This is a genomic window from Cohaesibacter celericrescens (assembly GCF_002866925.1).
Classification (GTDB): domain Bacteria; phylum Pseudomonadota; class Alphaproteobacteria; order Rhizobiales; family Cohaesibacteraceae; genus Cohaesibacter; species Cohaesibacter celericrescens.
Map to the genome: position 1 here is coordinate 57,672 of NZ_PKUQ01000008.1, position 57,671 is coordinate 115,342.

Consider the following 57,671-nt stretch of genomic DNA (forward strand, 5'->3'; position numbering starts at 1 on the left):
CCCCGCCTATTTCATCACGCGCGATGAGAGCGGATTTGCCACATCGAGCAGTTCAGCGTTTGATGCATTGATGGCGGCAAAATAACCCAAGGCCCCGTTTGGGCAGAATGAAGGATACGATTGATGCAAACTTTTGTTTTCGCATTTGGCTTCTTTTTGTTGGTTGTTGCCGGCATGTCAGTTGGCGTTATGTTCAAACGCAAACCCATCGCAGGTTCTTGCGGCGGCTTGAATGCGATCTCGGATGCGGATCACTGCATTGTTTGTGGCACCCAAGTGGACCCCAACACACCCCTGAAAGAACGTCTAAACGGTGAATGCCCGCGTAAAAAAGCCGCGCGCGAAAAAGCAGAGCGTGAAGCTTTGGCCAATTCAAAAGCGTAATATGTGGCCTTTTAGCAATGCCAAGCTTTGTTACTGAGGGACTGTGCCGACGTTGCGAGCAATCCTGACACGGATGATCGCGGATGGTACGCCTGTGACTGGACGTCTTCACCTTTGGAGATGAGCCCAATTTGCCGTTTTAATCGATGAATGAGGCTGGTTGCTCGCGCCTTTGTCCTGCGGGCTGTCACTGCCCCTGCACAAATGGTACGAACGCCAAAAATCCGAAGCAAGCACTGGCAACCAGACCTGCCATCCAGCAATTGCGTTGCCAATGGTGCCCCTTGAGTTTCCAATTATCGCGGAAAACCTTACCGGCGATAACGAAAATCATCAAAAGGGCAATGCCCAGATAGGGCGCGGAATTGGTAAACAGGGACACGGTGCTTGCCTTTACAATTGGCATCGCAGAGATGCACTTGATACTTCTGGCGATTGGCTTTTTTGGCAAGATAGCCTAATGTTCGATCAACGCAAGCAACCTGCTACAAAAAGCAATTCCGGCGCGCTATAAATCGCTCGAGTTGCAGCAAATTAGTGAAGCAAAGCGTTACCCTGCCCCCTTGGCCAGCCAAGTATACAGAGAAACGATGTTGAAAAGACTTTTGCCCTCGTGAATGCCTCCCCCACTCATAGTGAATTTTTTGATCGTGGCACGCCATCCATTTTGCGGCTGGCGGGGTTCTTGTCGTTGTCGGGGCTGTTTGCCACCTCAGCTATTTTGATTGATGCCAATATGGTGGCACCGATTGGTGACGAGACGCTTGCTGGACTTGGCTTGTCGGCAGGGCTTTATGGTTTGTTTATGGCTGTTCTGTTTGGTTTGGGGTCTGCCGCCCAGATCCTGCTGACGCGAGCGTTCGGCACCGGCGAAATGGGGCTATTTTATCGCCGCCAGTGGCGCTTTTTGGCTTTAGGGTTGGGTTTGAGCCTCTTGCTGGTGCTACTGTTTCGTTTCAACATTCATTTTCTCGTTGATTTATTAGCCACAACATCCGGCGTTGGTTTTGCTGCCAAGCGCTATTTGGAGCTGATGGTCTATGGCTTGCCGATCAGCTATGCCGCCTATTTATTGTCGCTGTCGTTTGATGTGCGGCGACAGGCCTCGCGCGAATTGCGCGGTTTTGTCATCGAAGTGCCACTCAATCTGGTCCTGAATGCCCTGTTGATTTATGGCTGGTTCGGCGCACCAGAATTGGGCATCAAGGGTGCGGCGATTGCGACACTTATCAGTCAGGGTGCCCGGTTGGTCTATCTCATAGGACTGACGATTGCTGATTATCTTGCCGGTTCAGACAAACAAAAGACCGCATCGGAAGCGGACATGCCGCGCTCGGTTCTCATACCAGTGACGCTGAATGTCGCGGCGCTGATTGTTGGAGCGCAGGCTTATCAGCTGCTGTTTTCCCAATTGTCCTATCTTGACTTTGCGGCTTTGGCTCTGATGGTGCCTTGGCTGTCTATTTCCAATGTGCTCGGCAGGGCCATCGCCCTCTCCGCGACCATTTCATGCGCTGACCTTGAAAAGGGCAGTGATGCAATGAAGCAGACCATTGGATCAATCTTGGCGGCCTTGCGGCTTTTAGCACCGCGGTTGGCGCTGACGTTTGTTGGCATTACCTTGTTGGTTGGCGGCCTGTCCTGGCATATTTCCGGCGCGGTGCGGATCAATTTTTTGATGCTTATTCCGCTCGCTGGTCTTTTGGTGCTGATCAGGACTGCTTCGGTCACCATCGGCGCAATTCTGCGTGCCACGGACCGCCCCAAATGGGTGTTCTGGGTGCAAGTGGGGTTACTGTGGGGCTTTGGCGTGCCACTTCTTATGCTTTTAACCTATCTTTTTGACCTGCCGCTCTATGCCGCTTTTTGTGTCCTGATTTGTGAAGAAATGTTCCGGCTCGGCATAATGGCGGGGCGATTGCACAAGATTTTTGCGCCGTCACCCTCTTGTTTCCAAACAGTCCATAAGTAGAAGTCCCTTCCCTGCTGGTTTAAAGTATGCGAATGGTTGGACCCCAAATCTTGTGTACTCTTTCTCCATGCAGGTCCCGATGAAGAACAACACGCTCATTGCCTATGCTTTGTTGGCCACCGCAACCTTGTCCTGGAGTGGCAATATTGTCATTGGCCGCGCCATTCGTAATGATCTGCCGCCGCTTGGCATGTCCTTTTGGCGCTGGTTTTTATGTTGCCTTGTGTTGCTCCTGTTCACAGCACCCAAATTCAAGCGCAGTTTGCCTGTTCTAAAGAGAGAGTGGAAGCTGCTGCTTGTCATGGCTTCGCTCGGTATAGCGGCCTTCAATCCTTTGCAGTATGTGTCTTTGCACACCACCACCGCAATCAATGTGACGCTGATACTGGCGACATGTCCGGCGTTTATGGCTTTGTTTTCGGTGATTTTTCTCAAGGATCGCTTGGGTTGGGCACAGGTCGCAGGCATTTTGGTATCATTTATCGGGGTGGCGATTGTCATCACCAATGGGGATTTACTCAGCCTGTTGAATGTCACCTTCACAGTGGGTGATATATGGATGCTGTTGGCAGCAGTCGTCTGGGCGTTCTATTCGATCACCCTCAAACTACGCCCCGCCGATCTGGATCCTATGGTGATGTTGACGACGATCACAGGCATTGGCGCAACAATTCTGCTGCCGATTTATATCTGGGAGAGCATGACAATCCAGACCATGCCCGTAACAGCAACCTCTTTTTTGACCATTGGCTACATCACCTTCATAGCCTCCCTTTTGGCTTATGTTTGCTACAACAAGGGCGTCAGCTTGATCGGCCCTGCAAAGGCTGGTGTTGCCATCCATCTTATGCCCGGATGGGTGGCGCTTTTAGCCTTTGTTTTTCTGGGAGAACGGTTGGAAAGCCACCATATCGTGGGCATTGCCTTTATCGGACTGGGTATTTTGCTCAACAGCCGCCGGGTAAAAACCAGTCTTTAAACATTAGCCAAACCGTTTTTACCGGGCCATGCATCACACAGTATATGTGGCAAACACAGGGTTATTCAGCATAAAAATGCAACAAGCATGACTGATTTGATCCATATCTATAGCCTTTGTTGTGGTTGGTCTGTAAAGTTGCTCCAACTTGGATCTGGAGGCTATTAAATGAATATTGAAACCATCTCCTGTGAACCCATTGCTGGCCAGAAGCCCGGAACATCGGGGCTTCGCAAGAAGACCCGTGTTTTCATGGAAACGGGCTATCTGGAACAGTTTATTCAATCCGTTTTTAACGCAATCGGCGGTGCCGAAGGCAAGTCGTTTGTGGTTGGCGGCGATGGCCGATTTTTCAACCGCAAGGCCATTCAGATTATTTTGAAGATGGCTGCAGGGAATGGCGCATCAAAGGTGATTGTCGGCCAAAACGGCCTGCTGTCAACGCCTGCGGCCTCTCACCTCATTCGTCTCAATAAGACCGACGGTGGCTTGATTTTATCCGCCAGTCACAATCCCGGTGGTATCGACGAAGATTTTGGCGTCAAATATAACGTTGCCAACGGAGGTCCTGCACCCGAGGGTGTTACCGAATCCATGTATGAACAAACCTGTTCGCTTCGGTCCTACAAAATTGCCGACGCTGACGTGGTCGATCTGGCTTCCATTGGCGAAAGCAAAATGGGCGACATGGTGATCCAAGTGGTTGACCCCGTTGCTGATTACAAAGAGCTGATGGCGTCCCTGTTTGATTTCGTCGCGATCCGCAATCTGTTTGCGGGCGGCTTCTCGATGGTCTTCGACGCCATGCACGCGGTTACCGGACCCTATGCAAAAGCAATCCTTGAAGGGGCTTTGGGCGCTCCTGCGGGGACCGTGATACATGCTATTCCAAGCGAAGATTTTGGCGGAGGGCACCCTGACCCCAATCCGGTCTGGGCCAAAAGCCTGATGGATCTGATGATGTCAGAAAAAGCACCTTGTTTGGGAGCTGCATCAGACGGAGATGGTGATCGTAATATGATTGTTGGACGCGGCGCCTATGTCACGCCCTCTGATAGCCTTGCTCTATTGGCTGCCAATGCCCATTTGGCGCCTGCCTATCGCGAAGGACTTGCCGGTATCGCCCGTTCGATGCCAACCAGTGCCGCCTGTGATCGGGTTGCCGCCGGTTTAGGCATTGAATGCTATGAAACACCAACCGGCTGGAAGTTTTTCGGCAATCTACTGGACGCTGGTAAAGTGACCATCTGCGGCGAAGAAAGCGCGGGCACCGGCTCTGACCATGTGCGCGAAAAAGACGGCCTGTGGGCGGTTCTTTTGTGGCTGAATATTCTGGCAGAGCGCAATCAACCTGTGAAGACGATCCTTGCAGAACATTGGGCACATTATGGTCGGGATTATTATTCCCGATTTGACTACGAGGCCGTTCCAAGCGACGCGGCTAACGCGCTGTTTGAAACGCTCCAAGGGCAATTGGCAACGCTGCCGGGGCAGGTTTTTGCCGGTCTCACCGTTAACAAAGCGGATGAGTTTTCGTATCATGACCCAATCGATGGCTCAGTCAGCACCGGACAAGGCTTGCGTGTTTGGTTTGACGGAGGCGCTCGGGTTGTATTCCGTCTGTCGGGTACAGGTACGGAAGGCGCTACCTTGCGCGTTTATCTGGAGCAATATGTCGACTCACATGGCGACCATGCCCTTGACCCGCAAGTGGCATTAAAACCCGTCGTGTCAGCCATGTTGACCATGACACAACTGGAAGAACGCCTCGGTCGCACAGCGCCCAATGTAATCACTTGATAGAGCTCAAAGCATTTTGCAGATGAAAAACGGCGGCCCTGTTTTGGACCGCCGTTTTTGTTCCTCATGAGAGGCGAGGTTGAATTTCATGCCATCCATTTCCTTTGATAGAAGCTTTATGCCAAATTACGGCCAGGCTGTGGTTCTAGCCCCCGGAGTGCGGCGCGTAACCTGCAACAATCCCGGCCCTTTTACCTTTCATGGCACCAACAGTTACATCATCGGGGAAGGCAAGGTTGCCATTCTCGACCCCGGGCCGGCAGATAAGGCACATATCGAAGCGCTATTGCAGGCCACAAAAGGGGAAACGATCAGTCATATATTGATCAGCCACACCCATTCTGATCATTCACCCGGTGCAGAACTCCTGCAACAGCGCTGTGGTGCTGCAATCTATGCAGAAGGCCATCACCGACCGGCCCGAACGCTGCATTTGGGCGAGATCAATCCCCTTGACGCTTCAGCTGACTCCAAGCTGGAAATCGACCATTTTCTCAAAAACGGCGAGCGCATTGAAGGTGAAGGCTGGGCATTGGATGTTCTGCATACACCGGGGCACACCGCCAACCATCTGTCTTTTGCTTTGCCGGATGGATCCGGACTGTTCTCGGCCGATCATGTCATGGCTTGGTCCACATCCATCGTTGCCCCTCCGGATGGATCAATGGCCGACTATATGGCAAGCCTTAAGGCGCTTATGAAACGCAAGGATGCCGTTTATTGGCCCGGTCATGGCGGCATTGTGAAAGAGCCAGAGTCATTTTTGCTGGGATTGCGAGCGCACAGGGAGATGCGAGAAGCTGCGCTCATCGACCGATTAGATGCTGGGGACGAAACCATCGCTCAAATGGTGGCCATCGTCTATAAAGATGTCGACCGGTCGCTGCATGGTGCTGCAAGCTTGTCGATGTTCGCGCAAATCGAATATCTGGTCGCACGGGGCTTTGTGGTGTGCCAAGAAGCCATTCCATCGCTGAGTGCACACTATCGCCTTATCCGTTGATCGAACAAAGCCCATGATTGTAAGGCACCTGCCCTATCAGGGATTTAGGGGCTTGGCGCGGGGTATCGGGCCTCTTTCCAGACGGCGCTGACGCTCTTCTTCTTCGATTTGAAGCTCGAAATGCTTTATGCCGCCTTCCAGTCGGTTGTCAACCGATGCCATAAAATTCATGATCCGTGCTGCGTTTATTCCGAAATCATGAGGCCCCCACAATGAAGCAGATCTCATATCCAAAATGCTTGCTTCTTCCCCGTCCGGTCGCAAACGAACAGACATTGCGTAGCGCAAGCCAGTGATGACAGAACGGGTCGTCGCCTCAAAGTCGCTGCCATCAACGCTGTCTCTATAATCGCTGATGCGCAGCAATTCCCAATTTTGTTTTTTCAACTCGTCAAGCACCAGCAAATGCACGAGCTCAATAGGTTGCTCAATCTTTTTACTATTCAAGCTCGGATAGGCGAGCGCTTGCTTTTCTCGCTCAGCCAAACTGGCACTTTCCAAGCTGTTATCATTGTCACCGCGCAGTTTCCATGCCTCGACAAATTCTGGCGGGTCTATCGGATTTGTCGATAGGTCAGAAAAAGCAGGTCTGGAAAAATAAAAATATGCAAAAGCCAGCGCCGGCAAAAGCACAAACAGGCTGCGCAAGAAAGTCCCCCACAAGCGCATGCCTCCAATTTGCCCATCAAACCAAATGGTTGGAAACGCGGCAAGGCTCACAAGGATCGATAAAAGGGCCAGCGCAACGGATGCAGCAAAACAATAAATAGCCAATGACGGGTGGAGCCCGCCAAAGCGCATCAATAAAAAGCTTAAAATGGCGACTGGAATGCTCAGGCGGGCCAACAACAAGGCCCACAGGGCGAGCCGGGAGGTTTTGAACTTGTATATCCCAGGCATAAAAATTGCTCTTGCTGTCGGTTACCGTTGGTGTCGCGCATAATCGTACGATGCGAACACATGATCGGCGATCAGCTTAGAGAGAATTGTCCACAATCTCAATTGCTTCGGTGCATCCCGCACATAAAAAAGCAGCTGACGAACCGCCAGCTGCTCTTCATTTCATCTTCCGGTGTCGTCTATCAGGCGGCAGATGCCCAACGACGCGTGCTTTGAGCAATGCGCGAGCCAAAAGCTTCGGCTGTGCGGTGATCGGTCGCTGGAGGAGCGACATCGGGGCTTTGATCGCCATTGGCCTGCGCCATCAATCCAATATAGGACCCCAAACGATTGATGTCTTCAACGCTACCCTCGGATGTATTGTTGCCCGGAGCCATCCCTGTGGACACCCAATTCATACCATGCTGGCCAGCAAACACGGCCATTTGAATCAGGGTATTGAGCTTGTCACCAGATTGAGAGGCAGACACGGTGAACCCTGCCGCAATTTTATCTTTCCAGCCTTGTGTGAACCATACCTTGGAACTCTCATCCATAAAACCTTTAAACGGAGCCGAGACAGAGCCCATATAAGTTGGGCTACCAAAAACGATTGCATCGGCCTTAGCCAGCACATCCCAGTCTTTGTTCTCGTCATCGGCTTTGATCAGGGTGATTGTGGTTCCTTCGACAGCTTGGGCTCCCTTGGCCACCGATTTGGCAAGGGCTTCTGTGTGACCATAGCCACTATGATAAACAATAACGACCGATGTTTGGTGCGAATTTGACATTTTATTTCCTTTATTGCCCGTCTCTAGCGGACATTTCGATCTTAACTCTCGGGCATCCAGACTGTCTGTCGCCACGTTCTGATCTCAAAATAGGGATTGATCGCATGAAGACAAATGCATTATAATCATGATTATGATGAAAAATATCGATCACTTATCCCTAGACGGCCGGTCTCTGTATATGCTCAAGCAGATTTATGAGCATCGCTCGGTAACAGAAACGGCGCGGATGTTGGGCGTTACACAATCATCGGTGAGCCACTCTTTGGACCGCTTGCGTGGCCTGTTAGGTGATCCGCTGTTTCTCAAAGTCGGACGCGCGATGGTGCCAACCGAGCGGGTGGAATCGATGATGGGTGAAATTGATCAGGTGTTGGAGGGTATAGAGGCTCTGTACCACCAGTCAGACTTTGATCCGCTCAATTCCACTGACCGCTTTTCGATTATCTGCAACGATTTTGAGCATGATTTGCTCGTCCCTGCCATTTTTTCAAGGCTTAATCAGGAGGCACCCAATTGTACGCTGCGTACTCATCAGCAGTTAATCATGGGCAATGTGTGTTTAAAAAAGGGTGTCGCGGATCTAGAGCTTTGCCCCTACCCGCCAAAGGATTCATCTGACCTGGTGATTTCGAAATTATGTTCTGATCGTCAGATCACCTATTATGATCCTGATGTGCGGGATGCCCCGCGCGATTTGGAGGATTTCGTAGCATCGGATCATGCCATCCTGTCGCTGGGAACCAACGAAGCAACTGCCATTGATACACAACTATCCAGTATGAGTAGAAAAAGACGCGTTTCTTATATTGGTCCAAACTTTACTTCTGCTGCGATGGTGGTGCGCGGAACCAATATGTTGGCAACAGCCCCGTCCCGCTTGGCCGGATCTATTTTTCGTGATCTCGCATGGGTGGAAACACCGGTAGAGTTAGAGCCCGTTGATTTTTACATGGTCTGGCACGTGCGCCATCGGCATTCCCCTCGCCATAAATGGTTCAGGGATCTCATCAAAACGGTTGCAAGCGATCTGCCCGAGACCAGTCAGGTATGCAAAGAAACCATCGCGCGTCGCACGGTGGCCAACGATGCCAAAGGGCCAAAAAGAAAACATGCCGTGATAACAGATAAGGCTGCGATCGTGCGGGATTGAGTTTCCGAAATGCTCCAGCACATTAGAGCGATTTGAGGATACAGAGTGCCCGGCATGATACAATACCAAATCCGGACGGCGATCCGGTCAGATTTCCCAGCCATTGCTCAATTGCAAGCAAACAGCTGGCGGCATGCCTATCGCAACCATCTTCCTGCCAGTTATTTGGCTGAGCGGGTTGACGCTGATGTGTCAGACATCTGGAGTCGCTACAAGATTAAACCACAGGATGTTGTGCTGGTCGCCCGCGAAACAGGCACCCAGTCTTTATTGGGCTTTGTTTCCGTTTGGTGCCGCCCCAATGCGTTTATCGACAATTTGCATTGTGACCCGGCCAAAACGTCGAACGGCATAGGAACGGCCCTCATGCAAATGGTCTTCAACCGCCTCCGTGATCAAGGCCATCATAGGGCCTGGCTGAGCGTTCTGGTGGGTAATAGCGGTGCTGTGCGTTTTTACACGCGCTTGGGTGCGCGGCCGGGCATGGTTCGGCGAGAGGATCTATGTGGTTTTCCAGTAGAGGCGCAAATCATGCAATGGGAACATTTGCCTTTATCCGAGTAGAAGGAAGAGGGATAAAAGCCAAATGGCACCGTCGAGTAATAATACGTATTTTAGAGTTTAGAACCAATTCAAATACCATCGAATTTAGCTCTTTTGCCAAATACTTATCCATTGTTCAGTTATTCAATACTATCTAATTAAGGCAATGTTTACAGGTTGTGTCTATTAGTCAATACCATCTGCAGAGCTGTGGCACACCCAATTTGCACTTGTGTCTGGTGTTCGGTTAGATCAAATACACGAGCAATAAACATATGGTGCGCATGTTTGAAAATTAGGCAAGATCAACCAAGGGTCGATCTACAAACTGAGATCAGGCGTATGCCAAATCAGGGCAAAAAAAGAAAAAAAGAAATATTTAGCCCATCCGATGTGATGACGCTCTCCGTTCCGTTGTGGGTCTTTGATGTTGACCATTCAAAGATTGTTTGGGCCAATGATTCAGCGCGCGATCTTTGGCATGCAGAAACGTTTGAAGAGCTTTTTGCCAGAGAGATGGCCTCAGATATGAGCGATTCCATTTCGGCGCGCCTTAAACAATATCAAAGTTCCTTCTCACTCAACGACAAGGCCTTTCACGAGGTCTGGACGCTTTACCCAAATAATCTACCTGTGACTTATAATGTCCGCATGAGTAGACACAATCTACCCGATGGCCGAATTGGCATGCTTTGCGAAGCCAAAGCACAGGAACATAGAACACCACATCGCCTGCGCAGTGCAGAAGCCCTTAATCATATTCCCGTTTGCATCTCGTTGTTCTCCATGGCTGGAGATCTGCTTTATATGAACACCGAGGCTAATAAAAAATATGGCGTTGAGGCGGCCGTACTGCAAGACCGGTTTGATGATCAAAGTGACTATCAAACCATCACCAGTGACTTGAGAAACAACAAAAGCGCTTCATTAATTTGCCGTGTGGTTTGCGGCGAAAACTTACGCTGGCACGAGTTATCTGCAACCGCCTGCCATGATCCAACAACAGGCGAAGAAACAATCTTATTATCGGAATTCGATGTCACGGGATTAAAAGAACAGGAACAAAAGGTCCGCTTTCTGGCACATCATGATCTTTTGACAGGGTTGTATAGTCGCAACTATGTCAACCAAATATTCCCAATACAACTTTCGGACGCTTTAAAGGCCCAGACACCTCTTGCCATGCTATTGATCGACCTTGATAATTTTAAGGCAATCAATGACACGCTGGGGCATGTCGTGGGAGATCGATTGCTTATCTATGTGGCAGCCTTACTTGAATCTATTGTGGGAAGCCACGGCCAAATAGCGCGATTGGGTGGCGACGAGTTTGTTATTCTCATGCCCTATCAATATGTGACAGAGCTGGAAACAATTTGCCATCGCATCCTTGTTGACATGTCTTCCGATTGCACTTTCGACGACCATATTGTGAATAGCAAAGCAAGCATTGGTGTCAGTTTGTTCCCGGAGCATGGTCGGGACCTGTCATCCTTGATGCAGCATGCTGATCTGGCATTGTATGAAGCAAAAGATGCCGGGCGTAATACGCATCGCTACTTCCGACCAGAGCTCCAGAAGGCCGCACTGGTCAAACGCACGCTTGAGAAGGAACTCACTCTTGCCATTGAGCGCAAAGAGTTCGAGCTTTTCTATCAACCGCGCGTAGACTGCCAAAAACAAACCGTTTTGAGCGCCGAAGCCTTGATGCGTTGGCATCATCCTCAAAAAGGCATTGTTTTACCGGGGGATTTCATTGAAGCGCTGGAAGAAACCGGTTTGATACATCAGGCTGGTGACTGGATCATTGAACAGGCCGGAAAGGATCAACGCCGGCTTGCAAAAAGCGGTTATGACTTTCCACTTTCTATCAATATTTCGCCGAAACAATTTGAGCGTTCGGATTTTGTCTTAAGACTACAGGAGAATCTGGCCAAAACCGGATGTCCCACAGATCGCATTGAAATAGAGCTCACCGAAGGCATGTTGATGGGCGAAGGCTATGACGCCAAATCCATACTGACGAAACTGTGTGACGTTGGCTTTTCGATTGCAATTGATGATTTTGGTACGGGTTACTCTAACCTTGCCTATATTCAGGATTATCCGATCTCAAGCTTGAAAGTGGATCGGTCTTTCATGCAAATGATCGATGACCAATCCCCCGTGATCGGCATGATCCTTTCCCTGTGTCGTCTGGTAAGCGTAACAGCCGTTGCAGAAGGTGTGGAAACCATAGGCCAACTCGAATGGCTTCAGCTTAATCACTGCAATCAATATCAGGGGTTTCTCTATTCCAAGCCGCTACCATTGACAGACCTATTTGGACTGTTGAAAGACCCGCCCCAACTTGTTACGGGAACCGGCCTTGTTGAAGGACGGGACATGGAAATATCTTGGGCTGTGTAATATCACTGCTGCAATACCAGCGGTCACGGACCTAATTTTTAGATAATCCGGCAGGAACTACCCAAACATTACGTTTAAGGTTTGCTTAACCATGACTTTTTACGTGCTGATAAGGTTACTTCGCTAATCCTACCCCTTGAAAAAATACCTAGGGTTTGGATTGCATCATATGCTGGCGACTGTTTGGCTTATTGTAACATTGATCTTTCTGGCGTTTGTCTTGCAGCCGGTAGGGTTGGGAGCGCAGCTCCTGTACGCCACATGCACCATTGGGTCTATGGCACTGATTCATGCCATAAAGTTGCGCCATCCAATGTGGCGACATGTTTTTGTGGTTATGGGGTGTGCCGTCGCGCTGCGCTATCTTTATTGGCGCTGGACCAATACGTTGCCCAATTCCGATCAATTGGCATCTTTCATCGCTGGCTACCTGCTGTTTTTTGCAGAACTCTATGCCATCGGCATGCTGTTCATCAGTACCATTGTCAACTCGGATCCGGTGAAACGCAAGCCCGTGCAATTGTCAGGCACCCGCGGCAACTATCCCAGCGTGGATATTTTCATTCCATCTTACAACGAAGATGATGACATTCTGGGCACCACCCTCGCGGCGGCGGCAAATCTTCGTTATCCGGCAGAAAAACTCAATGTCTATCTGCTTGATGATGGCGGTACGGACCAAAAATGCAAATCGGACGATCCTGTTGCGCGGCAATCGGCACGCAACCGCAAAGAGCGTCTACAAGCGTTTTGCGCCGAACTCGGCATTCATTATATCACGCGCGCGCGCAACGAGATGGCCAAGGCTGGCAATCTGAATGAGGGACTGAAGCATTCAACCGGTGATTTGGTTGTTGTGTTCGATGCCGATCACGCCCCGACCCGTGAATTCTTAGAAAAAACCGTCGGATATTTTCAAGTCGATCCAAAGCTTTTTCTGGTGCAGACCCCGCACCAATTCCTCAATCCAGATCCGATTGAGAAAAACCTCGACACCTATCGGTTCATGCCGTCCGAGAATGAAATGTTCTACTCGGTCACTCAAAAGGGCTTGGATAAGTGGGATGCAACTTTCTTTTGTGGTTCCGCCGCCGTTTTGCGCCGCGAAGCTCTGGAAACAGTTGGGGGCTTTAACGGGGTCTCAATCACCGAAGATTGTGAGACCGCTCTGGAGCTGCACGCGCGTGGCTGGTCCAGTGCCTATGTTGACGAGCCTATGATTGCCGGTTTCCAGCCGGAGACTTTTGACGCATTTCTCACCCAACGGTCGCGCTGGTGTCAGGGCATGATGCAAATCCTGTTGTTGCGGTTGCCGATGTTTCGCAAAGGCCTGAAGCCTATGCAACGGTTGGCCTATTTGTCGAGCATGCTGTTTTGGCTGTTCCCGCTGTCACGTTTTATCTTTGTCTTTTCACCGGTGCTCTATATTTTCTTTGATCTGCAAATCTATCACGCGACCTTTCAGGAGTTTCTTGCCTATACCTGCACCTACATGGTGGCGGCAACCATAATGCAGAATTATCTGTTCGGACGGGTGCGTTGGCCATGGATCTCCGAGACTTATGAATATGTGCAATCCTTTGCCCTGTCGCGTGTGATTTTCAGCACACTTCGCAACCCGCGCAAGCCGGTGTTTAAAGTGACTGACAAGGGACTATCGCTTGAGGAAGATAGTTTTTCCAGTCATGGCTGGAGCCTTTTAATCGCTTTCATCGTCTTGCTCGCAACCTTCCTGAATGGGATGTACCGGTTGTGGCTGGATGGAATGACCAATGAATTGTTGATGGTCGTTACCATCTGGTCTTTCTTCAACCTTGTTCTGGGCGGTCTAGGATTGGGTGCTGCGGCCGAACGCAAGCAAAGGCGTCGGCATTATCGCATGGACTATACCACCCCTCTGCTGACAGGCATTCTGACGATTGACGGCGAGCAAGTGGGCTGTGAATTGGACAATTTGGCCATTGGCGGATTGGCTGTTGTTGCCAAGGCCAGTGAAGCACTGCCCGCCGCGATTTCGGGCAAATTAGGCAGCATAAGCATTGCCAAAAAAGACAATCCTGATCATACGCTCTACACCTTTAATGTGGTGGTGCGCTCCAGCACAGCACAGGGAGGCGAACGCCGTATCGGCCTCGGGTTGCACGCCAGCACCGCTATGGATCGGCGTGTTTTGGCCGGAATCATGTTTCCTGACAACAGCCAATTGGTCAAATTGCGTGATGGCAGACAAAAGTCAAGGCCGGTACTTTATGGCACTTTCATCATCCTGCAATGGTCAGCCTATCAGGCTTGGCGCGGAATGAGCGCCGCCCTGCGTTCGCTGCTTGGCCGCTCATCCAAAGACAAAGCAGCCCCTGAACCAGCACCTTTAAGCAATCGATGAGTTGGGGGAGATACAGATGAGAATTTTCAGAGAATCAAAAGCTTATCGCAACCTGACCCTCGCTTGCCTATCGGGTTTGGCGATCATAACGTTGCCTATCGACAATCTGCAAACGGCCCATGCCAGCGCCCTAACAATTGCCAGTGAGAGCAACGCCCCTCCTGAGCGGAGCGGGGCCGAAAACATCTTGCGCGCCGTACGAAGCTGGTCACAGTCAGGCTTTTTTGTGCAAGACGATGCCTTGATAACCCATTCTGTCGATGGCCCCGCGTTTCAGCCCGGTGTCACCCACTTTCCAATAAATGGTTCCGACGGGCTTTTGAATGGCGAGGATTCGCAAACAAGCTGGCCCATATATCTGACAGCTGCCGATCTGGCAGGGCCGGTTGCGGTCAAAATCGGTTTCACCAATTCTGTGACGGTTCTACCTGAATCCTCTCGATTGGGTCTATGGGTCAATGGAACCCATATCGCAACAACTGCACTGCGCCATACGGACAAAATAGGATATCTGGAAGCAGACATCGCTCCGGCGCGGTTGAACATCGGGCGCAATGAGCTGACGCTCAAAGCACAGCAGCACCATCGTATCGATTGTTCCCTTGAAGGCAGCTATGATCTTTGGACAGCGATTGACCTGCAAAGCTCCATTTTGCGTCGCGCTCATGGGGCTGGCCGGATCACGCAATTACAGGATTTGGCGGCGATCTCCAGATCAGCGGACCAATCGGTTGCGGTCAATCTGGTCCTGCCGTCTGATAGTCGGACGGACAATGCACACAAGGAAGCTTTGTTGACCCTCGTGCAACAAGTTATTCTGGCAGCGCAAATTAAAAAACCATCCATTCAGGTTATGACCGAAGCGGCCCTACAAAATGTGGCCCGCACCAAGGGCAGCGCAATTGATGTATTCGCTGGCAGCTTGGATGCATTGCAGCGGCATGCCGGTTTGCAAGCATTATATCAGATTGGCGATGGGCAAGACCTTCTTGTAAAGCAACAGAAGAATGTAGCCTTGGTCCCGTCCGCTGATGGTACGCGCATCCTAATAGCCCGGATTGATGAACTTGCACAAAAGCCCGACGGCTTTTCATTTTTGGGTCAATATGTAGATCACAACAAAGTCCCTCAGGAAGAAAGCTCCATTTCACTCGCCGAATTGGGATATTCAGAACGGGAGTATAGCGGACACCGCTTTTCCGAGCAGGTTCGGCTGACCCTCCCCGCTGATTTTTATCCTGCTGACTATGACAGCGTCGAGTTTCATCTTTTTGCCAGCTATGCCAAATCCATCAAACGGGGCGAGGTGCAGCTTTTGATCAATGGCAAAAGTAAAATCAGCCTGCCAATCCGTATGCAGGATGATGGATTGATCCAAGATCGCTTGATCAAACTGCCATTGTCGGCTTTCTCTGCAGGCGTCAACAGGGTTGAGATTATTGGCCTGTTTGAGAAAAACGATGCGGAAACCCAATGTGCGACGCGCATCAATCGCACACGTGAAGCAATGTTCTATCTATCGGGTGAAAGCTATTTCAGCGTCCCTAAACTGGCGCATTTGCCCGTGCTTCCCAATGTCCGCACCACACTGACAACCGGCTATCCTTATCGCAATCAGGATGGCAGTGCGCAAATATTGGTGCAGCTCTATGATGAAACCATGCGCGGATTGAAAGTCACTGCAGATTTTCTCTCTCGTTTGGCGATCAATTCCGATCAGGTCTTTACAACCTCGATGGCTCGGGCAGGCGAAACATCTGCTGCCTATGCCAACAACCGCATCATCATCGGAAATTTTGCTTCGGTGCCTGCCAAAGAAGCGCATTTTCAGCAGGGTGTAGACTTGATTGCTTTGGCGCAAGCCTCCCAAGGGTTGGGCGACATGGCACAAGGTGTGGACCTCATGCCTACAGCATCCATAAATGCAAAGAGCGTCTACCCTGCTGGGATGCAACGCTATGACACCCGCTTTCGCCCGCAATCCATGCCACCTATGCCTCCTCTGCCGCAACAATCCGGTAATGCTCTGTCGAGAGACAGCCTCAAGGAAGTCTTCAGGCAACGCGCAGCCCGTGAGCGGGACGGGTTTCAATTTTCCGCGTTTTCCTCATCGGTCAAAACCATATTCAGCCCTGTTTCCAGAGCCGTCGCCAAGGTGACGCATCCAAGTGATGGTCCAGCTTCTTTGTCAGGCAACAACAAGGCGCTAATTTCACAACGACGCGTAGATGGTGAAGTCACCACTTTGGTCAGCTATAATATGCAAGCAGCCGATTATCTGGATTTTGATAGTTTGTTTGCCTCCACCGCCCGAGGCAGCGACCCCATTCACACAGTCAGCATTTCCGGCTATGGCGAGACACTGACCCAGCTGAAAAGTGAACAAGAATGGATAGGCAATCTACCGCTGAGCCATTCCAAAAATTGGCATCTTCTGTTTGCCGGATGGCTTTCTAACAATCCGCCTTTTTATGCCTTTTTGACCTTTGTTAGCCTGCTGGTCTTTGGGCTGCTTTCTTCGGTGATCCTGAACCGCACAAAACGTAGCAATGGAGACGATTTTGAGCAAACTTATTAGGATCGCCTGTCTTCTTGTTTGGGCAATGGCCGGTTCAGTCTTTGTAATGGCCGCGTCCGCGCAGGATAACCTCCAAACAAACACGGTGTTTGGCGCCCTTGCAGACTCCCCCTTGTGGGCTGCCTACAAAAAGCAATTTGTCGGGTCCAAGGGCAATGTCATCGACAATGTAAACGGCGGCATCTCACACAGTGAGAGCCAAGGCTATGGTATGCTTTTGGCCATCGCGGCAAATGACAAAGCGGCTTTCGATCTGATTTATAGCTTCACTTCTAACACATTGGCTGTTCGATCTGACGCGCTTCACTCTTGGCGCTACACGCCCACTGCACAGCAAGCTGTCTCTGACACGAATAATGCGTCGGACGGCGATATATTGATCGCCTGGGCGTTGCTTGAAGCCTCTGAAGCCGGATGGGGACAAAATCACAGAGACAAGGCTCTTGAGATCTTGACCGATCTGGAGCCTCAAATGTCGGAATGGCCTGAAATTGGACTAATTCTGGCACCTGGTGAAATGGGGTTCGATTACAAAAAAACGGGTCTGATCGCCAATCTGTCTTATTGGGTTTTCCCTGCGTTTGAACGATTGGCTCACCTCACCGGAGCGCGGCGGTGGTTGCGTTTGCAGGCTAGTGGCGAGCAATTGATTGACCAGTTTGTGATCCAGAAACAAGGTCGCGTTCCTGACTGGATTTTGCTAAAAAAAGGCCATGTCAATGCCCTACTCGCGCCGGAAAAACCGCCTTTGTTTGGTTATGAAGCGATCCGAATTCCGCTCTATTTGCTAATGTCAGAGACTGGCAACAAGGATTTGGCCCTTGCCATTATCAAAGCGGCGCAGACTGCGAGTGGGCAAAAATTGCAAGTGTTGGACATTGAAAGCGGCAAAGCTGAAGACGTGTTCAAAGACGCAGGCTATGACACCATTGTGAGTTTGGCGCACTGCCACGATACAGGCACACCAATCCGTAGCTCTCTGATGCAATCCCTTGATCAAAACTACTATCCAGCCACCCTGCAGTTGCTCGCGCTTGCTGCCGCCAAACAAAGGTATGCATCATGTCTGTAAAACACATCTTGCAACACTCTGCATGGTTTGCTCTTTTGATTGCCGCGACCTGCAGCAATGGTTTGGCAGACGATGGCATGGTGACTGCGGCACAAACAATGCAGGTGGCCAGTGCATCTGAGGCTGGACCCGATATCTATGCATTGAAATATTTTGCAGAACGCGGAGAAACAGAAAAATACAATCAGGAACTCACACGTTTGAGGCTTTCTTACCCGGGTTTTCAAGCACCTGGCGACCCTCTCAACCCGGTTCAAGGGTCCGACCAAAAATATTGGACCCTGTATGGCGAAGGCCGCATTGATGAACTGGAAGCCCTGATCACGCGCCAGCAAGCAGCACAGCCCTACTGGGCCCCAGATCCGGACCTGTTGAAGAAGATCAAACAATATAGGGTGCGAGGTGCATTGCTGAAGGCGCATGCGAATTATGACTTTGATAAAGTCAAGCAATTGGCCAACAGCAACTCTCAAATTATCACGCCGGATGATCCCGACACTTTATGGGCGGTGGCCGAAGCCCTGTCACATGAGAAGAATGGCGAAGGCGCCTTTGAGCTTTATCAGGCCATGCTCTCTCGCTTCTCCGACAAAGACCTGATCAACGCCACCATGCAGAAGGCTGCACGATACCTGCCTTTGGCAGATGCCGGTTATCTTTACAAAAGGGTGCTAGGGGCCGGTTCAAAAGGTTCGAACGGTAGCGCACTGAAAATCAGTTTTGCCCGCGGGTTAGCCATTCGCGCCAATGCCTTTGGATTTGCATTGCCTGTCAATTTTGATCAAGAATTGAATTTGTTCGGCCAACAAGCCGAGCGCAGCAAGGACTGGGCGGATTTGCAACTGTTGGCGTGGACATCCTATGTCAGCGGTAATTTTGACCAATCCTATCGATTTTTTGCGCAAGTCCCCAACGGGAAAGAACATCTTAAAGCTATAGAGGGGCGTATTTTATCCCTCAAGGCGCTAGGAAAATTGCATGAGGCCCAGACCTTGTCACGGGAATGGAAAGGGGCAAACACCGATCTTTCCGGTCTGTATGTCAGTCTTTTTTCCCCGCTCCTACTAGACCACAAAGGCAAACCCCTAACGCAAGGTTTCTTGCAGGATTATGTCAAACACACCAAAGCCCAAAAAAGTGGTGCGGGGGCAGAGGCGTTGGGCTGGTATGCCTTCAATCTCAAACAATTTGATACGTCTTACGCGTGGTTTGACAAAGCAATTGAATGGCAACTGACAGAAACAGCGGCCTATGGCAAAACCCTTGTTGCCGCATTCCTCAACAACAAGCAGGCTTTTTCTGATCTCAAAGCACTCTATGGCGAACAGTATGCGACCGTCGCCAAACTGACCTACAAATCCCAGATACAAGCCTCAAAGCGAGGTTTGGGCAAGCGTGTGTCGACCTTGGATAAATTGTCGCAAGCACACAAGTCCGGTGACTATCATGGCTGTCTCGCCATCGCAGAAGGATTGATTGCCAGTGGTCGCGCAAACGCACAGACACACCAGACCCGTGGTTGGTGCCTCATGCAACTGAAACGTCCAACCGAAGCGCAATTTGCTTTTGAGCAATCGATCCAGACAGCCGGCCAACGACACAATGGCAGACTGCGGGCCACCTCCAGCTATGGGGCCAGTTTGGCCGCCCTTAGCAGGGGCAAGACCCGCGACGCGGAGCGCGTATCGAGCAACGCGGGCCTTTCTCAAAGCCAAAAGCAAGAGATTGACCAGGGTGTTCTGGCACAAAAAGCAACGGAGGCCTTCCGGCAGAAACGCTATCTGGACAGTTTGCATTTCCTTGCTCAGCGCGCGCAGATTGCCCGTGAGCCGCGCAATCTGACGGAATTACGGGCGTGGTCGATGTATCACGTTGGCGACTATCTTGCGGCGCATCGGTTGTTTGTTTCATTGAACAATGTGGTTTCCTCGAAGGCCGTGCGTGACGGAATCAAGGTCACTCGCAACAAAATCCGTCCGTCTCTGCAGATCCACTAAAGGGCTGATGTCCACCCCATAGGGACCAAGAATGCTGACCCATGTAAAGAAATACAATTTGTCCGGCCGCCTGCCCCTTATCGCTCTGGCCACTCTGCCTTTGGCTGCATGCAGTGGCGCGTCGGTGGTGCAAGATGGCTTAATCAGCACGCAAGACTTTTCGCAGGCGATTTCAAGCCATGAGGCGGCGGCGCTTTATAATGAGCAGGCCAACATCCCCGCGTCCATGGTTGTGGTCCGGATGCGCGATAGCACCTCAGGAATTTTATCTGCCACCCAACGGACCTACCAGAATGGCTTTTCCCAGCGCGTAGTCTATCCGATGGCACGCGGAGGACAGGGGGAAAACTATATCGATACGCGCATTGCAGGGCGACGATTGGACCGCAAGAGAAATGACAAACTGCTTTTGCATTCCAGTCGGGCCTCTGACATTGTCGCGGATGCTGCTCGATCGATGCCGGTCGCAAAAGTAGACCTGAGCCAACAAGGCATCTATCGCAACGCTTACGGGCCCTTTGGCATGTTGTTTATTAAAAGTGCCAACGAGGTGAATTGCCTGTTTGGCTGGCAAACCCTGACCGACGAAAACACCTCCCTTTCAGACGGCAATGGTTTGGGCAACTCTGCTAGCTGGCCATCGCGGCAAGGCCTTTCTTATCGCTTGCGCTATTGCGATACAGGTCTGCAAAAAGAGGATGCACAAAATCTGATGGAGCGCATCGAACTCAAGCCCGACTTTGCTCGGCTGTGGCAAAGTGGAGATGCGGTGTCCCTCGCTCCGGTTGCCGCCAAGATCACACCGGCTCCGTCCGTTCGCAAACAGGTGTCTTTAGGCAAACGGGCATTAATCAAGACAAAAGAAAAGGTGTCGATACCGCATCCGGAGACCGATCAGACGGTAGCCACGATCAGTGCGACGTCGAACCCAAGTGTCCCTGCCCCCAACCCGTTGCTCCTCAAAGTGCCATCAGCAGATCTTGCGGAAACCGCCTATTTGGTACCGGCCCCCTGATTGAATTTCAAATGTGCAAATAAAAACGGGCCTTTGATTGAAACCAAAGACCCGTTACGCTTTGCGGTGTGCGGCGAAGATGCGCCGCAACCTTAATCCAGTTCGGGGGAAACCGGAACCACAATGCGACCTTTCACCTTGCCCTCAAGGAACATCGGTGCTGTTTTGATTACATCTTCCAGGGCAACTTCTGTGATCATGGCCTCTAGTTTCTTCTGGTCCAGATCAGTTGCCAGCCGCTGCCAAGCCACTTGTCTTTTTGCCTTTGGCACCATGACGCTGTCCACGCCTTTCAGCGTTACACCGCGCAAAATGAAGGGCGCAACCGTTGTCGGCAAATCCATGCTACCGGCCAGCCCACAGGCGGCAACGGCACCGTTATATTGGATCATAGACAAGATATTGGCCAGAACCTGACCACCGACCACATCCACGGCCCCTGCCCAGCGCTCTTTATTCAGCGCACGGGGTTTGCCCGACACTTCTTCACGATCAATGACAGACGTCGCGCCCAAGTCTTTGAGGTAGCCTGCTTCACTCATACGCCCTGTGACGGCAACAACGTTATAGCCCTTGGCTGCGAGCAATGTTGTGGCAACACTGCCGACACCACCTGTGGCGCCACTGACTACCACTTCCCCTTTATCAGGCGTGATGCCTTGGTCTTCCAGCGCAATGACACAGAGCATTGCGGTGTATCCGGCGGTACCGATGGCCATGGCCTGACGCATAGAAACCCCGTCGGGCAATGGCACCAGCCAGTCACCGTTGACCTGCGCCCGCTTGGCAAGACCGCCCCAATGTTTTTCTCCCACTCCCCAACCATTCAGCACAACGCGGTCACCGACGGTGTAGTCGGCGTGGCGGCTTTCAGTTATAATGCCGGCAAAATCAATGCCCGGTACCATGGGGAAACTGCGCACAACGGGCGAACTGCCGGTGATTGCCAGAGCATCTTTATAATTCAGTGTGGAATAGGCAACATCGACAGCGACTTCACCCTCTGCAAGAGGCTCAAATGTCACTTGGCTTTGTGAAATACTCTGGCCACTTTCACCTTTTTCGATAACAATTGCATCGACCATAACTGGATACCTTAATTTGATACGAGTGTGAAAAAACCGGCGGCAAAGCAGCGCAACGGTTCAGGATTGCGTTCAAGTTTGGCACGAAGCACCGCTCCTTCCCAGCCGATCCAGAAGAAAGCGGCAAGAGCGTCGGGATCATGCTTTTGTGAAATTTGATTTTGATGTTGTGCCTGGCGGAGACAACTGGCGGTTCTTCGTTGCCAGTCCTCGAGCACCGCAATCAATCTTTCGGACACATCAGCGGGAAGCACGCTCATTTCTTGACCCAAGTTGCCAACAAGGCAGCCGCGACGAAATGCGTATTTGGCCATGCCTGCTTCTGCGTCGGTGACAAAACCGCGCAAACGGTCCAGCGGTGCGAGGTCGGATTGCTCGAACCACGCCATCATCTTGGCGGCAAAATACTCATGGTAGGCCTCTATCAACGCCAGTCCATAGTCGGCCTTGGATTTGAAATGGTGGTAAAAACTGCCTTTGGTGATACCTGATGAGGTGAGCACTTCATCAACACTGACCGCAGAATATCCGTGCTCGGTCAAACTGATCAAACCCGCGCGAATGAGCTTCTGGCGCGCAATCTGATCAAGAGGATCCTTGCGCGGGCGCCCTCGTTTTTTGGGTAGTGGGTTCGCATTATTTGAAACGATATCTGACATATGTATTTAATAGACTAATCAGTCTATTAAATACTACTGCTCTTTTGGTATGACAGATCACCCGTTTTTGCATTGCCGCATTTGGCGCTGTGCAAACGCATAACGCACCAAAGCCTATTTGCTTTGGTGCGCTCAAAATATAGGTATTGTCGGTAGCGAGAAGCTTTAACTCCCTTTTGTCACGACATCACACAGAATGCATTCATGGTCAGACAAAGGGGTGCCGTCGGTATCAAGCGAAGCCAATAAAGGCTTGGCGGCGCCCACAAGGCCACGGGCGCAGAACCAATCAAGCTTCATGCGGCGTGTATCATGAGGCGTAATGAGGCTGTTGCGTGTGGTGACACCATCCGGCGTTAGATCCCAGTGATACCCCTGCTCCCGAGCCAAATCGAAAAGGCTTTCAACGCGCCAGTCAAAGTCAGGCGGGATGTGATTGCCGGTATTGAGATCTCCGCCAATCAGTACGGGAATATCGGGAGCAAAGCGATCAATCATACTTAACAGCGAGGCAAACTGCTGATGTCGGTAGGCGGCGTTAGCATTGCTTTCCAGATGGGTGGAGACAACGCAAAGAGGGCCGGTTTCAGTTGGCACAATAGCAGCAACCGCCATGCGCCCTCCCATGCGGGGTTGCTCGGGGTCGGCGGCCGAATTTGAGCCGGTACAGAACCAGCGGCCGTTTTGGTCAAGGCGAAACAGAGCCAGCTTTTCGAATGGTACGGCGGACAAAATTGCATTGCCATGCCACCCGCTGGCGTTAAAGTCATCCTTGCAGTATGGGCGTTCGGTCGGGCCGCCCAAACCCATCTCGAAAAACTCAACCCCATAGGCATACCGCATGCCCAAGGCATTGGCCATCTCGGCAGTGGTGTTACGCTGGCCGGTGCGGGCCATACCGCTGTCCATCTCACTGAGCAGAACCACGGATGGCGTGTGGCTGGCCAAATGATTGGCGCTTCTATCTGGAAAAAGGCAGCGCTCGACATTCCAGGCAGCAACTGTAAAGTCTGCCGACAATCTGCTCGATTTTGCCTTTCCACCAACTTCCAGTGCGGTCATAGCAGGAATGTCGGTGAGCAAGGCGCGATGCTGATCCGGCGTGCGTTCAACACGAAGAATCCGGTGACGCTCAGCGTCTGTGATATCCGGCAGGCTTGAGACCAAATCTGTCATAATCTAAAACCACTTTCTTTATCGAAGAAGTGCGCAGCATTGGGTTTCAATCCATAGGTCACTGGACCAGTGATCGCTTGCACGTCTTTGGGCACGCTGACGGAGAAATCTTGTCCGCCAAGCTTGCCATGCATCAAATGGTTGGCACCCAACTCCTCAACGATCTGGACGTCACAAGGCAGACCGCCCTCAGCCCGCATTTCGACATCTTCGGGGCGGATCCCGAGCAGGAATTCTTTGTCCGCAGACTTGGGGGCTTCAATATTGATTTGGATATCATCCCCTATGGAAAGCAGACCGTTCTCGGACCGCGTAGCGTTGAGCAGGTTCATTGGTGGTGCACCCATAAATCCAGCCACAAAGGTGGACGCAGGCTGGTTGTAAATCTCGGCGGGCGTGCCGATCTGCTCGATGCGGCCTTCATTAAGCACAATGATGCGGTCGGCCATGGTCATCGCTTCAATCTGATCATGGGTCACATACACTGCAGTGACACCTAGCCGCCGCTGAAGAGAGCGAATCTCGATGCGCATTTGGTTGCGCAATTTCGCGTCCAAGTTTGACAAAGGTTCGTCGAACAAAAACAACTCGGGAGAACGCACAATGGCCCGCCCCATGGCTACACGTTGGCGCTGTCCTCCAGACAATTGGCTGGGACGACGGTCGAGATAGTCCATCAGGTTCAGCATCTTGGCTGCATCGAGGACTTTTTTCTGAATTTCGGATTTGGGCAAGCCGCGATTTTTCAGACCATAACCCATGTTCTGGGAGACAGTCATATGCGGATAAAGGGCATAGTTCTGAAAAACCATGGCGATGTTGCGGTTGGCGGGGTCGACGTCATTGACGACGCGCTGACCGATGGAAATGGCACCGCCGGATATTTCTTCAAGACCGGCGATCATGCGCAGCAATGTCGATTTACCACACCCCGAAGGGCCGACGAGCACGACAAATTCGCCATCGGGAATTTTGAAACTACAGGGTTTGACCGCTTCGAAACCGTTGGGATAGATTTTGCGGACCATATCAAGCGTGACAACAGTCATTGGAATTTCCTTACTTATCGGATTCGGTCAGGCCCTTAACGAACCAGCTTTGAAAGAAGATAACCACGGCGACGGGCGGAATGATCGCAAGGATCGCCAAAAGATTGCCGCGACCATATTCGGGAATTTGGCCGTCATACATGCTGGCCGTTATCTGTTTGATGCCGCGTAACAGCGTGAACATGTCTTCATCAGTGGTGATCATGGTTGGCCAGAGATACTGGTTCCAGCCGTAAACAAACATGATGATGAAGATCGCAGCAATCATGGTGCGCGACAGGGGAACCAAAATATCAATGAAGAATTTCAGCGGCCCCGCGCCATCGATGCGGGCGGCTTCGACCAGTTCTTCGGGTACGGATAGAAAAAACTGGCGAAAGAAAAAGGTGGCTGTCGCCGAAGCGATGAGCGGCAGGATCAAGCCGGTATAGCTGTTGAGGAGCCCCATTTTCTGTACAATTTCATAAGAAGGCAAAATACGCACTTCTAGCGGCAACAACAGGGTTGTGAAGATCAACCAAAAAGCGAAAGTGGCAAAACGCAAACGAAAATAGACAATGGCGTAGGCGGCCATCATAGAGATGACGATTTTGCCCATAGCGAAGCCGACCCCAAGGATCAGCGAGTTTTTGAACATGCTCAGGCCGGTGTTTTCGCCCGAGAAGCCAGAAGCGCCGAACAGGGCTTTCGTCAGATTGCTATAAAACTCATCTCCGATGGTCAGGCTAGGACCGTGTTTGAGGATTTCAACATCCGTAACCGTGGTCATTTGCAGCACCATCACCAGAGGCAGGACCATCATCAACGCGCCGATGATCAGGATGCCATGATCGATAATCGCACTGAAATGGACCCTGCGCTTTTTTGGCACAATCACGGGCGCTTCAGTTCCGGAAGCCCCGATTGAATGAGATGTATCAGTCATAATGGACCTCATGTGTAATGAATGCGCCGCTCGATGAGGCGGAATTGGAAAATGGTCATGGCCAGCACCAGCACCATCAAAATAACCGACTGTGCTGACGAACCACCCAGATCATTGCCACGGAAGCCATCGACATAGACCTTGTAGACCAGTGTCATAGGGTTTGATCCCGGTTCACCGCGCGTGATCGTGTCTAACGTTCCGAAGGTGTCAAACAGCGAATAGGTGATGTTGGTGATCAGTAGGAAAAAACCGGTGGGCGCGAGCAGCGGGAAGGTTATATCCCAAAAACGCCGCATGCTTGATTTGTTATCGATCTTGGCCGCTTCCAATATGGCACGGGGGATGGACTGCAAACCCGAGAGGAAAAAGATAAAATTGATCGGGATCTGCTTCCAGACCGAAGCAATGATCATTGCGGCGGCGGTGTCATAATAATTCACGCCAATGACAAAGTCATAGCCAAAATAACCGAGCAGATTGGTCAAAGGCCCCCACCGCTGGGAAAACATCACCAAAAAAATAAAACCAGCAACCGGTGGCGCCACAGCGTAAACCCACATCAGCAAGGTGCGATAGGTTTTGGCACCCTTGATCACTTTGTCTGCCTTGACTGCAAACAACAAAGCCAGCGCAAGAGAGAAGAAGGTCACCAGCAGGCAAAACACCAAAGTGAATAGCGCAATTCTGGCATATTCGGGGTTGCTCAGAATGTCGATATAATTGTCCAAACCGACAAAAGTCGAGCTGAAGCCAAACGGGTCTTCTAGATAAAAAGACAGCTTTAAAGCCTGAAATGCAGGCCAGTAGAAGAAAATGGCGATGATCGAGAGCTGCGGTAGCAGGAACAGGATCGGCAGCCAACGGGATTGGAATCCGGCGCGTTTCACGTTTGGGCCTCATAGTCTGGCGCGCCGTTTTTCGAGCGTTGTCGGGCGCTGCGTCTTCGGGTGCAACACCTGACAGATGCCAGTGATGCAATGCTTTCGAGCTGCGGAGTTGCAACCAAAAAATGAGACGGCCGCATCAAATACGGCCGTCCGTTGATTGATCAAAAAGATTTATTTTTGAGTTTTGGCAAAACGCTCAAGCAGAGTGTTGCCTTCTTTTTCGATGGTAGCCAGCGCGCTATCAATATCGGTTTCACCGGAAAGGAAACGGGTGAGTTCACGGTTTTCTACGTCACGGATCTGAACATAGAAGCCCATACGATAGCCTTTGGTGTTTTCACCAGACTGAAGAGACAGCTGTTTGATGCCGACTTCAGCAGCTGGCAGGCGATCATAGTGACCATCTTTTTTGGCCAGCTCGTAGGCAGCTGTGGTGATGGGCACATAGCCGGATTCTTTGTGCCAGAAATATTGGATTTCAGGCGATGTCAGGAATTTGAAGAAAGCGGCAGTTGCAGCATTTTCTTCAGCAGGTTTGCCAGACATAGCGAACAGAGACGCGCCGCCGATGAAGGTTTGATAGCCCTCTTTGGTGATTGATTCCCAATAAGGCAGGTTGGTCGCGGACCATTTGAACGGCAGGTTTTTCTGCGTCAAACCACCAAAGGAGCCTGAAGACCCAATCCAAAGGCCAACTTTGCCTTCTTCGAACTGGGATTGATTGTCACCCCAAGAGGTGCCGTAGAAACCGAACAGGCCATCATCAAGCCATTTCTTGACGTGGGTCCAGTGCATTTTCTGCTCTGGTGAGTTGATCAGGATCTTGGTGCCTTTGGCGCCAGTATAGCCATTGTCGTTGGTTGCGAATGGCAGGTTGTGGCGAGAATGGAAATTCTCGACAAATTCCCAAGGCAGGTGAGACTGAACGAAAGCAACATAACCGGCTTTTTTCAGAGCAGGCGCTGTTACAGTTTCGAACTCTTCATATGTCACAGGAGCGGTAACACCGGCTTTTTCTAAAGCGTCGGCATTGTAATACATGATTGGAGAGGATGAGTTGAACGGCATGCCGATCATCTTGCCGTTGCTGTCCGCGTAGAAATAACGCACACCGGAGATGTAATCTTCGATGTTGAATTCCACACCATTGTCAGCCATCAGATCCTGCACTGGGATAGTCGCACCCTTGGCACCGATGATGGTAGCAGAACCGGCATCAAACACCTGCATGATGTTTGGCTGTTCGCCAGCGCGGAATGCGGCGATACCAGCAGTCAAAGTGTCTTCGTAGCCGCCCTTAAAGATCGGAGTGATCTTATACTCGTCCTGAGAGGCATTGAACTTCTCGGAAATGGCATTGACGGTTTCGCCAAGCTGGCCACCCATAGCGTGCCACCAAGTGATTTGTGTTTCAGCAAATGCTGCGCTTGACATCAGGCTCAGCGCGGCGCTGGCGACTGCGATTTTCAGGAATTTCATTGTTTGCTCCAAACAAATTGCCTGTAGGCATCCCACAAAAAGAGCCAACATGTGCAGGATGCCCATGCTGGATATGAAAACAGTGTCCCGGATTAAGCCGGGCCCTGCGCACAAAATGCTAAACATCCAAACCCCGCTATTTTGCCTCTTGAAGAAAAGGCAGCATGGCGGCATTTGGACTTGCAACTTTTCTGCACACGTGTTCACATAACGCCTGAAGATAACAGTCATATGACGCTTGCATGGCTGTTCGTTGACATGGCTTCCAACGCTCAGGTAACCAACAGATCATGTCTGGAAATGGCACAAGCAAACCGTCCACGCTCACACAAAGGCGCCCAAGGCGCGTGACCGCTTCTGATGTTGCCAAGGCTGCGGGGGTGTCCCGATCGGCCGTTTCTCGTGCTTTTACTGACGGGGCCTATCTGGACGATGCCAAACGCACGCTGATCAAGAGCACCGCTTTACAGTTGGGTTATCAACCCAATGCGCTAGCGGCTAGCCTGCAAGGCAACCGCACCAATTTGGTGGGGATCATCGCGGGGGATTTGGGCAACCATTACGATTCTGAATTTGTGGCACAGTTGGTTTCGGGGCTGAATGCTGCGAATAAGTGGCCGCTGGTTCTGGGCGGGTCTGAAGCCGTGACCGAGGAAGCCATCAGGTCGGTTCTTCATTTTCCTCTCGATGTTTTGATCGTGCGTGGCGGCAGCATTCAGGCCTCGCTGATTGATGATTGTGCCAAGCTGAATATTCCGGTCATCTTTTCCGGCCACGTGGTCGACGCTCCCAACACCGATTGTGTATCCTGCCGCAATGCGATGGGAACGGCGCTGGCAACAGAGCTGTTGATAGCCAAAGGCCGACGCGCCTTTGGCTATGTAGGTGGCCCTCCTTCGCGAACATCACAAACGGAACGCCTGACCGGTGTGACAAGCCAATTGCAGAAACACGGGCTTGAATTGGTGGCGCATCGTCATGCTGATTTCACCTTTGAAGGTGGCAGTCTGTGTGCTCAGGAGCTTTTGGCGGCGTACGCGCTGGATGCCATTATATGCGCCAATGATGCCATGGCGTTGGGGGTTCTGTCCGCAGCACGCATCATCGACAAGACCGCGGTGCCTCGCGATCTATCTGTTATTGGCTTTGATGATATTGCTATGGCTTGTTGGCCAGATTTCAATCTGACCACCATTCGCAATCCGATTGAGCAGACTGTGTCAGAAATACTGCGCTTGCTAGAAGCCCGTCTGGAGGATCCAGACAAAGCCAAAGAAGTGTCAATGATTGACCCGATCCTTATTGAGCGCGGCACCCACTGAAAATCCGGTTTAGACCGGCAATTGATTGGCGGCTTTGGCACCAGCGAGAAGCAGTTTTTCGCGCAAGCCACTCCATTTGCTTTTATCACGAGCGAGAATAGCGTCATCGAGAAGGGTGACATTATAGTTGCGTTTGAGCGCGCCATTAGCGGTGGCATTCACACAGGCTGCGGCTTCCTGGCCCGTCAGGTATAGATGACCGACGTTATGCTCTTCGAGAATCTTGGACAGCATGGGAGAGGTAAAACTGTCCCCTTCATGCTTCCAAATATGATGGTCGGCTTTGAATATAAGATCGCGGTCACGCACCAACCCTTGGGAGTCTTCAACACCCCGTCCACCCGCGATCAGTTTTATCACGATTTTTTCCAGCGGGTCGATAAAAGCATGGCTGACTTCGATGATCGGGATATCAGCGCCTTTTGCGATCTCGGTCAATTGATTGATGGCTTTGACACTGGCAGTTAGGCTTTGCTCATCATGTCCTTTTTCGCCAGCATTGCGGGTGAAATCTTCCTGCATGTCGATGACCAGCAAAGCGGCATTAGGGCGTTCTTCTGGCTGGATCGGCACAATTTTGGGACGGTTGGTCAGCTTGTAAAGTGCGTTGGCCAAGACAAAAACGATGCATGCTAAAATAAAGCCGAGAATGAGGTTCATGTCTTGTCTCCTGATTGTGATTGGCGCATTTTGGATCCCTTCACAATATGGCACCGGCTTGATTCCACGACAAGAAGGCCTTTAGTGGTTCGTGCACTAAAAAAGCCCGACAGACAATATCCGCCGGGCTTCAATTTGATTACAATCGCAAAAGGTTATTTCACTTCAGTGATGCGACCGTCCAGAACGGGTTTGAACCCTGGATTTTTAGCAATGTAGCTTGCCAGAACTTCTTCCAGGCCCGGACCGTAGTCATAGGCGTTTTTGCCGTCGGTTTTGAAGACTTTGTAGCCATCACCGCCGGAGCGCATATAGTTGTTGGAAGCCACACCATAGACAGCTTCTGGGTCGATTGGTGCCCAAGCTCCGTCTTTCATAACCTCAACAGAAATGACACGCTCACCAACGGGTTTGGCTGCAGACCAGCTGTATTTGATACCGGCGACTTGAGGGAAACGGCCCGCGACTTTCTCGACTTGAGAAAGACCATTTTCCAAAGCTTCGACAACCCCTGCCCCTGTGAGCTGGAAAGTGGCCAATGTGTTCTGGAATGGCAGAACAGACAGCACTTCACCCATGGTGACTTCGCCAGCCTGAATGGAAGAACGCAGTCCGCCACCATTCTGAATGACGATGGAAACGCCCTGCGCTTTTACACGATCAAGGATCGCATCAGCAACAACGCTACCCATTTCGCACTCTTTCAAACGGCAGTTATCACGAGAGCCGTCAATGTCGGCTTCGATTGAACCGATAACCTTGACTTTCAGCTCTTCGATTGGCGCGCCCAATTCAGCAACACGAGCCTTAAAGCCTTCGTCCATAGCAACGGATTTGTCGAGCAGAATGGGATCACCCTTGGCAGAGATGATGTCGCCATTGTCATTGAAGGTCACTTCAATGTCGCCAACATATTTGGAATAGGCATAGGCCTGAACGATAGGCACGTCCTTGCCGTCTGGGTTTTTCACCATCACTGGATAAGGGCCAGCGGCCTTATCATCGGTGTTGGATAGAAGCGTATGGGAGTGGCCACCAACGATCATGTCAATGCCAGAGACTTTGGATGCCAGATCCATGTCTTTTGTCAGGCCTTCGTGCGTGACGGCAATGATTTTGTTGACGCCCTGCTCGGTCAGTTCCTGTACGGCTTGTTTCAGATAATCCTCAGACGAAGAGAAAATGACCTTATCGCCGGGGGAAGACGTTTCGACGGTGTCTTCTGCAAGGGTGGAGACAAGCCCGATTTTCTGGCCGCCGACTTCCTTGATAATGTAGCCGGAAATCTTACCTGCCAGCAGCGGCTCGCTGGATACGTCGATGTTGCCTGAAATCACCGGAAATTCTGCTTTGGCGAGGAAATCAGCGAGGCCTTGCGGGCCATCGTCAAATTCGTGGTTGCCAACAGCCATAACGTCAAAGCCAATGCCATTCATGAATTCGACAGCGGCAGCGCCTTTATAGGTGGAATAAAACAGTGAGCCTTGGAACTGATCTCCGGCATCAATGGTCAGCACATTTTTGCCAGCATCTTTCAGCGCAGCGCGGCGCTGGTCGAGCATGGATTTGACACGGGCGACGCCACCAAAGCATTTGCCTTCTTCTTCGCCTTTGGCGTTGCAAGTGGAGTCATATTTGTTGATCGATTCAATGCGAGAATGCAGATCATTGATATGCAGGATGTTGAGGGAATAGTCCGCATTTGCTGAGCCGGCAAAACCAACGGTCAGAGCCAAAGCGGCAACACTGGTGAAAAGTGCTTTCATGTAAGTGAAACCTCCAAAAAAATATGATCTCCCGCTCGACAAAGATCGAGTGACGGATTTGCCCGCCCCGAATGACCGTTCTTAAGTCGGCTCGGTTCAGAGTCTGGCGAGGCCTGTCAGGGAGCCTTCGTTCGGGTTTGTATTCCGGGGAACCCAAAAACGAAAAATACGATAACGACCACACACAACTGTTTCATGACAATCATGGGTCTGACCAGCCCTGCTATCGATATCCCCCCAAAATATGTCGCCCCTTGTGGACATATACTGATCATATCATCGCTAATTAGGCAACGCGCGCCACAAATTACGGCAATTGGCACTTAATCAATCACACATGTTGCCGTTTCAGCCAAAGATGTTGCTTTATTGGAAGTGCGCTGGATCGGCATCGTGCCTTTATGATGTCGATCCAGCTTGATTGGCAAGAATGCGGGTCTAGCCAATCGAATTAGTGTTCAGCCACTTTGATGACCATTTTGCCAAAGTTGCGGCCTTCCAGCAGGTCTAGGAAAGCCGATGGCGCATTTTCCAGACCTTCGACCAGATGCTCGCGGTATTTGATTTTGCCTTCTTTGATCCACGCCATCATATCGGCAGAAAACTCTGGATAGACATGGCCAAAATCGTCAAAAACGATAAAGCCCTGTACCTTGATTTTTTTGACAAGGAATGTGGACATCAACGCGCCTGACATGTCCGGTCCTTCTGGAGCTTGCGTGGCGTTATACATCGCGATCAAGCCGCAGAGCGGGATGCGGGCATTGGCGTTGAGTAAGGGCAGAACCGCCTTGAACACAGCGCCGCCGACATTTTCGAAATAGACATCAATCCCAGCCGGACAGTTGGCAGCCAATTGTTCGGCAAAGTCATCAGCAAAGCGGTCAATACAGGCATCAAAGCCCAATTCATCCACCGCGTAGGCACATTTTTCCGCTCCACTTGCAATGCCGACGGCGCGAGCGCCTTTGATTTTGGCAATCTGCCCAACCTGTGAGCCAACGGCTCCTGTTGCCGCAGCCACAACAACGGTTTCACCCGGTTTAGGATCTCCGATTTTCAGAAGACCAGCATAGGCGGTGAGGCCCGGCATACCCAAGACGCCCAATGCCCATGAGGGTGCCTCTGGGTTCTTGCCCATGTTGGTGACCATCGTGCCGTCCGAGAGGGCATAATCCTGCCAGCCGTTAAAAGAAAGCACCCAATCGCCAACTTCAAACCCCTTTACATTCGATTTGACCACACGTGCGACAGTGCCGCCTATCATGGTGCCTCCGATTGCGACGGGCTCCGCATAGGATTTGGCATCGCTCATCCGGCCCCGCATATAGGGATCGAGCGACAGATAGACCGTACGCAACAGCATTTGGCCCTCCGCAGGCTCAGGGATGGCGTCGGTTTCAAGGCGCAAAGTGGCATCATCCGGTGCTCCAACAGGGCGTTGTGCGAGGATCAATTTACGATTTACGGTGTTTGATTGTGTCATGGGTGTCTCCTGAAGACTGAATGAACCGGCAATATTAGACCGGTCGTCTATTTTTAAGCCAACATCTGTTGGCATTATGGGGTTAAATAAGCGCCATTATATTGGATTGAGGGGGTGAGCTAACCGGTGGGGAGCAACATCTCGCTGTTGCGTCTGGCCATTCGAAAGGGTTCGACCGATTGTTCCAGTTTGGCCAACAGGCTCGCACCCAACCACATTTGATAAAGAAGAGATGCCGTCGCATCTGAATCAATTTTGTCGGAAAGCGAGCTATCCTTGATACCAATCCTGATTTGTGTTGCCAGCCGATCAGAGATCCCAACAGCCCCTTTGGACAGGATTGAGCGCATCGCGTCTGACATGTCCGAAACCTCCGCACCCAATTTGACAATCAGGCACTGGCTTTTGCTACCCGGCGGTGATTGTGTGATGATCCACTGGTCGAAAAATTCCATCAGGCCTTCGCGACCCGTGCGCCCTTCCTTACTCCAGAGAGTATCGAGGCGCTCGTGATAGGCCTCAACATAGAGCTCGAGTAGTTTGCACCCAAAATCCTCTTTTGAGGAAAAATAGTGATAGAAGGATCCTTTGGGAACAGACGCATGCTTGAGCAACAACCCAAGCCCCATTGCATTGAAGCCATGGGCCGAAATGAGCTCTCGTCCGACGGTTAGAATATGATCACGTGTCTGTTCTGTTTTCTTTTGCATGGTGACCTTATAGATTAGAATAGACCGGTCGTCTAGTTATTTTTATCAACAGGGCGTTTTGATGGTGCTTCAGGCTGTTTGGTCACCCTTGGGGTAGAGCCTCGACATAGTACCAGCGACCAGATTTCTTGCGAAAAAGGCTTAATTCACGGTGCAAGGCCATGGCTCCGGCAGACAAATAGCGCGCTTCGAACAAAACCGTTCCATCGCGATCCTTTGCTGTGCCTTTCTCTACACTCAAGATCTCAAGACCCACCCAATGGCTTTCGGAGGCCCATTTGGAAACAGCAAAACTGTCAAAATCGGGCTGGTATTTCGGCCATAAGGTATCTTTTAAATAGGCGATATTTTGCTTCGCATAGGCCGTGTAGCGCGAACGCATCAAGGCTTGTGCTGTATCAGGTAGCGCAGTGCCAACAAGATAGCGTTCGCAACACGCACCGAAGGGTTTGTCGCTGCCACATGGGCAAGGATCTTGTTGCATAATGTGTCGCGTCCCTTGTTTTCGTAAAGCTCAGCCGGATCTGTTGTATTTACTCACCATCGCCTTTGCAATCTCGATCATCGATAAGACTTGATCTGCCCTGATAAATCTGTTGCATTCGGTCCAACGATTAGGAGAGATATCATGCGCCGAGTTTGCTTTGTTGGAGCATCGACGACCGAAGGCATGGGAGATGAGGCAGGTCTTGGTTGGCCCGGTCGGCTTTGGCAGGCGCATCGTGGCAAAGTGACAGAATTTGTCCCCTATAATCTTGGCGTACGCGGACAGACCATGCATCAGATCAAGAAGCGCGCGCGAGAAGAGTGTAACGCGCGCCTGCTGCAGTCGATGGGGCCCTTGATTGTGCTTGGAACCGGTGCCAATGACCTCTCCCGCTTTGCTGATGGCGACTATGACGGCAAGTTGCGCACACCGCGCGGCGGGCTGGCCCGTACCTTTCGGGCTTTGGTCGGGGAGCTCAAAGAGCTAGCGCCTATTCTTGTCGTTGGCCCCGCCCCCATTGATGAAGCGCAGATGCCCTATCGCTTGACCAAACAAATGCAATTTGATTTTCGCAATGAAGACATTGATGCCGGATCGGTTCTCTATGCGGATATTTGCCGTGATCTCGACGTACCATTCTTCAATCTTTATGCAGCTCTTGCTGACAGTCCGGTCTATCGTCGCGCGCTTGCCGAGGGCGATGGTTTGCACCCGACGGGTATCGGCTATCAACGCTGTGTAGAGATCTTGGAAGACTGGATTGCCTGGAAGAAAGCCATAGGCGAAGGCTGGGTTCGCTAGCCCCCCCCCCTTCTTCACATTGCATTCACCGGCAATCGGGCTTAAGGATGTGCCGAACAAATCCAAGGAGACTTCCATGCCCAACGTTCCCAGCATTTTCAATATCGGCAGCTATGAAATGATCGTGCTGCAGGTGCTCATGTTGGCGGGGATCATCGGGGCCATTACGGCCAAAGCCAGAGGTCGGTCCGGCTTTGTTTGGTTTGTGATCAGCGTTGTCACCTGCGGAGCCGGAATTTTGGTTGTTTTGTTCATGCCAGTTGTCGAAAAAGCACCCACCAAGGCCTCGGAAAACAAACCGCAGGACTGACCGGTTATTTTCGATTAAGGAAAGCTGCAAAGGCGGCTTGCGCTTCAGCGGAACCAAGTTGAGTTGCAAAGGCGGCCGCTTCTTCACGAATACGGGATTTAACCTCCTCGACACCAGCTTTGCGCAACAAATCCCGTGCGATTTTCATCGCCCCTACAGGCTTTGTCGCTATTGTTTTGGCCGCGGCCAAGGCAGTATCCTCCAATGCATCCGCACTGGTCACGGCATTGACTACGCCTGCTTTTTCAAACGCCATGGCATCAAAGGCCTGCCCCATACACAGCAACTCAAAGGCTTTCGGATGACCCATTATGCGCGGTCCCAATAGAGAACTGGCGGCCTCGGGCAAGAGAGCTAGATCGGTGAAGGGGGTTTTAAACAGGCAGCGCTCGGAGGCGACAACATAATCACAATGGAACAGCATCGTTGTGCCCACGCCAATGGCCAAACCGTCAACGCCAGCAATCAACGGCTTTTGTGACTGGGCCAAGGTGTTGAGAAAAGCAACAATTGGCTCTCCCAAAGCGCCAGCTGTTGCCATTTTGGCAAATTCCGCAATGTCGTTGCCCGCGCTAAAAGCCCCGGGTAGGCCGAGCATCAGGGTCGCACGTGTATCGACGTCGTCGTTTGCTCCGGTCAAGGCCGCGGCAATTGCGTCATACATGGGAAGAGTGAGGGCATTTTTCTTTTCAGGGCGATCCATGCGGATGGTGCGGACACCGTCTGCGACTGTTACCTTGATTTCCTGACAACCAGTTTCAATCTGCGTGCTCATAGTCATTCCACTCTTCGCCATATCGATAAATACACATCTAACGTATGGGGAATGCAACCGAATGACAATACGACACTTTCGGTATAGTCATGCAAAGAAGAAACAGAATAGACACTGAGCACCGGGCATCATAGTGATGCCGAAACTGGGGATCAATCAACGTCCAAAGGTTCGGTACCGACAGGCTGGCCTTCTGCAGAAAGGCGGATTTTTTCGACCTTTTCTTCTGCCTTTTTCAACAAAGCATCGCAGTGCCGCTTCAGTGCTTCTCCGCGCTCATAGGCTTCGATGGATTTTTCCAACTCAACATCGCCTCTTTCAAGACGCTGAACGATCTGCTCCAGCTCGGCCAAAGCCGCTTCGAATGTGAGTTTGGACAGGTCTGTCATGGCGAAGAACGTTCCTTTGGCGCAGAAAAGATGTCGAATCAAGCGGCGTCAGTGAGGTGCCGCTTCTTCTTCATACATGGAAACAACGATCTGCAAAAGCCTTCCCGCATTGGAAGACTATATCCTTGGGATCGTTAAACCTGCATTTAACAGAAAAGTTTGGCGCCTATTTAGAGCAGTTCTTTTTGATCATCGTGGTGCGCACGGCATCCTGTTGACCCTTAAGATTTGCGATTTGCGGCGCGACATTGCCCCCCGAAAGGCTAGACACAGGCAAACCGATAAGAATGACTCCAGCGATATCATTTTTGCGCGCTTGGTTTTGCTGACCGGCGGCTTGCATATAGGCCTGATTGAGACGTTTATGCTCTTCACCGAGCTGTTTGCAGCTAAAGCTGTCATAAATCGTCGGCGTTACATAGGCCGGTGCGATGGCATCTGGCTTCTGGGCACATGCTGCGACCGTCAATGCGGCCGCAACGGCAAGTAATATATTTTTCATGATACAACCATAAAGTACAGAATAATAATTCACAATTGACAGTTTTCAACGAAAGAGCTTCAAACCACGATCGCGCATTCATTGGGTTAAATGAGGGGCAGCCCGCCGTGCCTCCCTGCCCAACCGAAGGCTGATAAGATCGGGATTAGAAAACAAGGGAGAAATGTGTGTCGTGCGTGTCTGAACGCTTCAAGACAGAAAGTTGCGCATTGGCACCTCGATGGACGTCAATGGGACAGCAGGCATAAGTGGCCAATAGAGAGAACTATTTATCGACCGACGACTAACGCTCAAAACCCAACAGTTAGACGGCCGGTGGCCCTATCCGTGCATCAAACGATCCACATGCACCGCGACTGAACGGGCCAGCGCGGTAAGATCATAGCCACCTTCCAGCAACGATACGACACGGTTTTCACAGCATTTGTCGGCCACATCCATCAACTTGCCGGTCATCCATGAGAAATCGGCCTCGGTGCAGGTCAGGTCCCCCAGCGGGTCGCGGATATGGGCGTCAAAACCAGCGGAGATGATCACCAGATCGGGGTTGAAATTATACAGGGACGGCAAAATGCGGGAGTTGAACGCATCACGGATGTGGTCTGAGCCATCCCCCTCCCCCAGTGGCGCATTGACGATGTTTCCCTCATCATCCTTGCCCGTATCATTCCATTCGCCAGTACCGGGATAAAGCGGCATCTGGTGCGTCGAGCAATACATCAACGAGGGATCAGCCCAGAAAATGTCCTGCGTGCCATTGCCGTGATGCAAATCGAAATCAATCACAGCGACGCGTTCAGCGTCATATTTTGCCTGCGCATAACGGGCGGCAACCGCAGCATTGTTGAAAAAACAAAAGCCCATGGCACGGTCTTTTTCTGCGTGGTGACCGGGTGGGCGAATGCCGCAAAAGGCATTGTTGACCAAGCCCTGCATCACTTCATCTACCGCTTGCGTGGAGGCACCAATCGCATACATCGCGGCGTCAAATGTGCCCGGTGACATCGCCGTGTCACCATCAATGGACACCAAACCTTCTGCAGGCGAGAGGGTTTCGAGCATATCCACGAGGGCATGGGGGTGACATCGCAGAATATCTTCCCGTCGTCCCATCTGTGCTTCTTCACGTGGCATGAAATGAAATTTTTCATTTTCCAACGCCATATTGACAGCACGCATGCGATCGGGCCGCTCTGGGTGCCCCTCGGGTGTCAGATGCTTCACAAAGGATGGGTGGGTGATATAGACAGTCGACACAGGCAGGACACTCCTCGCAGGGCCATTTCTGCAACAAATGTTATCAGAATCACCCAATTATCCGTAGTTGTCAGGATACTCTATCCAACGATTTGGTGGCGTATGAAGTCAATGCAACAATCGGGCAATAAAGCTGCGCTGTTGGACGGCTTTTGCCATTGGTGCTTTTCACACCCGTTCGCAACCTCAAATTACACACCCAGCTTACCAGCATTTTCAGCATTAACCATTCAAGACGAATTATTATCTTTAGAATTGATTAACCATAAGCTCTTGCATAGGCTAGCCCTATTGATGCGCCTATTTGCGCACCAAACGTGTGTTGGAGTTGCTGGATGTTTTCTTTGTACGGCAAGATTTTTTCGATCCTCAGGGCCTCGTTTGCCTTTTCGGGGCGTACAGCACGCAAGGAATTTTGGTTCTTCTTTGTCTTTTATGCACTCATGTATTTTGCAGCACTGGGGGCTGATGTCACCTATTTCAGGCAGGCGGAGCCAACGGGCTTTTTGCTGATATTGCAGGGCTTGTTCGGTGGACGAGAGCCATTTGTCTGGATCCACTTTTTATTGCTGACACCGGCAATGGCATCGATCACGGTGCGCCGCTTGCATGATAGAGGGCATACGGGTTGGTGGGGTTTGGTTTATTTGATACCGCTGCTGGGCCTTGTGCCACTTGTTGCTATGTTGGGTCGGGCCAGCCAGCCTGGCTTTAATCGCTTTGGTGCCAATCCGTTCGCCTTGGCCAACGTTGCCAAAAACGATGCCGTGAGCTCAGAACCAGCACCTGCTGAGGCGCCGTCCCAAATGGCCCCGGCAGAGTAAGCTCTCTTTCCTGCATTGCGCTTCCGGACAGTCTGGATATCATCTGACTATAACTCTTTGCCCGCCTCGCACCCTAAACGCAAAACGGGCACGATTTTAATAGTAGATGATTTGATTGTTTGAGAGGGGTCCCTATGAATATGGCTGCAGCGGTTCGCGCCGTGTTTAACAAATATGCCACCTTTTCTGGTCGTGCTCGCAGGGCTGAATATTGGTGGTGGACGCTGGCACTGATCCTGACAAGCATCGCTGTTGGCATCGTGGACGTCACACTCTTTCCAGAAGGAATGGTCCCATCATCAGATCTTCAATCCGAAGGTGGGGATTACGAAGGGCCACTGTCGACCATTCTTTATCTTGCGACCCTCTTGCCCAGTCTGGCGGTGGGCGTGCGTCGTTTGCATGATGTGGGAAAGAGTGGCTGGTGGATGTTTATCGTGCTCGTCCCGTTGTTTGGGATGCTCTATTTGATCTATTTAAACATCCGCAAAGGCGATGAAGGCTCAAACCTTTACGGTCCGGACCCCTTGAATGCATTCGCGGTTTCCTCATCAATTGCTCATTCACCGCAGAATGAGGCACCCGAGGCCACAAGCCCATCGAAAGCGGTCCAACCCAAACGCGCCTCGTGGCGGGCTCCGTCCATGGGGAAAGATGATTTCAAATCCACACAGGACCGTTTCAAGGATAAATAGGACATCCCATAAAACGCAAAAAGCCCCGCACTTGGACGGGGCTTTGGAATTTGTATCTTGCGCTGTTAGCTGACAGAAATATCGAGCCCGAGATCGAAGTTGGGAGCAGAATGGGTGATGTAGCCTGCGGAGATATAGTCCACGCCCGTCTGCGCCACGGCTCTGATGGTGTCTGGATTCACACCGCCCGAGGCTTCGGAAATAATACCCGTGCCTTCCATAATCGCCAAAGCTTCGCGCAGTTTATCCGGCCCCATATTGTCCAGCATAATCACATCAGGTTTGGCGGCGATGGCTTCTCTGAGCTGCTCGATGGTGTCCACTTCCACTTCAACCTTGACCAAATGGCCGACATATTCGCGCGAGCGACGGATTGCCTCGGTGACCGAACCAGCCACAGCGATGTGGTTGTCCTTGATCAGAATGGCATCATCCAGACCAAAACGATGGTTAGATCCTCCACCACATTTGACCGCATATTTTTCAAAGGCACGCAGCCCCGGTGTGGTCTTGCGGGTGCAGGTCACCTTGGCTTTGGTGCCTTCAGTCAATTGCACAAATTCATGGGTTGCCGTGGCAATACCAGACATGCGCCCCATGAAGTTGAGCGCGATACGCTCAGCCGATAAAACGAGTCGAGCCGGGCCAAAGATGCGCGCAACGACATCGCCTTTGCCCACTTCAGTGCCATCTTCCATCTGGGGGGAAAAGGTAACGATCTCCCCGTGCCATTTTCCAATCTGACGAAACGCACTGTCAGCGAGAGGAATACCAGAAATGACCCCTGCGTCACGGGCAGCAATTACTGCCTTGGCGTGCGCGGTATCGGGGATCGTTGCAAGCGTGGTGATGTCACCAGCCAGCCCCAGATCCTCCTTGAGGGCCGAAAGCACAGCCTCGTCGATGATGGGTTGCGGCAGATAGAGTTTATCTGCGGAAAAGCTGGTCGCTTCGCTCATGGGCGAGATATCCTTTTGGTCGACATTGCTTGGTAGGAATAGGGTCTAAATTGTGTTTCGCCAACTGGCCATAAGATCAGTTTTCGTCGGTAGCATCGCTCTTCGAATTCAAAACCCTTGCCATAATGGCTTGTGCCTCGGCCAGCGTAATGAAGGTGCGGCGATGCCATTCCTCAGAAGAGTTAGGATAATCGGTACGATAGTGACCACCCCGACTTTCGGTGCGTTGCAAGGCTGCCGCCGTAATCATTTTGCAAGCGACAAGCTGATTTCTAAAGCTTTCGCTGACGCACTTCTTCTCGAGTTGATCAATCGTGCGGAGCGCTGCCTCCATACCTTTTTGTGTGCGCTCAACGCCCACATGGCGGCTCATTGTCTTGCGCAATTTGGCAATATCTTCTTCCGGCTGCGATGCCCCCGGCAACTGGGCTTCATCTTGCAAAGGCTGCCAATCATGTACTTTGGGCGCATGGAACTGGCGATTGATGTCATCGGCCACGAGAGAAGCAAAAACAACCGCTTCCAGCAGCGAATTGGAAGCAAGACGGTTGGCTCCGTGCGCGCCTGTTGATGTCACCTCCCCTGCGGCCCACAAGCCATCCAGCGACGTGCGGCCATGGGCATCGGTCAGCACACCGCCCATGTGATAATGGGCAGCGGGGGCAATCGGCAACGGCTGGGTGACTGGATCTATTCCGGCATCCTGCGCATAGCCATAAACTGTCGGGAATTCTTCGGCGAAGGTTGCTCCAATTGCTTCACGGCAATCAAGGAAGGCACCCTTGCCTTCTTCGACCTGACGGTGAATCGCTCGTGCAACGATGTCGCGCGGGGCCAACTCTGCGTCTTTATGCTCATCAAGCATAAACCGCTCGCCCGCATCGTTGATCAAATGGGCGCCGTGGCCGCGCAAGGCCTCTGTCGCCAGAGGCGCTGGATCTTTGCCCACGTCCAGAGCGGTGGGGTGAAATTGTACAAATTCCGGGTCGGCAATCACGGCACCGGCGCGAGCGGCCATGGCCATGCCATCGCCATTGGCTTCGGGAGGATTGGTCGTGACACGAAACAGATGCCCTGCTCCGCCAGAGGCCAACACAACGGCGCGAGCCGGAAACAAGACTGTACTGATGCTCTGGCCTTCACGATTGTCGCCTGTGCGCTTGCGCGCAATCACACCAGCGACTTTGTTCCCATTCATATGCAATGATTCGGCCTGATAGCCTGCAACCAGGCGAATGGATGGCATTTCAAGCACGCGGCTAATCAACGCTTCCATAATTGCGTAACCGGCTTTATCGCCCGACACACGCACGATGCGGTTGGCGGAATGGGCTGCCTCACGAGACAATTCAAGCTTGCCTTCCAGATCCTTGTCGAAGGGAACCCCCACTTCCAGCAAATCCAGAATGCGCTCGGCGGCGTGAGACGTCATCAGTTTGGCGATGTTTTCATCCACGATGCCTGCGCCAGCCTCAATGGTGTCAGCCAGATGAGACGCGACACTGTCTCCTTCAGAGACAGCTGCGGCAATGCCCCCTTGTGCCCAGACGGAAGAGGAGCCCTCTCCGATGGGCGCCGCACATATCAAGGTGACGGGTCTGGGAGACAATTTGTAGGCACAAAAAAGACCTGCAAGCCCGCCGCCGACGATGATCACGTCATCATGGTGTTGCCAGCTAGGTGCGAGGGTGTCATCGGAGGCTGAAAAGATCATAGCGGGAGTAGTCCCTGAATATTGAGCCGAGAAGCAGCGCTGTGACAAAATCACAGGATGCCTGCGAGGGCAAATGAAAAGGCCCGATTATCCATCACCTAAGTATTTGACCCTATTCAGGCTCTCTGAGGTGGAGTAACGGGCCTTTACGGTCTTTGGTATCACGACTTGAGGTTGATCATCCGTTCCACGGCTTGACGCGCCTTATCGGCAACCATTGGATCCACCGTCACTTCTTCCTGCATATAGAGAAGACTGTCGAGAATTTTGGGTAGAGTGATTTTTTTCATGTGAGGGCACAAGTTACAAGGCCGCACAAAACTGACGTCCGGCGTTTCGCTGGCTACATTGTCAGCCATGGAACATTCGGTAATCATCATCACTTTTTCGGGGCGGTTGGTTTTGACCCAATCGATCATGCCTTTGGTCGAGCCAGAGAAGTCCGCTTCATCCACCACTTCAGGAGGGCATTCGGGATGTGCGATGATCTGTACGTCTGGCATGGAACGACGATACCCGCGCAGCTCTTCAGCGGTGAAGCGTTCATGCACTTCGCACGCCCCGGCATAGGTGAGCACTTCCACATCGGTCTGACGGTTTACGTTTTTGGCCAGGTATTGATCGGGGATCAAGAAGACGCGATCTGTTCCCATGCTCTCCACCACCTGAACGGCATTGGAAGAGGTGCAACAAATATCGCATTCGGCCTTTACGTCAGCACTTGTGTTCACATAGGTGATGATCGGAACACCGGGATTTTTTTCGCGCAGGGCACGGACGTCCGCTGCCGTGATCGAGGAGGCTAGCGAACACCCTGCGGTCGAATCAGGAATCAGAACGGTTTTTTCCGGACAGAGAATTTTGGAGGTCTCAGCCATGAAGTGCACACCGCACTGAATGATCAGATTTGATTCTGACTGGGCCGCTTCAATGGCGAGCTGCAAGCTGTCGCCTTTAAAATCAGCCACACCATGGAAAATTTCCGGTGTCTGATAATTATGCGCAAGAATTACAGCTCCGCGCTCTTTTTTCAGCCGGTTGATGGCTGAAATGTAAGGTGCATGAAAAGGCCATTCAATCGGCGGAATGACGTTTTTGACCATTTCATAGATTGGCGCAGTCTCGGCAGCCACTTCATCGGTATATTCCAACGATGGCATTGGCAGAATACCTCTGTCGAGCGCAGCTTTGCTGGGCTCACGGGTCGCAAAATCAGTTACAGCTTGTGCAGGCATCATCATAATATTCGTGCCACCTTTGCTCTTTTTGCGGCGCTTTGGTATAGGGCTCTATTGAGCTTCCCGCTGGACCTTTTTTCTTTATCTTCCATTGTCTGAGTTGGTCATCCGGACATGTGAAGCAAAGATTTTTCATTGAAATTACAAAGAAATCACAGTGTTTCTCTAGAACTCCAGACTTATACTCACCTTGAGCATAAGGAGGGCCATAAAACAACCAGCGCGCCGCTGGTCCCCCTGCCTTCTGGCAGTGTCATTGAAATGTTTCATCCTCAATATAGATGCAAGGTAATGAAATTTCCAGACCCTAGAGGCGCATTAGGGGATAAGTGGGCTCTGATCCCTTTGGAAAAATTGGCACTTTATTCGCCAACCTCTGGATCCAACGCCCTATAAAAAGAAAATGATTTGGTGATAAAAAACGACTGTCTTTGTTGTTCAAGGCAAAGGTTTTGGTCCCGAAATACAGGAGTGTCTCGCCGACTGTTTCTACAGGAACATTAGCCACCCGACATTTCAGCATTATGACAGACTCAAGAATTATCTATTCATTGTGCGAATGAATGCATCAAGAATAATCACTTTTACTTAGACTTGATGCGTTCTATCTTACCTTGATAAGGGTCTGAGGCCCCACGGTCAAAGGAAGCAACCGCCATGACAGACACTCAACAAAGCCGATTACCCTATGGGCTGATTATTTTGCTGGGCTGCTTTGTCGCGGTGGTCGGGTTTGGGCCGCGCGCAACGATGGGCTTTTTTCTAACGCCGGTGACAGTTGAGAATGGCTGGAGCCGAGAGGTCTTCTCACTCGCTATTGCCGTTCAAAATCTGGCGTGGGGTGTTGCGGCACCGTTTGCGGGAATGTTGGCCGACCGCTTTGGCACCGCTCGCGTCCTTGTTTTGGGGGCTGTAGCCTATGCCTTATCGCTCTACTGGATGTCCACAGCAACAGACCCATTGGCCTTTACCCTAAGCGCAGGCGTCTTGATGGGTGTCGGCATTGCCGGCTGCGGTTTCTTTTTAATTCTAGCCGCCTTTACCCGTCTGTTGCCGGCCCATCTACGATCCGTAGCCTTTGGTCTTGGCACAGCAGCAGGGTCTATGGGGCAATTCATATTTGCCCCGCTATCTCAATGGCTTCTGAGTGCTTTCGGATGGCGGGAAACGTTGGTGATAATGGCCGTTATAGTGCTGATCATTCCCTTCATAGCAGTGGTTTTCCGCGGCAAGCCCACTTTCAATGCCTCCCAAGGCCAAGCAGATCAAACAATGACTGAAGCGCTGCGCGAGGCCTTTGGGCACAATTCTTATATTTTGCTGGTGTTTGGCTTTTTCGTTTGCGGCTGGCATGTGGCCTTCATCACCACGCATCTGCCACCCTTCATTGCCGATTTTGGCATTGATGCCAAATGGGGGGCTTGGGCGATCGCTCTTATCGGATTGTTCAATATGGCAGGGGCGTTTACTGCTGGCATTCTGGGCGGCAAAATGTCTTTGCGTTACATGCTCAGTTTCATCTATCTGTCCCGCGCGGTCGTCATCACGATCTTTATTATTCTCCCCATCAGTGTTCCGTCAATTTTGGCCTTTTCCGCAGCCATGGGCCTTTTGTGGCTGTCAACGGTACCGCCAACGCAGGGGCTGGTGACCAAGATGTTTGGGACACGCTATGTCGCAACCTTGTTCGGGTTTGTCTTTTTATCCCACCAGATCGGCGCCTTTTTGGGCGTGTGGCTGGGTGGTGTTCTGTATGATACCTACGGCAATTATGATGTGATTTGGTGGATATCCATCGCTCTGGGGATATTTGCCGCTCTCATCCATTGGCCAATCCGCGAAGAAGCCGTTGAGCGCCTCCAGCCCGTTGATGCCTAATGGCTGTGTTATTCTACAATCTTGCATAGGGCAGAAGTCTTCAGATGTTTTGCTCTATCCACGAGCCGGACGCGCAAGCCCCTTGGAACCAATCTTGAATTCATCCAGAAATTTGAGCAATTTTGGTGCTTTTCATATCGCCGAGCATAGCCTGCAAATAGGCACTCAGGCGGTAGTGCCGCTTGCAAAACCGGTGATTTGCCAATCGCCATTTGGAACGCGACAGATTTCACCTTGAATATTTTCGACGCCGGTTACCCGATGCATGGAGCTTTTGAACGAACGGCATTCAGAATCAATGAGTGCAGGGAGCAATTTCACCTGTGTGATGTGCCCTTTTGAGCCCGTTTCAGGATTGTCCCAATCACCCTTGGCGCTGCCTGTTTGCAGGGCTTCTTTGTCAAAGGATGAAATTTTGGCCAGCAGAATTTGCCAATCTGATTGGTCGATTCCGCCCAAGAGCCCACGATCAGAACCGATGGAACCGGTGGTGGTCTCATCGATATCCATATTCGTTCCGCCGAACCCAATGGATGCACAAGCGCCCAGCGAGCAGCAGGCTGCAATCACGAACATCCGAGCAGCTCCATTCAGAGCCTTGCAAATAGATGTTGGGAAGCTATAGCCAATCACGTTGCCGTCCTTTACTCTGGTTAAGCAACCTTGCAGTCTTGCAAGGCACCCACCTGTCACACCGTTGTCTATTGTCTGCTAGGAAAGTTAATGTCCGGTAACTTTATTGAGGCCAATAAGCCCTTTGAGCTGTTTTCTCAGTGGCTGACTGATGCCGAAGCCAATGAACCCAATGACCCCAATGCAATGGCTGTCGCTACGGTCGACGAGACTGGCATGCCCAATTTGCGCATGGTGTTGTTGAAGGATTTCAACGAACAAGGCTTTGTATTCTATACAAACTTTGAAAGCGCCAAAGGCAAGGAACTGCTTGCCTCGCAAAAGGCGGCGCTGCTGTTTCACTGGAAAAGCCTGAGACGTCAAGTGCGTGTTCGTGGCACAGTAGACGTGGTCAGTGCACAGGAAGCCGATGCTTATTTTCAGTCACGCGCACGTGGCAGCCGCATTGGTGCTTGGGCCTCCAAACAGTCCAGACCGCTGGAAAGCCGCTTTGCATTAGAGAAATCCGTTGCAGAATATACCGCCAAATACGGTCTAGGAACAGTGCCGCGCCCAGACCATTGGTCCGGTTTCATTGTGCGCCCTGAGCAGATCGAGTTTTGGCACGATAGACCTTTCCGTTTGCATGACCGGGTGCTTTTCAATGCTGTCGAGGGTGGTTGGGACAAGACACAATTGTATCCTTGATGGTGCCCAATATGGCGATGACACAGAGATGTGCCGCATGAACCTGCCCTAAGGCTTTAATGGCACATCGCAACAGTGTGATGGAGCGTGATGGCATGTGACACCGTCATCGTGCCTGCTCATGGTATGACATTGGCTTTACAACGCCAATGTCAGGTCGTTTCCATGCAATTGCTTTCTTCGTTTCGCTTGTTGTTTGTGCCTCTTTTGCTGTCTGTTTCAGGGTTTGCCTTTTGCGCGCATGCTCAGACTGAGCCGTCCCTCTCTCCGATTGGGGGCCTTCCGTCCGACCCTATACCCGACCAGCCAATTCTGAGCCCAGCTGAAACTGCGGAGCACGGCATTCCGCTTCACGACGGCTATGTGACAACCCTCCCCCACGGTGACATCCGCCAAGCCTGGTTGAGCCAGCCGACCAAACGCTACGGGCACGGCATACTTGGAGATTCTATCGAGGCGGCCGCGCTGACGGTACGGCTGGCCAACCGGCAGCTGGTTAGCTTTGTTTTGCCCGAAGATTCTGTATTTGAAGATATCAAACCGCGACTGGGTGATCTGGACGGGGATGGCAAAACCGAGGTCATTCTGGTGCGGTCTTATCTCATGAAAGGCGCAAGCGTCGCTGTGTTGGGGCTAAAGAATGGAAGGCTTGGTCTGCTTGCCCAAACACCGGCCATCGGAACAGCCAATCGTTGGCTCAATCCATCCATTCTGTCAGATTTGGACAATTCAGGTCTGCTGACAATTGGCTTGGTTCGGACTCCGCATATCGGCGGGCAACTGCAGCTTTGGCAATATGAGAATGGAGCATTGAAGCAGTTAAAGCAGGCAGATGGATTTTCCAATCACTCGATTGGCAGCCGCGCACTGGGACTGAGTGCGATCTTAAACAAGGGTAACATGAAGCGAATTCTTATCCCCGATGCAACACAATCAAGGTTGATCCTGCTGGAGTCAGACACCCTCACCCCACTCACAAGCATTGCACTGCCTGCGCGCCCCGTTCAAGACTTTGTCGTCAACCGCCTTGCCAATGGACATCAAAATATTTCAATCGCGTTGAATGACGGCACGCTATACCGACTGGAGGACACAACGGGCCGGTATTTTGACTAGATTCAGGTTGGAAGAAGCCGTTTGGTTCGCCTTGTTGACTTGATGAAGAATTGGCCTACAAGAATGAACCGCTCGTTTTTCGTCCTTCTCCTTCATAGGTTTCTATCATGTTTATTGCTGTCAATGTAGCGCCTCTGCTTCAGGGTTTTATGCTGGGTGGGACACTGATTATTGCAATAGGGGCCCAGAATGCATTTTTGCTGCGCCTTGGTTTGCAGCGCCAACATGTATTGCCTATCGTTTTGCTCTGTGCCTTTTCCGATGCCTTGTTGATCGCCGCCGGCGTCGCTGGCATGGGCGCGCTGGTCAAGCAATCGCAAATACTACTCACCATCATCACGTGGGGTGGAATTGCCTTTTTGGCAATCTACGGCTTTCAGGCTTTTCTAAGGGCTTTCAAGAATGAAGAAATGCATGTGGGCAAAGGGGAGAGGATCAGTCTACGCAAGGCAGTGCTGACGGTACTGGCCTTTACCTACCTCAATCCGCATGTTTATCTGGATACGGTTCTGTTGGTGGGCAGTCTTTCGGCTCAATGGCCCGGCACTCAGCAATGGATTTTTGGTAGTGGCGCTATGGCTGCGTCATTTGTTTGGTTCTTTGCGCTGGGCTTTGGCGCGCGCATCTTGACCCCGTTGTTCGAGAAGCCGATTGCGTGGCGCATTCTAGACTTCTTTATCGGGGTTGTGATGTGGTCGATTGCACTGACCCTGCTTCAGGGTGCGCTCTAACGGGCACTCTCACACTGGCACTGTTTACAACGCCCCAACAACCAAATGAAAAACGCGCCAGCGATGAGGCGGAGCGCGTTTTCAAGGGTCACGAAATGACCAAAACTGTATATTTGATAAGCCATGCGGCCAAGCCGACCATTTCAGGCGCTCGACACACGTCGCTTATTTATCGTTGATGTGTGGATCGTAGTCAGTGTGTTTTTCTTCGACATGCTTTTTTACACAAGATGCAGCAGCAACGGCGCTGATGCCAATCTTATGGTATTCTTTTTCGAGCAGATCGTCTTGAGGGGTAGGTTTTCTGTTTTGTTCGGACATGGCCCTAATCTCTCTTTGTTGCCAATGACTTTGTATTTAGAGTGACTATAACGCCGAAAAAAGCACATAAGAATGACTCAACCCATTACCGGCGTCACTATCCCCCGATTTTTGCCTTCATTTTGAGCAGCGCAGAATTTTATCGCATCGCAGCTTTGCACTAAAAGCATTTCTCTACCGATATCATTCTTGGCAATAAAAGTTAATTATTTTAGTCCGTTTTTACACTTAACTATATTTTTTCATCTAAATCATTGCAAACATTACCAAGTCATCCATTCAAACGCATACAGATGCAGGTGCAAATCACTTTAAAGTCGGCCCTGAATGCTCTCAGCTTGTCGCGTTGCATAAACCGCATATCCGATATTCAATAATGATAGTGGAGAATTGAAATCGAACCTAATTTGCGTTCACCGGAAACCAAATAAGGCTCAGTCAGGTGTGAGCTTTCATCTCACCCAAAATCATCGCACGGCACACTGCATGAACGAGTGGATACATACAGATGGTGGCTTTATGGAACAGAAATAAAACTTGCTAATAATCGGTTGGCTTCCAATTTTATGCGCTCAATTACTTCCGGGTCTTTGACCATTTCCTTTGTCTCGCTGTCTGCTCTCATAAACAACGGAAACAGCGTAATGCCCATTCTGAAGGACAAAAACAAATCGGCAGGAATATCGCGAACTGTGTTCTCTGCCACCCCCAGTTTTATGGTTTTGTCTAGTCTATCTAGAACATCAACAATCTTGTGATTGGTTCGATTGAATATCGAATAATCATAAGGCGTTGGAAAATCGGCGAGGACCAAACGAGCGTAACCTCTATGCTGAAGGTAGAATTCAATCGTCATGTCAGCACTCGCTAACAATGCTTCTCGCGGCGGCAAACCATCTAACCCCCTATAGACCAATAAAATCTCATCCATGAGTCGCTCGGCAAGAGCTTCCAGGAGCTCCTTACGTCCAGCGAAATGGGCATAGAGAGATGGCAGTTGAATACCGACTTGTTGCGCGATGCCCTTGAGGCGCAAGCCCTCGATTCCTAACTCGCCAATCTCTTTCTCAGTGAGATCCAAAATCAGATCGCGGGTGCTACGCTCTTCTTCCGTGAATTTTTTCCGTCTGTGTGGCATGAACTCGCCCGATTGCTATGTGCGTTACAATTTATAATTTCCAAAGCACGCCGCTTTGAAGACTTTGTTTTGATCGAGACGTCGGCACACCTTCAGTGCCTATTCAGTTGCAAACGTCAAATGTCACTGACCCAATACCATCCACTATACAATCTTGTTCGTTTTTAAAAAGCAATTCTAGCTAAATCATTGTCTAACGGGGTGGCGGGCCTAAAGTTTGATAAAAATGTAAGCGTCGCGTCGACAATTGATCCTCTGACCCGAGCAAACAGCATCCTAAATAGGGTCCATAGCTCCACCCTGAAATGAATTTACAAATGCGCAACATCCTCATGGCTCATCCAGCTGGACCAGCGGAAAGCTCCCGATTTTTGTTGGCGCATCGGTTTTACCAGATAGAATCAAAAAAGCCGCAGCATTGACGCCACGGCTTTCAAATTTGTTAGAGAAACCTGTGAGGGTCTGAATACCAAATCAATTGAGTTTGGTACCAACCTCGGCAATAGAGGCTTTGAGCAAGTCACGCCCCCCTTTACCTGCAAGTTTCGAAGTCAAGAGACCCTTGGCTGCTTCAATCGCAAGATCTGTTGCGGCACTCTTGACCTCAGAGACTGCTTGGCTTTCCGCCTGAGCAATCTTGTCTTCGGCCTGTTTGGTGCGACGCGCCACATATTCAGTAATCTTTGCGTGCGCCTCTTTTTCCATCGCTTCAGCTTCGCGTTTGGCGAGTGTTACGATTTCTTCGGCTTCGCTTTCTGATTCACGTGCTTTTCGTTGAAACTCAGCCAACAGAGCTTGTGCTTCTTCTCTTAGACGGCGGGCCTGATCAAGTTCATCTTCGATCGCCTTGGCACGATTGTCCAAAGCGTCCGCAATCTTGCCTGGAACGCCCATCTTGACGAGAAGGCCCAAAAACAAGACCAGAGCGATCAAGGCCCATAAAGTTGCGTCACCCATGTGTCACTCCTTAATTTGCCTTTGCAGCAGCGACCGCCGCTGCAATGTCATTCTGAGCGACCCCAGAGCCTAAAAGCTGCTCGAGAATGGCTTCGGTTGTGCTCTGGGCAATGGCATCGACTTCACTCATCGCAGCTAGTTTCACAGCAGAAATTTTTTCTTCTGCGTCTGCAAGCTGGCTGGAAATCCCTGCCTCTACCTTGGAAAGCTCAGCCTCAATATGAGTCTTAGCTTCTTCACGAGCGGTATGGGCAATACCATGGGCTTTTTGGCGCGCTTCAGCCAGAGATTGTTCATAGGACGCAATTGCTTCGTCCGTCTCCCGCTTAAGACGCTCTGCCTCGCCCAGATCACTGGCAATCCGGTCACGCCGAACTTCCAGAATATTTGCGATACGTGGCAGTGCTACTTTGGACATCAAATAGTAGAGAAGTCCGAAAGTAATAGCCAACCACAGAAGCTGCGACCCGAAAGTGGCGGGATCAAACGGAGGGAATGTACCACCCGCTATATGTTCATCAGCAGTTCCGGCAACTTCCGTATGCGCGGCTGCCTCATGCCCAACTTCGGCATTCTGCTCAGCTTCTGCTTGCGCATTGGTCTGCTGCTGCGCCATCGTCATCTCCCAGTCAAAAAGTCAGAGCCGTCGTGACGCTGTATCTCACGATTGCCAACTGTCGAAGTTCTGCACCCGAGCAAGTATATTGAGCGATGCTCAAACACAAGCCAGGTTAGAACCAAGACGGCTACTGACATGTTTTGAATCTTCGTCGGCTTAAATTCCTAAGATGAAATTAAGCTACGAAGATGAGCAGGAGCGCGATAACCAGTGAGAAGATGCCAAGACCTTCTGCAAGAGCCGCACCAATCAGCGCGTTGGTAAACTGAGCAGGAGCTGCGGATGGATTCCGCAGAGCGCCGTTCAGATAGCTACCAAAAATGTTACCCACACCGATACCAGCTCCGGCCATACCGAAACAAGCGATACCAGCACCAATCAGCTTTGCTGCTTCAGCTTCCATTGTAATCTCTCCTATTTACGTCAATTCGCGCATTTGATTTAGTTGTTAGTCGATTCGAAACTGTTCCACACAGACCTAGCTGCTTCACCTTAGTGAGAAGGATGGATTGCGTCATTAAGATATACGCAGGTTAGGATTGTGAATACATAGGCCTGCAAAACCGCGACCAGGAACTCCAGAGCTGTCAATGCAATGGTCATGGCAAAGGGGAACAAGGCCCCAAACCAACCAACTGCTCCTGCCGCAGACAGCGAGACCACAAAACCGGCGAAAACCTTCAGCACGATGTGGCCTGCAAGCATGTTACCGAACAGACGCAATGAGAGACTGACCGGACGGGACAAGAAAGACAGGACTTCGATAAGAGCGATGAATGGTGCAATAGCACCAGGCAAACCGGAGGGCACAAAGAGCTTAAGGAAGCCCAGACCATTGCGCATGAAGCCATAGATCACCACGGTGACGATCACGATAAGGGCCAGCGCCAAGGTCACAATCAAGTGGCTCGTCACGGTAAAGAAATAAGGGAAAAGACCAATCAGGTTGGCCGTTAAGACGAAGGCGAAGAGCGAAAACACCAGAGGGAAAAACTTCATACCCTCGGTACCGGCCGAATTACGCAAGGTACTGGCCACAAGCTCATACATCATTTCGGCGGTCGATTGCCAACGGGTTGGGACCAGCCCACGCCCTGACGTTGACAAGATCAAAAACCCAGAAATCACAAGTACGATTGCGATCATAAACAGTGCGGAGTTCGTCATTGCGAACTCTACGCCACCGACTTCGCCCAGAGAAAAAATCTTGGTGATCTGGAACTGATGAATCGGATCGTTGGCCACGATGCCTGCCCTCTTTCAATCTGGTTCAACCAAATTTGACCACTCCAAGCACCAAAAGGTGGGTAAGGAGCCATCAATCCGGCCTGTTCTCGTCTAGACCGCTTGGCTATCAAGCACAATCGGTCCGTTCAAATCAAGCGCCCGGTGGCGGCATTTTGCCCGCCGAACGCAGCATATTTAGCATACCTGCCAGAAAACCGAGAAGAAGGAAAGCAATCATTCCCCAAGGTGCCAGACCAAACCATGCATCAATCATCCAGCCGATACCACCGCCTACCAGCACACCAGAAACAAATTCGGACCCTAAACGCCAAGCCATGGCCATTCCAGAAGCACCCGATTGGTTATCCTGCTGTTGCCGAAGATCTGTTGCCTTTGCCCCGCGGAGTTTTGCGAGGCTGGCGTCCAGCTCTCCCAGACGATTGTCCAGCTTTCCGTCGTCAATATCAACTGAGATTTCACTCGGAGTTTCCGTATCTTTGTTACCGGTCATCCTGTCGTGTCCTTCCAGCTGTCGAAGACGGGCGCACCATAATCGGGCGGCCCTAGGGTGTCAAGACAACTATACTTCCAGCCATGTGATTGAAAAATATACAAAAAATTCAATTTTCCGCATAAAAACCAGTCAATCTTGGTCCAATTGCGGATGCTAAGTGAAGCTATGGGCAACAAAATACGTGGAAATCCTCAGTTTTTGGCAAAGACAAGTGCGTAAGATAGCCTTTTTAGCGTTACTCCCCCCCGCCAAAGTCGAAGGGAAAACCGGCCTTTGATGCGCAATTTCCGACCAACACGCTGCCAAACAGGCGGATTTTGTCTTTCGATTCTGGCGGCAATTGCGTTTGATTCAAAATCAAATGCTCGTCCAATTGGCTGGGGAGAATGAGAGTCTTTTAACCCAAAGTGGTAAAATCCAAGCGCACTATGCTTCTATTACAAAGTTTTCATTTGGGTGTTACCTTATCGCTCCCTACTTTATTTGGTAGTCATCCCCCTGTTTGGAGGGTGCTGGCAGTTTCTGCCACAGCTTTGCCGCAACCGCTTGCTAAATGAGAATCAGTCCCGAGACGGCAATACCGCCGCATTGGACCTGTTTGAATGAAATGCTGGAGACTTGGATGCCCACTAGGACTTTGACGCCCCGACATTCCTTGACGCAAGGGCTCTCCTTGCTGAAAAGCCGGTCCTTGATGACCAAACGAACTCTGGCTGTCGCGCTCATGACCAGTTGCTTTTTGGGCACAGCGCCGCAAGTTTTTGCTGAAACGCCTTCACCCAGCACCGTTCAGGTGACTGAGGTTCTAGGGTCTTCCTTAGCCGAGCTGCCCGATTTTGGTAGCAATTTCTCGTCCTTTGACTTGCCAAACGGCTTGCAGGTTGTTGTCATTCCGGATCATCGTGCGCCCGTTGTCACCCATATGATTTGGTATAAAGTCGGCGCCGCAGATGAAGTCTCAGGCGAATCTGGCATCGCACATTTCCTTGAACATTTGATGTTCAAAGGCACCAAGGCGCACCCTGATGGCGCTTTTTCCAAGACCGTCGCCTCGATTGGCGGGGAAGAAAATGCCTTCACATCTCAAGATTACACTTCCTACTATCAACGCGTGGCCAAGCAGCATCTTGGTTTGATGATGGAGTTGGAAGCAGACCGGATGGCGAATCTAGAGCTGCGCGAAGATCAAGTGACACCGGAATTGCAGGTTATTCTGGAAGAACGCGCCAGCCGCATTGATAACAACCCTAGCGCTCTGTTGGGTGAAGCGCTCAGCGCGGCGCTGTATCGCAATCATCCTTACGGCATTCCCATCATTGGCTGGGAACATGAGATGGAAACTCTCAATCGTCAGAAAGCCATTGATTTTTATAATCTCTATTACACGCCAAACAATGCTGTTCTTGTGGTGGCCGGAGACGTGACCGAAGACGAAGTGCGTGATTTGGCACAAAAAACCTATGGAAAGGTTGAACGTCGCGCTGAACCGGGGGAGCGGCTGCGTCCGCTGGAGCCGCCTCAGCGCACCGCACGCACCGTTACTCTGCGACATGAGCGCGTGACCCAACCCAGTGTGCGCCGCTCCTATATGGTTCCCTCTGATGTGACGGCCAAGAAAGGCGAATCTGTCGCGCTTGATTTGTTGGGATATATTCTTGGCTCAGGCACCAATTCCCGCCTCTATAAAGCGCTGGTCGTTGATCAAAAAGTCGCAACATCTGCAGGCGCCTATTACCAAGGTGGTGGCCTGAACGATACCAGCCTTGTTTTATATGGCAGCCCAACAGGCGATTTGACCCCTGAAGGGTTGATGGACTTGATGAAAGCTGAGATCGACCGACTGATAACGGATGGCGTGAGCGAAGAAGAAATTGCACGTGCAAAACGCTCCTTGTTGTCGGAGAGCTTTTATGCGCAAGACAATCAGGCATCACTGGCACGAATCGTTGGCAGCAGTCTGACCTCCGGTTCCAGTCTAGACCAAATCAAAAGCTGGCCCAAGCGTCTGGCTGGCGTGACGGCAGATCAGGTGGTTGAAGTTGCAAAAGCCTATTTGCAAGAGCATCGCTCTGTCACCGGCTATTTGTTGCCACCGCAAGCCACTAAGAAAGCAGCAAATCTCACAACATCCCCTGCCGAACAGAAGCCTGCAGCGGAACAATCCAAGGATGGTGATGACGCCGCCCCTGCCGGGTTGCCCGGCCCAAAAGCTCGAGAAATGGCAAAACCAAAGCAACCGCCGCGCTCTGCGCAAAAAGTACCCAATCCGCAATCCCGTCCACAGGGGACGCCGAAACCAAAGCCAGATGTGAAACAGCCAGAAGATCAAACTGAAAAACCAGACCTCAAACCAGCCGTCGAAGGATAAGGGATCGCTATGAAAAATCGAGACTATGCATCACATCGCGCCGCCTTGCTTCGTCAGCGGGCACACAACAACAATCATCCCAAAGCGATAGCTGCCATCAAAACCAACGAAGGGCAAATCAAGCGCCTGTTCGTCCTCACCTTGCTTGCGACCCTGGTGCTGGTCGCCAGCTGGACCATGGCACGCGCGCAAGAGATCCAAAAAGTTGTGAGTGCCTCCGGTATCGAAGCCTGGCTGGTGGAAGATCACACGGTGCCAATTATTGCCATCGATTTTTCTTTCGCTGGTGGCGTTTCACAAGATGAAGATGGCAAAGAGGGTGGCGTCACTATGTTGACGAGCCTGATGGACGAAGGCGCGGATGATCTTAGCAGTGAAGAGTTTCTGACTGCGCTGGAAGAAAATGCCATCAAAATGAAGTTTGATGCTGGCCGAGATCGTTTTTTCGGCTCTCTTCGCACGCTGACACCCAACAAGGCTCTTGCGTTTGAATTGCTGGCCAAAGCCATTCAGAGCCCGCATTTTGAAGCCTCTTCGGTAGAACGCATGCGCGCCCAGTGGATTGCTTCTGTGCGACGGGCAGAGAAGGATCCTAACACAATCCTTGCTCGTACCTTCCGCGAGGCGGCTTATCCGGGCCATCCCTATAGTCGGCCCTCAAACGGCACAGCAACGTCACTGGCGGCGGTCACACAGGCCGATTTGAAGCATCTGCATAAGGCAATCTTCACTCGGGACGGACTGACCATCGGGATTGTCGGGGCAATTGATGCGGAAAGCGTCAAGACCCTTCTGGATCAGGTCTTTGCGCCTTTGCCAGCCAAAGGAGACTTGAAGCCCGTTGAAGATGTCAAAATTGCCCGTATTGGTGAAATCCATGTGCCCTTTGATGCACCACAAACATCGATTCGTTTTGGCGCACCGGGCATTGACCGTCAGGATGATGATTTTTATGCAGCCTATTTGGTCAATCACATTCTGGGTGGCGGCTCTTTCTCGTCCCGTTTGTATAATGAGATCCGCGAGAAACGCGGCTTGGCCTATGGTGTCTATAGCTATCTGACATCGTCCGATCACGCTGCTCTCTTTGCTGGCGGCATGGCGACACGCTCTGAAAATAACGAACAAGCCATCACTCTGGTTAAACAGGAAATAGCGCGCTTGGGTAAAGAAGGCCCGACACAGGAAGAACTGGATGCGACCAAAAAATATCTGATCGGATCCTACCCTCTGCGCTTCGACAGCTCCTCCAAGATTTCGCGTCAGCTCGTGGCTCTTCAGAATGAAGGTCTGAATATCGACTATTTTGAAAAGCGCAACAGCTACATTGAAGCCGTGACTTTGGAAGACACAAAACGGGTTGCTG

General features: G+C 51.3%; 55 protein-coding genes (2 of these 55 cut by a window edge). 25 read left to right on the forward strand and 30 right to left on the reverse strand.

Annotated elements, in window-relative coordinates; all coding sequences use genetic code 11:
- Window positions 1-85 carry the end of an FAD:protein FMN transferase gene (locus C0081_RS04585; RefSeq protein WP_210200391.1) on the forward strand. Its footprint begins 920 nt before the window's first position, so 85 of the gene's 1,005 nt are visible here — the last part of the coding sequence; its start codon lies off the left edge, out of view; the stop codon is at window positions 83-85.
- 38 nt (window positions 86-123) lie between these two features.
- The gene (gene nqrM / locus C0081_RS04590; RefSeq protein WP_101532629.1) at window positions 124-384 is read left to right on the forward strand and encodes a (Na+)-NQR maturation NqrM; all 261 of its coding nucleotides are present in this window, start codon (window positions 124-126) and stop codon (window positions 382-384) included.
- Between the two features lie 187 nt (window positions 385-571).
- Here the strand turns inward: nqrM and C0081_RS23070 are convergent, their stop codons facing one another.
- Entirely contained in the window at window positions 572-766 is a 195-nt protein-coding gene (locus C0081_RS23070) for a hypothetical protein (RefSeq protein WP_146006404.1), read from the reverse strand.
- Between the two features lie 231 nt (window positions 767-997).
- On the opposite strand from C0081_RS23070, the gene C0081_RS04600 reads away from it, so the two are divergent.
- The 4 genes from C0081_RS04600 (at window position 998) to C0081_RS04615 (ending at window position 6,138) form a co-directional block, all read left to right on the forward strand.
- Complete coding sequence (locus C0081_RS04600; protein ID WP_101532631.1) at window positions 998-2,356, forward strand: MATE family efflux transporter; 1,359 nt, start codon at window positions 998-1,000, stop codon at window positions 2,354-2,356.
- Between the two features lie 79 nt (window positions 2,357-2,435).
- The gene (locus tag C0081_RS04605; RefSeq protein WP_180966758.1) at window positions 2,436-3,335 is read left to right on the forward strand and encodes a DMT family transporter; all 900 of its coding nucleotides are present in this window, start codon (window positions 2,436-2,438) and stop codon (window positions 3,333-3,335) included.
- Between the two features lie 168 nt (window positions 3,336-3,503).
- Window positions 3,504-5,135: an alpha-D-glucose phosphate-specific phosphoglucomutase gene (locus C0081_RS04610; protein ID WP_101532633.1), complete on the forward strand. Its 1,632-nt coding sequence runs from the start codon at window positions 3,504-3,506 to the stop codon at window positions 5,133-5,135.
- Between the two features lie 88 nt (window positions 5,136-5,223).
- Window positions 5,224-6,138: an MBL fold metallo-hydrolase gene (locus tag C0081_RS04615; RefSeq protein ID WP_101532634.1), complete on the forward strand. Its 915-nt coding sequence runs from the start codon at window positions 5,224-5,226 to the stop codon at window positions 6,136-6,138.
- A 36-nt stretch (window positions 6,139-6,174) separates the two neighbouring features.
- Here the strand turns inward: C0081_RS04615 and C0081_RS04620 are convergent, their stop codons facing one another.
- Together C0081_RS04620 and C0081_RS04625 are read right to left on the reverse strand one after the other, a co-directional pair.
- Window positions 6,175-7,038, reverse strand: coding sequence for a DUF1499 domain-containing protein (locus C0081_RS04620; protein ID WP_101532635.1), 864 nt, complete (start codon window positions 7,036-7,038; stop codon window positions 6,175-6,177).
- Window positions 7,039-7,220: 182 nt separating this feature from the next.
- A complete protein-coding gene (locus C0081_RS04625; protein WP_101532636.1) occupies window positions 7,221-7,808 on the reverse strand; it encodes a flavodoxin family protein in 588 nt (195 codons plus the stop codon).
- A gap of 127 nt (window positions 7,809-7,935) precedes the next feature.
- Between C0081_RS04625 and C0081_RS04630 the strand changes: the two genes are divergently transcribed.
- The 8 genes from C0081_RS04630 to bcsN all read left to right on the forward strand — a co-directional run bounded on the left by C0081_RS04630 (window position 7,936) and on the right by bcsN (window position 20,958).
- Window positions 7,936-8,961, forward strand: coding sequence for a LysR family transcriptional regulator (locus C0081_RS04630; RefSeq protein ID WP_101532637.1), 1,026 nt, complete (start codon window positions 7,936-7,938; stop codon window positions 8,959-8,961).
- Between the two features lie 54 nt (window positions 8,962-9,015).
- A complete protein-coding gene (locus tag C0081_RS04635; protein WP_101532638.1) occupies window positions 9,016-9,525 on the forward strand; it encodes a GNAT family N-acetyltransferase in 510 nt (169 codons plus the stop codon).
- A gap of 507 nt (window positions 9,526-10,032) precedes the next feature.
- Window positions 10,033-11,913, forward strand: a complete 1,881-nt coding sequence (locus tag C0081_RS04640; protein WP_180966759.1) for a putative bifunctional diguanylate cyclase/phosphodiesterase — start codon at window positions 10,033-10,035, stop codon at window positions 11,911-11,913.
- 169 nt (window positions 11,914-12,082) lie between these two features.
- Window positions 12,083-14,296, forward strand: coding sequence for a UDP-forming cellulose synthase catalytic subunit (gene bcsA / locus C0081_RS04645; protein ID WP_101532640.1), 2,214 nt, complete (start codon window positions 12,083-12,085; stop codon window positions 14,294-14,296).
- A 16-nt stretch (window positions 14,297-14,312) separates the two neighbouring features.
- A complete protein-coding gene (locus C0081_RS04650; protein WP_101532641.1) occupies window positions 14,313-16,874 on the forward strand; it encodes a cellulose biosynthesis cyclic di-GMP-binding regulatory protein BcsB in 2,562 nt (853 codons plus the stop codon).
- Entirely contained in the window at window positions 16,858-17,946 is a 1,089-nt protein-coding gene (locus C0081_RS04655) for a family 8 glycosyl hydrolase (protein WP_180966760.1), read from the forward strand. Before C0081_RS04650 ends, C0081_RS04655 begins: the two co-directional genes overlap by 17 nt.
- Window positions 17,937-19,943 (forward strand): hypothetical protein, encoded by a 2,007-nt coding sequence (locus C0081_RS04660; protein ID WP_101532643.1) that lies wholly within the window; start codon window positions 17,937-17,939, stop codon window positions 19,941-19,943. Before C0081_RS04655 ends, C0081_RS04660 begins: the two co-directional genes overlap by 10 nt.
- A 31-nt stretch (window positions 19,944-19,974) precedes the next feature.
- Window positions 19,975-20,958 carry a cellulose biosynthesis protein BcsN gene (gene bcsN, locus C0081_RS04665; protein WP_101532644.1) on the forward strand — a complete coding sequence of 328 codons (984 nt, stop codon included), beginning with the start codon at window positions 19,975-19,977 and terminating at the stop codon, window positions 20,956-20,958.
- A 92-nt stretch (window positions 20,959-21,050) separates the two neighbouring features.
- Here the strand turns inward: bcsN and acuI are convergent, their stop codons facing one another.
- The 7 genes from acuI to C0081_RS04700 all read right to left on the reverse strand — a co-directional run bounded on the left by acuI (window position 21,051) and on the right by C0081_RS04700 (window position 28,221).
- On the reverse strand, window positions 21,051-22,043 hold the full coding sequence (acuI, locus tag C0081_RS04670; protein ID WP_101532645.1) for an acrylyl-CoA reductase (NADPH): 993 nt from the start codon (window positions 22,041-22,043) through the stop codon (window positions 21,051-21,053).
- 11 nt (window positions 22,044-22,054) lie between these two features.
- The gene (gene acuR / locus C0081_RS04675) at window positions 22,055-22,702 is read right to left on the reverse strand and encodes an acrylate utilization transcriptional regulator AcuR (protein WP_101532646.1); all 648 of its coding nucleotides are present in this window, start codon (window positions 22,700-22,702) and stop codon (window positions 22,055-22,057) included.
- 165 nt (window positions 22,703-22,867) lie between these two features.
- Window positions 22,868-23,878: an exonuclease/endonuclease/phosphatase family protein gene (locus C0081_RS04680; RefSeq protein ID WP_101532647.1), complete on the reverse strand. Its 1,011-nt coding sequence runs from the start codon at window positions 23,876-23,878 to the stop codon at window positions 22,868-22,870.
- On the reverse strand, window positions 23,875-24,927 hold the full coding sequence (gene ugpC, locus C0081_RS04685; protein WP_101532648.1) for a sn-glycerol-3-phosphate ABC transporter ATP-binding protein UgpC: 1,053 nt from the start codon (window positions 24,925-24,927) through the stop codon (window positions 23,875-23,877). The genes C0081_RS04680 and ugpC overlap by 4 nt, the downstream gene beginning before the upstream one ends.
- Window positions 24,928-24,937: 10 nt before the next feature.
- Window positions 24,938-25,729 carry an ABC transporter permease subunit gene (locus C0081_RS04690; RefSeq protein WP_245417860.1) on the reverse strand — a complete coding sequence of 264 codons (792 nt, stop codon included), beginning with the start codon at window positions 25,727-25,729 and terminating at the stop codon, window positions 24,938-24,940.
- 131 nt (window positions 25,730-25,860) lie between these two features.
- Window positions 25,861-26,742: an ABC transporter permease subunit gene (locus C0081_RS04695; protein ID WP_101532650.1), complete on the reverse strand. Its 882-nt coding sequence runs from the start codon at window positions 26,740-26,742 to the stop codon at window positions 25,861-25,863.
- Between the two features lie 171 nt (window positions 26,743-26,913).
- Window positions 26,914-28,221 (reverse strand): extracellular solute-binding protein, encoded by a 1,308-nt coding sequence (locus tag C0081_RS04700; RefSeq protein ID WP_101532701.1) that lies wholly within the window; start codon window positions 28,219-28,221, stop codon window positions 26,914-26,916.
- Between the two features lie 347 nt (window positions 28,222-28,568).
- Between C0081_RS04700 and C0081_RS04705 the strand changes: the two genes are divergently transcribed.
- Window positions 28,569-29,543, forward strand: coding sequence for a LacI family DNA-binding transcriptional regulator (locus tag C0081_RS04705; RefSeq protein ID WP_210200392.1), 975 nt, complete (start codon window positions 28,569-28,571; stop codon window positions 29,541-29,543).
- A gap of 9 nt (window positions 29,544-29,552) precedes the next feature.
- Here the strand turns inward: C0081_RS04705 and C0081_RS04710 are convergent, their stop codons facing one another.
- From C0081_RS04710 to C0081_RS04730, 5 genes are all read right to left on the reverse strand, one after another.
- Entirely contained in the window at window positions 29,553-30,203 is a 651-nt protein-coding gene (locus C0081_RS04710; RefSeq protein ID WP_101532652.1) for a cysteine hydrolase family protein, read from the reverse strand.
- A 155-nt stretch (window positions 30,204-30,358) separates the two neighbouring features.
- The gene (locus C0081_RS04715) at window positions 30,359-31,969 is read right to left on the reverse strand and encodes a bifunctional metallophosphatase/5'-nucleotidase (RefSeq protein WP_101532653.1); all 1,611 of its coding nucleotides are present in this window, start codon (window positions 31,967-31,969) and stop codon (window positions 30,359-30,361) included.
- Between the two features lie 451 nt (window positions 31,970-32,420).
- Complete coding sequence (locus tag C0081_RS04720; RefSeq protein ID WP_101532654.1) at window positions 32,421-33,455, reverse strand: NADP-dependent oxidoreductase; 1,035 nt, start codon at window positions 33,453-33,455, stop codon at window positions 32,421-32,423.
- Between the two features lie 119 nt (window positions 33,456-33,574).
- Window positions 33,575-34,165 carry a TetR/AcrR family transcriptional regulator gene (locus tag C0081_RS04725; RefSeq protein ID WP_101532655.1) on the reverse strand — a complete coding sequence of 197 codons (591 nt, stop codon included), beginning with the start codon at window positions 34,163-34,165 and terminating at the stop codon, window positions 33,575-33,577.
- A gap of 82 nt (window positions 34,166-34,247) precedes the next feature.
- Complete coding sequence (locus tag C0081_RS04730) at window positions 34,248-34,649, reverse strand: YchJ family protein (RefSeq protein ID WP_101532656.1); 402 nt, start codon at window positions 34,647-34,649, stop codon at window positions 34,248-34,250.
- Between the two features lie 144 nt (window positions 34,650-34,793).
- On the opposite strand from C0081_RS04730, the gene C0081_RS04735 reads away from it, so the two are divergent.
- The gene (locus tag C0081_RS04735) at window positions 34,794-35,453 is read left to right on the forward strand and encodes a GDSL-type esterase/lipase family protein (protein ID WP_101532657.1); all 660 of its coding nucleotides are present in this window, start codon (window positions 34,794-34,796) and stop codon (window positions 35,451-35,453) included.
- A 76-nt stretch (window positions 35,454-35,529) separates the two neighbouring features.
- On the forward strand, window positions 35,530-35,763 hold the full coding sequence (locus C0081_RS04740) for a hypothetical protein (RefSeq protein WP_101532658.1): 234 nt from the start codon (window positions 35,530-35,532) through the stop codon (window positions 35,761-35,763).
- Window positions 35,764-35,767: 4 nt separating this feature from the next.
- Here C0081_RS04740 and C0081_RS04745 read toward each other — a convergent pair whose 3' ends face one another.
- From C0081_RS04745 to C0081_RS04760, 4 genes are all read right to left on the reverse strand, one after another.
- Window positions 35,768-36,538 carry a crotonase/enoyl-CoA hydratase family protein gene (locus C0081_RS04745; RefSeq protein ID WP_101532702.1) on the reverse strand — a complete coding sequence of 257 codons (771 nt, stop codon included), beginning with the start codon at window positions 36,536-36,538 and terminating at the stop codon, window positions 35,768-35,770.
- A gap of 152 nt (window positions 36,539-36,690) precedes the next feature.
- Window positions 36,691-36,927, reverse strand: coding sequence for an exodeoxyribonuclease VII small subunit (locus tag C0081_RS04750; RefSeq protein ID WP_101532659.1), 237 nt, complete (start codon window positions 36,925-36,927; stop codon window positions 36,691-36,693).
- 166 nt (window positions 36,928-37,093) lie between these two features.
- A complete protein-coding gene (locus C0081_RS04755) occupies window positions 37,094-37,429 on the reverse strand; it encodes a hypothetical protein (RefSeq protein ID WP_101532703.1) in 336 nt (111 codons plus the stop codon).
- Window positions 37,430-37,750: 321 nt separating this feature from the next.
- Entirely contained in the window at window positions 37,751-38,686 is a 936-nt protein-coding gene (locus C0081_RS04760) for a histone deacetylase family protein (RefSeq protein WP_101532660.1), read from the reverse strand.
- 335 nt (window positions 38,687-39,021) lie between these two features.
- Here C0081_RS04760 and C0081_RS04765 point away from each other — a divergent pair, with 335 nt between their 5' ends.
- Window positions 39,022-39,510: a DUF805 domain-containing protein gene (locus C0081_RS04765; RefSeq protein ID WP_101532661.1), complete on the forward strand. Its 489-nt coding sequence runs from the start codon at window positions 39,022-39,024 to the stop codon at window positions 39,508-39,510.
- Between the two features lie 134 nt (window positions 39,511-39,644).
- Window positions 39,645-40,205, forward strand: a complete 561-nt coding sequence (locus C0081_RS04770) for a DUF805 domain-containing protein (RefSeq protein WP_101532662.1) — start codon at window positions 39,645-39,647, stop codon at window positions 40,203-40,205.
- Window positions 40,206-40,270: 65 nt separating this feature from the next.
- On the opposite strand, the gene nadC is transcribed toward C0081_RS04770, so the two are convergent.
- The 3 genes from nadC to nadA form a co-directional block, all read right to left on the reverse strand.
- Window positions 40,271-41,164: a carboxylating nicotinate-nucleotide diphosphorylase gene (gene nadC, locus C0081_RS04775; RefSeq protein WP_101532663.1), complete on the reverse strand. Its 894-nt coding sequence runs from the start codon at window positions 41,162-41,164 to the stop codon at window positions 40,271-40,273.
- Window positions 41,165-41,240: 76 nt separating this feature from the next.
- A complete protein-coding gene (locus tag C0081_RS04780; RefSeq protein ID WP_101532664.1) occupies window positions 41,241-42,878 on the reverse strand; it encodes an L-aspartate oxidase in 1,638 nt (545 codons plus the stop codon).
- 161 nt (window positions 42,879-43,039) lie between these two features.
- The gene (nadA, locus tag C0081_RS04785; RefSeq protein ID WP_101532665.1) at window positions 43,040-44,119 is read right to left on the reverse strand and encodes a quinolinate synthase NadA; all 1,080 of its coding nucleotides are present in this window, start codon (window positions 44,117-44,119) and stop codon (window positions 43,040-43,042) included.
- Window positions 44,120-44,773: 654 nt separating this feature from the next.
- Here nadA and C0081_RS04790 point away from each other — a divergent pair.
- The gene (locus C0081_RS04790) at window positions 44,774-45,994 is read left to right on the forward strand and encodes an MFS transporter (RefSeq protein WP_101532666.1); all 1,221 of its coding nucleotides are present in this window, start codon (window positions 44,774-44,776) and stop codon (window positions 45,992-45,994) included.
- A 165-nt stretch (window positions 45,995-46,159) separates the two neighbouring features.
- Here the strand turns inward: C0081_RS04790 and C0081_RS04795 are convergent, their stop codons facing one another.
- A complete protein-coding gene (locus C0081_RS04795) occupies window positions 46,160-46,627 on the reverse strand; it encodes an RT0821/Lpp0805 family surface protein (RefSeq protein WP_146006406.1) in 468 nt (155 codons plus the stop codon).
- A 90-nt stretch (window positions 46,628-46,717) separates the two neighbouring features.
- Here C0081_RS04795 and pdxH point away from each other — a divergent pair, with 90 nt between their 5' ends.
- The 3 genes from pdxH (at window position 46,718) to C0081_RS04810 (ending at window position 49,161) form a co-directional block, all read left to right on the forward strand.
- Window positions 46,718-47,314, forward strand: coding sequence for a pyridoxamine 5'-phosphate oxidase (gene pdxH, locus C0081_RS04800; RefSeq protein ID WP_101532668.1), 597 nt, complete (start codon window positions 46,718-46,720; stop codon window positions 47,312-47,314).
- Between the two features lie 90 nt (window positions 47,315-47,404).
- Window positions 47,405-48,430, forward strand: coding sequence for an FG-GAP repeat domain-containing protein (locus C0081_RS04805; RefSeq protein ID WP_101532669.1), 1,026 nt, complete (start codon window positions 47,405-47,407; stop codon window positions 48,428-48,430).
- Between the two features lie 107 nt (window positions 48,431-48,537).
- Window positions 48,538-49,161, forward strand: a complete 624-nt coding sequence (locus C0081_RS04810) for a LysE/ArgO family amino acid transporter (RefSeq protein WP_101532670.1) — start codon at window positions 48,538-48,540, stop codon at window positions 49,159-49,161.
- A 165-nt stretch (window positions 49,162-49,326) separates the two neighbouring features.
- On the opposite strand, the gene C0081_RS23175 is transcribed toward C0081_RS04810, so the two are convergent.
- The 7 genes from C0081_RS23175 to C0081_RS04840 form a co-directional block, all read right to left on the reverse strand.
- Window positions 49,327-49,482, reverse strand: coding sequence for a hypothetical protein (locus C0081_RS23175; protein WP_180966761.1), 156 nt, complete (start codon window positions 49,480-49,482; stop codon window positions 49,327-49,329).
- 517 nt (window positions 49,483-49,999) lie between these two features.
- Window positions 50,000-50,620, reverse strand: coding sequence for a TetR/AcrR family transcriptional regulator (locus C0081_RS04815; RefSeq protein WP_101532671.1), 621 nt, complete (start codon window positions 50,618-50,620; stop codon window positions 50,000-50,002).
- 474 nt (window positions 50,621-51,094) lie between these two features.
- Window positions 51,095-51,577, reverse strand: a complete 483-nt coding sequence (locus C0081_RS04820; RefSeq protein WP_101532672.1) for a F0F1 ATP synthase subunit B family protein — start codon at window positions 51,575-51,577, stop codon at window positions 51,095-51,097.
- 10 nt (window positions 51,578-51,587) lie between these two features.
- Window positions 51,588-52,193 (reverse strand): F0F1 ATP synthase subunit B, encoded by a 606-nt coding sequence (locus C0081_RS04825; protein ID WP_101532673.1) that lies wholly within the window; start codon window positions 52,191-52,193, stop codon window positions 51,588-51,590.
- Between the two features lie 178 nt (window positions 52,194-52,371).
- Entirely contained in the window at window positions 52,372-52,599 is a 228-nt protein-coding gene (locus tag C0081_RS04830; RefSeq protein WP_101532674.1) for a F0F1 ATP synthase subunit C, read from the reverse strand.
- 89 nt (window positions 52,600-52,688) lie between these two features.
- Complete coding sequence (locus tag C0081_RS04835; protein ID WP_101532675.1) at window positions 52,689-53,441, reverse strand: F0F1 ATP synthase subunit A; 753 nt, start codon at window positions 53,439-53,441, stop codon at window positions 52,689-52,691.
- Window positions 53,442-53,574: 133 nt separating this feature from the next.
- Window positions 53,575-53,934 (reverse strand): AtpZ/AtpI family protein, encoded by a 360-nt coding sequence (locus tag C0081_RS04840; protein ID WP_101532676.1) that lies wholly within the window; start codon window positions 53,932-53,934, stop codon window positions 53,575-53,577.
- Window positions 53,935-54,631: 697 nt separating this feature from the next.
- Between C0081_RS04840 and C0081_RS04845 the strand changes: the two genes are divergently transcribed.
- Together C0081_RS04845 and C0081_RS04850 are read left to right on the forward strand one after the other, a co-directional pair.
- Window positions 54,632-56,305 (forward strand): M16 family metallopeptidase, encoded by a 1,674-nt coding sequence (locus C0081_RS04845; RefSeq protein WP_101532704.1) that lies wholly within the window; start codon window positions 54,632-54,634, stop codon window positions 56,303-56,305.
- A 9-nt stretch (window positions 56,306-56,314) separates the two neighbouring features.
- Window positions 56,315-57,671 carry the 5' portion of a M16 family metallopeptidase gene (locus tag C0081_RS04850; protein WP_210200393.1) on the forward strand. It continues 134 nt past the right edge of the window, so only the first 1,357 of its 1,491 coding nucleotides appear in the window; it begins with the start codon at window positions 56,315-56,317; its stop codon lies beyond the right edge, outside the window.

Bases quoted from the DNA above. Each gene is read 5' to 3' on its own strand.
- nqrM (WP_101532629.1), top strand. From the start codon at position 124: ATGCAAACTTTTGTTTTCGCATTTGGCTTCTTTTTGTTGGTTGTTGCC.
- C0081_RS04605 (WP_180966758.1), top strand. From the start codon at position 2,436: ATGAAGAACAACACGCTCATTGCCTATGCTTTGTTGGCCACCGCAACC.
- C0081_RS04610 (WP_101532633.1), top strand. From the start codon at position 3,504: ATGAATATTGAAACCATCTCCTGTGAACCCATTGCTGGCCAGAAGCCC.
- C0081_RS04615 (WP_101532634.1), top strand. From the start codon at position 5,224: ATGCCATCCATTTCCTTTGATAGAAGCTTTATGCCAAATTACGGCCAG.
- C0081_RS04620 (WP_101532635.1), bottom strand. From the start codon at position 7,038: ATGCCTGGGATATACAAGTTCAAAACCTCCCGGCTCGCCCTGTGGGCC.
- C0081_RS04625 (WP_101532636.1), bottom strand. From the start codon at position 7,808: ATGTCAAATTCGCACCAAACATCGGTCGTTATTGTTTATCATAGTGGC.
- C0081_RS04630 (WP_101532637.1), top strand. From the start codon at position 7,936: ATGATTATGATGAAAAATATCGATCACTTATCCCTAGACGGCCGGTCT.
- C0081_RS04635 (WP_101532638.1), top strand. From the start codon at position 9,016: ATGATACAATACCAAATCCGGACGGCGATCCGGTCAGATTTCCCAGCC.
- C0081_RS04640 (WP_180966759.1), top strand. From the start codon at position 10,033: ATGAGCGATTCCATTTCGGCGCGCCTTAAACAATATCAAAGTTCCTTC.
- bcsA (WP_101532640.1), top strand. From the start codon at position 12,083: ATGCTGGCGACTGTTTGGCTTATTGTAACATTGATCTTTCTGGCGTTT.
- C0081_RS04650 (WP_101532641.1), top strand. From the start codon at position 14,313: ATGAGAATTTTCAGAGAATCAAAAGCTTATCGCAACCTGACCCTCGCT.
- C0081_RS04660 (WP_101532643.1), top strand. From the start codon at position 17,937: ATGTCTGTAAAACACATCTTGCAACACTCTGCATGGTTTGCTCTTTTG.
- bcsN (WP_101532644.1), top strand. From the start codon at position 19,975: ATGCTGACCCATGTAAAGAAATACAATTTGTCCGGCCGCCTGCCCCTT.
- acuI (WP_101532645.1), bottom strand. From the start codon at position 22,043: ATGGTCGATGCAATTGTTATCGAAAAAGGTGAAAGTGGCCAGAGTATT.
- acuR (WP_101532646.1), bottom strand. From the start codon at position 22,702: ATGTCAGATATCGTTTCAAATAATGCGAACCCACTACCCAAAAAACGA.
- C0081_RS04680 (WP_101532647.1), bottom strand. From the start codon at position 23,878: ATGACAGATTTGGTCTCAAGCCTGCCGGATATCACAGACGCTGAGCGT.
- ugpC (WP_101532648.1), bottom strand. From the start codon at position 24,927: ATGACTGTTGTCACGCTTGATATGGTCCGCAAAATCTATCCCAACGGT.
- C0081_RS04690 (WP_245417860.1), bottom strand. From the start codon at position 25,729: ATGATGGTCCTGCCTCTGGTGATGGTGCTGCAAATGACCACGGTTACG.
- C0081_RS04700 (WP_101532701.1), bottom strand. From the start codon at position 28,221: ATGAAATTCCTGAAAATCGCAGTCGCCAGCGCCGCGCTGAGCCTGATG.
- C0081_RS04710 (WP_101532652.1), bottom strand. From the start codon at position 30,203: ATGAACCTCATTCTCGGCTTTATTTTAGCATGCATCGTTTTTGTCTTG.
- C0081_RS04715 (WP_101532653.1), bottom strand. From the start codon at position 31,969: ATGAAAGCACTTTTCACCAGTGTTGCCGCTTTGGCTCTGACCGTTGGT.
- C0081_RS04720 (WP_101532654.1), bottom strand. From the start codon at position 33,455: ATGACACAATCAAACACCGTAAATCGTAAATTGATCCTCGCACAACGC.
- C0081_RS04725 (WP_101532655.1), bottom strand. From the start codon at position 34,165: ATGCAAAAGAAAACAGAACAGACACGTGATCATATTCTAACCGTCGGA.
- C0081_RS04730 (WP_101532656.1), bottom strand. From the start codon at position 34,649: ATGCAACAAGATCCTTGCCCATGTGGCAGCGACAAACCCTTCGGTGCG.
- C0081_RS04735 (WP_101532657.1), top strand. From the start codon at position 34,794: ATGCGCCGAGTTTGCTTTGTTGGAGCATCGACGACCGAAGGCATGGGA.
- C0081_RS04740 (WP_101532658.1), top strand. From the start codon at position 35,530: ATGCCCAACGTTCCCAGCATTTTCAATATCGGCAGCTATGAAATGATC.
- C0081_RS04745 (WP_101532702.1), bottom strand. From the start codon at position 36,538: ATGAGCACGCAGATTGAAACTGGTTGTCAGGAAATCAAGGTAACAGTC.
- C0081_RS04750 (WP_101532659.1), bottom strand. From the start codon at position 36,927: ATGACAGACCTGTCCAAACTCACATTCGAAGCGGCTTTGGCCGAGCTG.
- C0081_RS04755 (WP_101532703.1), bottom strand. From the start codon at position 37,429: ATGAAAAATATATTACTTGCCGTTGCGGCCGCATTGACGGTCGCAGCA.
- C0081_RS04765 (WP_101532661.1), top strand. From the start codon at position 39,022: ATGTTTTCTTTGTACGGCAAGATTTTTTCGATCCTCAGGGCCTCGTTT.
- C0081_RS04770 (WP_101532662.1), top strand. From the start codon at position 39,645: ATGAATATGGCTGCAGCGGTTCGCGCCGTGTTTAACAAATATGCCACC.
- nadC (WP_101532663.1), bottom strand. From the start codon at position 41,164: ATGAGCGAAGCGACCAGCTTTTCCGCAGATAAACTCTATCTGCCGCAA.
- C0081_RS04780 (WP_101532664.1), bottom strand. From the start codon at position 42,878: ATGATCTTTTCAGCCTCCGATGACACCCTCGCACCTAGCTGGCAACAC.
- nadA (WP_101532665.1), bottom strand. From the start codon at position 44,119: ATGATGATGCCTGCACAAGCTGTAACTGATTTTGCGACCCGTGAGCCC.
- C0081_RS04790 (WP_101532666.1), top strand. From the start codon at position 44,774: ATGACAGACACTCAACAAAGCCGATTACCCTATGGGCTGATTATTTTG.
- pdxH (WP_101532668.1), top strand. From the start codon at position 46,718: ATGTCCGGTAACTTTATTGAGGCCAATAAGCCCTTTGAGCTGTTTTCT.
- C0081_RS04805 (WP_101532669.1), top strand. From the start codon at position 47,405: ATGGCATGTGACACCGTCATCGTGCCTGCTCATGGTATGACATTGGCT.
- C0081_RS04810 (WP_101532670.1), top strand. From the start codon at position 48,538: ATGTTTATTGCTGTCAATGTAGCGCCTCTGCTTCAGGGTTTTATGCTG.
- C0081_RS23175 (WP_180966761.1), bottom strand. From the start codon at position 49,482: ATGTCCGAACAAAACAGAAAACCTACCCCTCAAGACGATCTGCTCGAA.
- C0081_RS04815 (WP_101532671.1), bottom strand. From the start codon at position 50,620: ATGCCACACAGACGGAAAAAATTCACGGAAGAAGAGCGTAGCACCCGC.
- C0081_RS04820 (WP_101532672.1), bottom strand. From the start codon at position 51,577: ATGGGTGACGCAACTTTATGGGCCTTGATCGCTCTGGTCTTGTTTTTG.
- C0081_RS04825 (WP_101532673.1), bottom strand. From the start codon at position 52,193: ATGGCGCAGCAGCAGACCAATGCGCAAGCAGAAGCTGAGCAGAATGCC.
- C0081_RS04830 (WP_101532674.1), bottom strand. From the start codon at position 52,599: ATGGAAGCTGAAGCAGCAAAGCTGATTGGTGCTGGTATCGCTTGTTTC.
- C0081_RS04840 (WP_101532676.1), bottom strand. From the start codon at position 53,934: ATGACCGGTAACAAAGATACGGAAACTCCGAGTGAAATCTCAGTTGAT.
- C0081_RS04845 (WP_101532704.1), top strand. From the start codon at position 54,632: ATGACCAAACGAACTCTGGCTGTCGCGCTCATGACCAGTTGCTTTTTG.